56 protein-coding genes (2 of these 56 cut by a window edge) are annotated in these 55,487 nt (G+C 71.7%); 31 read left to right on the top strand and 25 right to left on the bottom strand.

The window, feature by feature from the left end:
• On the top strand, positions 1-1,256 hold the 3' portion of the coding sequence (locus IE198_RS12825; protein WP_189885879.1) for a glycoside hydrolase family 65 protein. 1,162 nt of this gene lie to the left of the window's left edge; the window shows 1,256 of its 2,418 coding nt (coding positions 1,163-2,418); the start codon falls outside the window, past its left edge; the stop codon is at positions 1,254-1,256.
• Between the two features lie 12 nt (positions 1,257-1,268).
• On the opposite strand, the gene IE198_RS12820 is transcribed toward IE198_RS12825, so the two are convergent.
• Positions 1,269-1,889, bottom strand: coding sequence for a CBS domain-containing protein (locus IE198_RS12820; RefSeq protein WP_189885877.1), 621 nt, complete (start codon positions 1,887-1,889; stop codon positions 1,269-1,271).
• Between the two features lie 109 nt (positions 1,890-1,998).
• Positions 1,999-2,565 (bottom strand): rhodanese-like domain-containing protein, encoded by a 567-nt coding sequence (locus tag IE198_RS12815; protein ID WP_189885875.1) that lies wholly within the window; start codon positions 2,563-2,565, stop codon positions 1,999-2,001.
• A gap of 125 nt (positions 2,566-2,690) precedes the next feature.
• Here IE198_RS12815 and IE198_RS12810 point away from each other — a divergent pair, with 125 nt between their 5' ends.
• A complete protein-coding gene (locus IE198_RS12810) occupies positions 2,691-2,972 on the top strand; it encodes a metal-sensitive transcriptional regulator (RefSeq protein WP_189886064.1) in 282 nt (93 codons plus the stop codon).
• 579 nt (positions 2,973-3,551) lie between these two features.
• Positions 3,552-4,256 carry a helix-turn-helix domain-containing protein gene (locus IE198_RS12805; RefSeq protein ID WP_189885874.1) on the top strand — a complete coding sequence of 235 codons (705 nt, stop codon included), beginning with the start codon at positions 3,552-3,554 and terminating at the stop codon, positions 4,254-4,256.
• Positions 4,257-4,286: 30 nt separating this feature from the next.
• On the opposite strand, the gene IE198_RS12800 is transcribed toward IE198_RS12805, so the two are convergent.
• Positions 4,287-4,775 (bottom strand): ATP-binding protein, encoded by a 489-nt coding sequence (locus IE198_RS12800; RefSeq protein ID WP_229833872.1) that lies wholly within the window; start codon positions 4,773-4,775, stop codon positions 4,287-4,289.
• A gap of 239 nt (positions 4,776-5,014) precedes the next feature.
• Between IE198_RS12800 and IE198_RS12795 the strand changes: the two genes are divergently transcribed.
• Both IE198_RS12795 and IE198_RS12790 read left to right on the top strand, forming a co-directional pair.
• Complete coding sequence (locus tag IE198_RS12795; RefSeq protein WP_373299854.1) at positions 5,015-5,230, top strand: DUF397 domain-containing protein; 216 nt, start codon at positions 5,015-5,017, stop codon at positions 5,228-5,230.
• A gap of 90 nt (positions 5,231-5,320) precedes the next feature.
• Complete coding sequence (locus tag IE198_RS12790) at positions 5,321-6,223, top strand: helix-turn-helix domain-containing protein (RefSeq protein WP_189885870.1); 903 nt, start codon at positions 5,321-5,323, stop codon at positions 6,221-6,223.
• An 83-nt stretch (positions 6,224-6,306) separates the two neighbouring features.
• Here the strand turns inward: IE198_RS12790 and IE198_RS12785 are convergent, their stop codons facing one another.
• Together IE198_RS12785 and IE198_RS12780 are read right to left on the bottom strand one after the other, a co-directional pair.
• Complete coding sequence (locus tag IE198_RS12785) at positions 6,307-7,116, bottom strand: SAM-dependent methyltransferase (RefSeq protein WP_189886061.1); 810 nt, start codon at positions 7,114-7,116, stop codon at positions 6,307-6,309.
• A 163-nt stretch (positions 7,117-7,279) separates the two neighbouring features.
• Entirely contained in the window at positions 7,280-8,185 is a 906-nt protein-coding gene (locus tag IE198_RS12780; protein WP_189885868.1) for a LysR family transcriptional regulator, read from the bottom strand.
• Positions 8,186-8,332: 147 nt separating this feature from the next.
• Here IE198_RS12780 and IE198_RS12775 point away from each other — a divergent pair, with 147 nt between their 5' ends.
• Positions 8,333-9,037 (top strand): type 1 glutamine amidotransferase domain-containing protein, encoded by a 705-nt coding sequence (locus IE198_RS12775; protein WP_189885867.1) that lies wholly within the window; start codon positions 8,333-8,335, stop codon positions 9,035-9,037.
• 8 nt (positions 9,038-9,045) lie between these two features.
• Here the strand turns inward: IE198_RS12775 and IE198_RS12770 are convergent, their stop codons facing one another.
• Positions 9,046-9,447 (bottom strand): VOC family protein, encoded by a 402-nt coding sequence (locus IE198_RS12770; RefSeq protein ID WP_189885866.1) that lies wholly within the window; start codon positions 9,445-9,447, stop codon positions 9,046-9,048.
• 255 nt (positions 9,448-9,702) lie between these two features.
• On the opposite strand from IE198_RS12770, the gene IE198_RS12765 reads away from it, so the two are divergent.
• A complete protein-coding gene (locus IE198_RS12765) occupies positions 9,703-10,524 on the top strand; it encodes a VOC family protein (protein ID WP_189886058.1) in 822 nt (273 codons plus the stop codon).
• Positions 10,525-10,555: 31 nt separating this feature from the next.
• A complete protein-coding gene (locus tag IE198_RS12760; protein WP_189885865.1) occupies positions 10,556-11,218 on the top strand; it encodes an HAD family hydrolase in 663 nt (220 codons plus the stop codon).
• Between the two features lie 110 nt (positions 11,219-11,328).
• On the opposite strand, the gene IE198_RS12755 is transcribed toward IE198_RS12760, so the two are convergent.
• The gene (locus tag IE198_RS12755; protein WP_189885864.1) at positions 11,329-12,366 is read right to left on the bottom strand and encodes an NAD-dependent epimerase/dehydratase family protein; all 1,038 of its coding nucleotides are present in this window, start codon (positions 12,364-12,366) and stop codon (positions 11,329-11,331) included.
• 161 nt (positions 12,367-12,527) lie between these two features.
• Between IE198_RS12755 and IE198_RS12750 the strand changes: the two genes are divergently transcribed.
• The 5 genes from IE198_RS12750 to IE198_RS12730 all read left to right on the top strand — a co-directional run bounded on the left by IE198_RS12750 (position 12,528) and on the right by IE198_RS12730 (position 16,151).
• Positions 12,528-13,211, top strand: coding sequence for a HemK2/MTQ2 family protein methyltransferase (locus IE198_RS12750; protein ID WP_189885863.1), 684 nt, complete (start codon positions 12,528-12,530; stop codon positions 13,209-13,211).
• Positions 13,212-13,263: 52 nt separating this feature from the next.
• Positions 13,264-13,410, top strand: a complete 147-nt coding sequence (locus IE198_RS12745) for a CDGSH iron-sulfur domain-containing protein (RefSeq protein ID WP_189886056.1) — start codon at positions 13,264-13,266, stop codon at positions 13,408-13,410.
• 3 nt (positions 13,411-13,413) lie between these two features.
• Positions 13,414-14,427 carry an iron-containing redox enzyme family protein gene (locus IE198_RS12740; protein WP_189885862.1) on the top strand — a complete coding sequence of 338 codons (1,014 nt, stop codon included), beginning with the start codon at positions 13,414-13,416 and terminating at the stop codon, positions 14,425-14,427.
• 176 nt (positions 14,428-14,603) lie between these two features.
• The gene (locus tag IE198_RS12735) at positions 14,604-14,855 is read left to right on the top strand and encodes a DUF5133 domain-containing protein (RefSeq protein ID WP_100105731.1); all 252 of its coding nucleotides are present in this window, start codon (positions 14,604-14,606) and stop codon (positions 14,853-14,855) included.
• 57 nt (positions 14,856-14,912) lie between these two features.
• Positions 14,913-16,151, top strand: coding sequence for an FUSC family protein (locus IE198_RS12730; RefSeq protein WP_373299839.1), 1,239 nt, complete (start codon positions 14,913-14,915; stop codon positions 16,149-16,151).
• A 351-nt stretch (positions 16,152-16,502) separates the two neighbouring features.
• Here IE198_RS12730 and IE198_RS12725 read toward each other — a convergent pair whose 3' ends face one another.
• Complete coding sequence (locus tag IE198_RS12725) at positions 16,503-17,195, bottom strand: ANTAR domain-containing response regulator (protein ID WP_189885861.1); 693 nt, start codon at positions 17,193-17,195, stop codon at positions 16,503-16,505.
• A gap of 101 nt (positions 17,196-17,296) precedes the next feature.
• On the opposite strand from IE198_RS12725, the gene IE198_RS12720 reads away from it, so the two are divergent.
• Positions 17,297-18,529 (top strand): PAS domain-containing protein, encoded by a 1,233-nt coding sequence (locus IE198_RS12720; RefSeq protein ID WP_189885860.1) that lies wholly within the window; start codon positions 17,297-17,299, stop codon positions 18,527-18,529.
• Here the strand turns inward: IE198_RS12720 and IE198_RS12715 are convergent.
• The 4 genes from IE198_RS12715 to IE198_RS12700 all read right to left on the bottom strand — a co-directional run bounded on the left by IE198_RS12715 (position 18,510) and on the right by IE198_RS12700 (position 21,180).
• Positions 18,510-19,328, bottom strand: a complete 819-nt coding sequence (locus IE198_RS12715; protein ID WP_189885858.1) for an RNA polymerase sigma factor SigF — start codon at positions 19,326-19,328, stop codon at positions 18,510-18,512. The genes IE198_RS12720 and IE198_RS12715 overlap by 20 nt on opposite strands.
• 160 nt (positions 19,329-19,488) lie before the next feature.
• Complete coding sequence (locus IE198_RS12710) at positions 19,489-20,241, bottom strand: metallophosphoesterase family protein (RefSeq protein WP_189885856.1); 753 nt, start codon at positions 20,239-20,241, stop codon at positions 19,489-19,491.
• The gene (locus IE198_RS12705) at positions 20,238-20,492 is read right to left on the bottom strand and encodes a BON domain-containing protein (RefSeq protein WP_189885854.1); all 255 of its coding nucleotides are present in this window, start codon (positions 20,490-20,492) and stop codon (positions 20,238-20,240) included. The genes IE198_RS12710 and IE198_RS12705 overlap by 4 nt, the downstream gene beginning before the upstream one ends.
• Positions 20,479-21,180 carry a nucleotidyltransferase family protein gene (locus tag IE198_RS12700; RefSeq protein ID WP_189885852.1) on the bottom strand — a complete coding sequence of 234 codons (702 nt, stop codon included), beginning with the start codon at positions 21,178-21,180 and terminating at the stop codon, positions 20,479-20,481. The genes IE198_RS12705 and IE198_RS12700 overlap by 14 nt, the downstream gene beginning before the upstream one ends.
• 297 nt (positions 21,181-21,477) lie before the next feature.
• On the opposite strand from IE198_RS12700, the gene IE198_RS12695 reads away from it, so the two are divergent.
• Entirely contained in the window at positions 21,478-21,879 is a 402-nt protein-coding gene (locus tag IE198_RS12695) for an STAS domain-containing protein (RefSeq protein ID WP_189886052.1), read from the top strand.
• Between the two features lie 12 nt (positions 21,880-21,891).
• Positions 21,892-22,356: an ATP-binding protein gene (locus tag IE198_RS12690; protein ID WP_189885850.1), complete on the top strand. Its 465-nt coding sequence runs from the start codon at positions 21,892-21,894 to the stop codon at positions 22,354-22,356.
• On the opposite strand, the gene IE198_RS12685 is transcribed toward IE198_RS12690, so the two are convergent.
• On the bottom strand, positions 22,319-23,257 hold the full coding sequence (locus IE198_RS12685) for a SigB/SigF/SigG family RNA polymerase sigma factor (RefSeq protein ID WP_189885849.1): 939 nt from the start codon (positions 23,255-23,257) through the stop codon (positions 22,319-22,321). The two genes, IE198_RS12690 and IE198_RS12685, sit on opposite strands and share 38 nt — an antisense overlap.
• Positions 23,258-23,385: 128 nt before the next feature.
• Between IE198_RS12685 and IE198_RS12680 the strand changes: the two genes are divergently transcribed.
• Both IE198_RS12680 and IE198_RS12675 read left to right on the top strand, forming a co-directional pair.
• Complete coding sequence (locus IE198_RS12680; RefSeq protein WP_373299836.1) at positions 23,386-23,811, top strand: ATP-binding protein; 426 nt, start codon at positions 23,386-23,388, stop codon at positions 23,809-23,811.
• 145 nt (positions 23,812-23,956) lie between these two features.
• Positions 23,957-26,899, top strand: coding sequence for a HAMP domain-containing protein (locus IE198_RS12675; RefSeq protein WP_189885848.1), 2,943 nt, complete (start codon positions 23,957-23,959; stop codon positions 26,897-26,899).
• 66 nt (positions 26,900-26,965) lie between these two features.
• Here the strand turns inward: IE198_RS12675 and IE198_RS12670 are convergent, their stop codons facing one another.
• Positions 26,966-29,260, bottom strand: a complete 2,295-nt coding sequence (locus tag IE198_RS12670) for a SpoIIE family protein phosphatase (RefSeq protein WP_189885847.1) — start codon at positions 29,258-29,260, stop codon at positions 26,966-26,968.
• 264 nt (positions 29,261-29,524) lie between these two features.
• On the opposite strand from IE198_RS12670, the gene IE198_RS12665 reads away from it, so the two are divergent.
• Positions 29,525-29,848 carry a plasmid stabilization protein gene (locus tag IE198_RS12665; protein WP_100105719.1) on the top strand — a complete coding sequence of 108 codons (324 nt, stop codon included), beginning with the start codon at positions 29,525-29,527 and terminating at the stop codon, positions 29,846-29,848.
• 74 nt (positions 29,849-29,922) lie between these two features.
• Here the strand turns inward: IE198_RS12665 and IE198_RS12660 are convergent, their stop codons facing one another.
• Both IE198_RS12660 and IE198_RS12655 read right to left on the bottom strand, forming a co-directional pair.
• The gene (locus tag IE198_RS12660; protein WP_189885846.1) at positions 29,923-30,594 is read right to left on the bottom strand and encodes an HhH-GDP family DNA glycosylase; all 672 of its coding nucleotides are present in this window, start codon (positions 30,592-30,594) and stop codon (positions 29,923-29,925) included.
• Entirely contained in the window at positions 30,591-31,715 is a 1,125-nt protein-coding gene (locus IE198_RS12655; protein ID WP_189885845.1) for a baeRF2 domain-containing protein, read from the bottom strand. Before IE198_RS12655 ends, IE198_RS12660 begins: the two co-directional genes overlap by 4 nt.
• Before the next feature lie 95 nt (positions 31,716-31,810).
• On the opposite strand from IE198_RS12655, the gene IE198_RS12650 reads away from it, so the two are divergent.
• Positions 31,811-32,056 carry a DUF6158 family protein gene (locus tag IE198_RS12650; protein ID WP_189885844.1) on the top strand — a complete coding sequence of 82 codons (246 nt, stop codon included), beginning with the start codon at positions 31,811-31,813 and terminating at the stop codon, positions 32,054-32,056.
• Positions 32,057-32,126: 70 nt separating this feature from the next.
• Here the strand turns inward: IE198_RS12650 and IE198_RS12645 are convergent, their stop codons facing one another.
• From IE198_RS12645 to IE198_RS12625, 5 genes are all read right to left on the bottom strand, one after another.
• Complete coding sequence (locus IE198_RS12645) at positions 32,127-32,684, bottom strand: type 1 glutamine amidotransferase domain-containing protein (protein ID WP_189885843.1); 558 nt, start codon at positions 32,682-32,684, stop codon at positions 32,127-32,129.
• Positions 32,685-32,689: 5 nt separating this feature from the next.
• A complete protein-coding gene (locus tag IE198_RS12640) occupies positions 32,690-33,118 on the bottom strand; it encodes a CBS domain-containing protein (RefSeq protein ID WP_189885842.1) in 429 nt (142 codons plus the stop codon).
• Positions 33,119-33,351: 233 nt separating this feature from the next.
• The gene (gene meaB / locus IE198_RS12635) at positions 33,352-34,347 is read right to left on the bottom strand and encodes a methylmalonyl Co-A mutase-associated GTPase MeaB (RefSeq protein WP_189885841.1); all 996 of its coding nucleotides are present in this window, start codon (positions 34,345-34,347) and stop codon (positions 33,352-33,354) included.
• 4 nt (positions 34,348-34,351) lie between these two features.
• Positions 34,352-36,559, bottom strand: coding sequence for a methylmalonyl-CoA mutase (scpA, locus tag IE198_RS12630; protein ID WP_189885840.1), 2,208 nt, complete (start codon positions 36,557-36,559; stop codon positions 34,352-34,354).
• Complete coding sequence (locus tag IE198_RS12625; RefSeq protein WP_189885839.1) at positions 36,559-38,442, bottom strand: methylmalonyl-CoA mutase family protein; 1,884 nt, start codon at positions 38,440-38,442, stop codon at positions 36,559-36,561. The genes scpA and IE198_RS12625 overlap by 1 nt, the downstream gene beginning before the upstream one ends.
• A 204-nt stretch (positions 38,443-38,646) precedes the next feature.
• Between IE198_RS12625 and IE198_RS12620 the strand changes: the two genes are divergently transcribed.
• The 4 genes from IE198_RS12620 to ligD all read left to right on the top strand — a co-directional run bounded on the left by IE198_RS12620 (position 38,647) and on the right by ligD (position 43,068).
• A complete protein-coding gene (locus tag IE198_RS12620) occupies positions 38,647-38,871 on the top strand; it encodes a DUF6458 family protein (RefSeq protein WP_100105710.1) in 225 nt (74 codons plus the stop codon).
• A 105-nt stretch (positions 38,872-38,976) separates the two neighbouring features.
• Positions 38,977-40,302, top strand: a complete 1,326-nt coding sequence (locus IE198_RS12615) for an NAD(P)/FAD-dependent oxidoreductase (protein WP_189885838.1) — start codon at positions 38,977-38,979, stop codon at positions 40,300-40,302.
• 1 nt (position 40,303) lies between these two features.
• Positions 40,304-42,151: a transketolase gene (locus IE198_RS12610; RefSeq protein ID WP_189885837.1), complete on the top strand. Its 1,848-nt coding sequence runs from the start codon at positions 40,304-40,306 to the stop codon at positions 42,149-42,151.
• Positions 42,148-43,068, top strand: coding sequence for a non-homologous end-joining DNA ligase (ligD, locus tag IE198_RS12605; RefSeq protein ID WP_189885836.1), 921 nt, complete (start codon positions 42,148-42,150; stop codon positions 43,066-43,068). The genes IE198_RS12610 and ligD overlap by 4 nt, the downstream gene beginning before the upstream one ends.
• Positions 43,069-43,089: 21 nt before the next feature.
• Here ligD and IE198_RS12600 read toward each other — a convergent pair whose 3' ends face one another.
• Positions 43,090-43,260 carry a hydrophobic protein gene (locus tag IE198_RS12600; RefSeq protein WP_189885835.1) on the bottom strand — a complete coding sequence of 57 codons (171 nt, stop codon included), beginning with the start codon at positions 43,258-43,260 and terminating at the stop codon, positions 43,090-43,092.
• A 77-nt stretch (positions 43,261-43,337) separates the two neighbouring features.
• On the opposite strand from IE198_RS12600, the gene IE198_RS12595 reads away from it, so the two are divergent.
• The 4 genes from IE198_RS12595 to IE198_RS12580 all read left to right on the top strand — a co-directional run bounded on the left by IE198_RS12595 (position 43,338) and on the right by IE198_RS12580 (position 49,827).
• Positions 43,338-43,850: a DUF6328 family protein gene (locus IE198_RS12595; protein ID WP_189885834.1), complete on the top strand. Its 513-nt coding sequence runs from the start codon at positions 43,338-43,340 to the stop codon at positions 43,848-43,850.
• 116 nt (positions 43,851-43,966) lie between these two features.
• Positions 43,967-44,581 (top strand): LAETG motif-containing sortase-dependent surface protein, encoded by a 615-nt coding sequence (locus tag IE198_RS12590; RefSeq protein ID WP_189885833.1) that lies wholly within the window; start codon positions 43,967-43,969, stop codon positions 44,579-44,581.
• 493 nt (positions 44,582-45,074) lie between these two features.
• Positions 45,075-48,530 (top strand): phosphodiester glycosidase family protein, encoded by a 3,456-nt coding sequence (locus IE198_RS12585; protein ID WP_189886048.1) that lies wholly within the window; start codon positions 45,075-45,077, stop codon positions 48,528-48,530.
• A 784-nt stretch (positions 48,531-49,314) separates the two neighbouring features.
• Positions 49,315-49,827: a PP2C family protein-serine/threonine phosphatase gene (locus IE198_RS12580; protein ID WP_373299834.1), complete on the top strand. Its 513-nt coding sequence runs from the start codon at positions 49,315-49,317 to the stop codon at positions 49,825-49,827.
• Positions 49,828-49,864: 37 nt separating this feature from the next.
• On the opposite strand, the gene IE198_RS12575 is transcribed toward IE198_RS12580, so the two are convergent.
• Complete coding sequence (locus IE198_RS12575) at positions 49,865-50,911, bottom strand: enoyl-CoA hydratase/isomerase family protein (RefSeq protein ID WP_189885832.1); 1,047 nt, start codon at positions 50,909-50,911, stop codon at positions 49,865-49,867.
• Positions 50,912-51,043: 132 nt separating this feature from the next.
• Here IE198_RS12575 and IE198_RS12570 point away from each other — a divergent pair, with 132 nt between their 5' ends.
• Positions 51,044-52,210, top strand: a complete 1,167-nt coding sequence (locus IE198_RS12570; protein WP_189885830.1) for a serine hydrolase domain-containing protein — start codon at positions 51,044-51,046, stop codon at positions 52,208-52,210.
• Positions 52,211-52,300: 90 nt separating this feature from the next.
• On the top strand, positions 52,301-53,479 hold the full coding sequence (locus IE198_RS12565; RefSeq protein WP_189885828.1) for an acyl-CoA dehydrogenase family protein: 1,179 nt from the start codon (positions 52,301-52,303) through the stop codon (positions 53,477-53,479).
• 226 nt (positions 53,480-53,705) lie between these two features.
• Here the strand turns inward: IE198_RS12565 and IE198_RS12560 are convergent, their stop codons facing one another.
• Entirely contained in the window at positions 53,706-54,716 is a 1,011-nt protein-coding gene (locus tag IE198_RS12560; protein ID WP_189885826.1) for a vWA domain-containing protein, read from the bottom strand.
• Positions 54,717-54,941: 225 nt separating this feature from the next.
• Between IE198_RS12560 and IE198_RS12555 the strand changes: the two genes are divergently transcribed.
• Complete coding sequence (locus IE198_RS12555; protein ID WP_189885824.1) at positions 54,942-55,163, top strand: hypothetical protein; 222 nt, start codon at positions 54,942-54,944, stop codon at positions 55,161-55,163.
• A gap of 236 nt (positions 55,164-55,399) precedes the next feature.
• Here IE198_RS12555 and IE198_RS12550 read toward each other — a convergent pair whose 3' ends face one another.
• Positions 55,400-55,487, bottom strand: the 3' end of a protein-coding gene (locus IE198_RS12550) for a hypothetical protein (protein WP_189885823.1). The gene runs 230 nt beyond the window's last position; only the last 88 of its 318 coding nucleotides appear in the window; its start codon lies off the right edge, out of view — the gene reads right to left on this strand; it ends in the stop codon at positions 55,400-55,402.

Below are 55,487 nucleotides of genomic sequence, written 5' to 3'. Positions count from 1 at the left end.
TGGCCCGCGACGCGGGGCACAGCGGCGCCATGTACCCGTGGCAGAGCGGCAGCGACGGCCGCGAGGAGACCCAGGAGCTGCACCTGAACCCGCACTCCGGCCGCTGGCTGCCGGACTACTCGCGGCTCCAGCACCATGTGGGCTCCGCCATTGCGTACAACGTGTGGCAGTACTGCGAGGCGAGCGGCGACGCGGAGTTCCTGCACACCAAGGGTGCGGAGATGCTCACCCAGATCGCGCGCTTCTGGGCCGGCTTCGCCACGTTCGACGAGGAGTTCGGGCGCTACCGCATCCGGGGGGTGGTCGGCCCCGACGAGTACCACGAGGCGTACCCGGGCTCCGGGCTGCCGGGCCTGGACGACAACGCGTACACCAACGTCACCGCGGCCTGGGTGCTGGCCCGCGCCCTGGAGGTGGTGCGCGAACTGCCCGAACCGCGCCGCCGCGAGCTGTCCGAGCGCATCGGCCTCGACCACGGCGAACTCGCCCGCTGGGAAGAAGTTTCGCGCCGGCTGTACGTTCCCTTCCACGCCGGTGTCATCAGCCAGTTCCACGGCTACGGCGACCTGGAGGAACTCGACTGGGACGGACTGCGCGCCCGGCACGGCGACATCCGCCGGCTCGACCGCGTACTGGAGGCGGAGGACGACACCGTCAACCGCTACCAGGCGTCGAAGCAGGCCGATGTGCTGATGCTCGGCTATCTCTTCTCGCCGACCGAACTGAGCGGTCTCTTCCGGCGGCTCGGCCACGAACTCGACGACGAGACCTGGCACCGGACCGTCGACTACTACCTGAAGCGCACCAGCCACGGCTCGACCCTCAGCGGCCTGGTCCACGGCTGGGTGCTGGCCCGCGTACGGCGCGAGGACGCGTGGACGTACGTCCGCGAGGCACTGGAGGGCGACATCGCCGACCTGCAGGGCGGCACCACCGAGGAAGGGGTGCACCTCGGCGCGATGGCGGGGACCCTCGACCTTGTCCAGCGGGGACTCACCGGGATGGAGACCCGCGGCGGTGCGCTCTGGTTCGACCCGGTGCACTCCCCGCACCTGGCCGAGTACGGCTTCTCCATCCGCTACCACGGCCACTGGGGCGTACGGGTGCGCATGCGGCCCGGGGAACTGCACATCGGCGTACCCGATTCCGACGGGACACCGATCGAGGTGCGACTGGCCGACCGGACGGTGGAGGTGGAGCCCGGCGAGTCCCGGCTGCTGATGCTGCCCGAAGACACACACACCCCGCCGCGCTGACGCCACGTCGGGTCAGTCGACCGCGGAGACGCCGTCCGGGGCGTCGTCGTGTTCGAAGGACAGCCGGTCCACCACCGTGACGACGCCGTCCACGCTCTCGCAGAGCCGCACGACGACCGGCACCAGGCTGCGGTGGCGCAGGGTCCCGCTGAGGGTGACCCTGCCGTCGGCCACCTCGACGCTGACGGCGGCGGGTGAGACTCCGAGTGTCCCGGCGAGCACGTCCTCCACGATCTCCTCCTGGATGGACCGGTCCCGCCGCAGGAACAGCTGGAGCAGATCGCTGCGGCTGACCACGCCGATGAGAACGCCGCGGCTGTCGACCACCGGGAGCCGCTTGACGCGGCGCTCCTCCATCACCCTCGCGGCCTCGACGGCACTCCACTCGGGCCCCGCCACCAGGGCAGGGCTCGACATCAGCTCGCCGGCCGTCTCGGCGCCGTCCCCGGAGGTCTTGCTGCGCAGCAGGTCGGCCTCCGACACGACACCGATGGGACGCTGGTCGTCATCGATCACGGGCACCGCCGTGATGCCGTACTCGTCGAGCAGCCGGGCGATCTCCTTGAACGTGGTGCCTCGCTGGACGGCGACGGCGTGCGGAGTCATCAGGTCGGCCACGCTGCGGTGTCTCATCGCCCATCGGATCCCTTCACGCCCCGGCGCTGCCTGCGGTCTTCTCCTGCGACAAGTCTCGCGCGCCCCCGGCGAAAGCCGGCGCCGCGGCGCACCGGCACCCTTCGGCTCACCCGGACAGTGCGGCGAGCGTGGCGTCGAGGTCTGCGGGCCGGGGCCGGTTGTGCGGGAGCTTGGCGAGCACCCGGGCCATGCCGCAGGTGTCGGTGAGCGCCGAGAACACCAGGCCGCCGGCGATGCCGGCGGAGAGCCAGCGGGCCGCGGGCCGGCGCCGTCCCACCGCGAGACCTGTCAGGACCAGAGACCCGGCCGCGAGGCGGACCTGCCGCTCCATCGCCCATACCGTGCGCTCCCCGGCCGGGCGGTGCACGTGGTGACCGAGCCGGGCCCAGGCGGACGTGCCGCCGGTGAGGGTGGCGGCGGTGATGCCGTTCTCGGCGAGGGTCGCGCAGGCCGTGGCGGAGCGGGCCCCGGAGGCGCAGACCATGAGGAGGTCGCCCCGGCCGGCCGCGGTCCGCAGCGCGGGCAGTACCGCCTCGAGATGGTCGAGCGGGATGTTGTGGGCGCCCGGCAGATGGCCGGATGCGTACTCACCGGGGGTGCGCACATCGATGACGGTCAGCTCGTGCAGCCGGGCGCGTGCCTGGGCGGGGGCGAGGGCGGTGGGAGTGGTCACGCGGGGCGCTCCGTTTCCTGTCAGGGGTGCGGGGTCTGCTTCCGGACGTTGTGCGGCGGTCTTCGTACTGGGCGACACCCCGTACGTAGAATACCCGCAGGGGTATGGCGGCAAGGGAGTGGCTCGTGGAACTGGCGATGGCGGCCGAGGAACTGAAGAGCGTGGTCAACCGCCTGCGCAGGGCGCAGGGACAGATCGCGGGGGTCGTCAGGATGATCGAGGAGGGGCGGGACTGCGAGGACGTGGTCACGCAGCTCGCCGCGGCGTCGCGGGCACTCGACAAGGCCGGTTTCGCCATCATCGCCACAGGTCTGCAGCACTGCCTCAACGACTCGGACATGGCCGGGAGCGGCGAGCGTGAGCAGATGCGGGCCCGGCTCGAGAAGCTCTTCCTGTCCTTGGCGTAGTACCGAACGTTCCGGTCCGGGCAGAGCCGCACGGTACTGCGTCCCTTGATGTGGCCGCCGCAAGCAGCACCGCGGCGCAGATCCACCGGAGCAGGACGCCGGACACTGCCCGTCGGCCCTTTCCCGTCCCAGGCCCCGAGCACCGCCGCTGCTGTGAACGGCGCGATCAACGCCCTCTCCTGCCCCGACGCCCGACGTGCCCTTGAGGGGTGCGGCCGGCTGCGTCGCTCCGGCGCGGGCCGCGGCATCCGCACCGCCGCCTGCGGCAGGCAGGCAGCGGCGGCCGCGGCACGGTTCCGGCGTCGGGGAACAGCGCACCGGCCCGGACATGGGCGGTACAGGTCAGGCGGCGGGCGGAGCCACGGGGCGCCCGGCCCGTGCGGCCGCCTCGAAGCCGTCGTCGACCGGCCGTGCGGCCGCTCGTCCGGCCCGAGGCATCCACGAGGTATGGCCCCGGCTGGGTGGCGACGCTCCGGAACGGCCGTCGTGCGGCCCTGCGGCCCGCTGGCTACCGTGAACATGCGCGGCGAGGCCGTGCGTCGCCCCAGCCGGCGGACCGACACGGGAAAGGTGCCCGCCATGCCCGAACAACCGCAGACCGGACACGGCGCCCCCGGTCCCGGGCACCCGAAGGGGGACATCGGCCGACGGGTGGCCACGCGTCGGCAGCAGCTCGGGCTCTCCCGCGAGGATGTCGCCCTGCGGGCCGGCTCCGCACCCGGATACATCGAGTACCTCGAGGAGAAGACCGCGACACCGGGCATGGGTTTCCTGCTGCGGCTGGCGGACGCCCTGGAGACGACCGTCACCGCCCTGACCGGTGGCGGTGCCGAGCTGCCGCCCGGCATCGGCATCGCCGGCGACCGGCCGGAGCTGGTGGAGCTCGGCCACGACCAGTGCTGGGCGCTGCTGGGCACGCACGGCGTGGGCCGGGTCGCCGTCACCACCCCGGAAGGCCCCGCGATCCTCCCGGTCAACTACCTCGTCACCGAGGGGCGGATCGCCTTCCGTACGGCACCGGACGCCGTTCCCGCAGAGGCAGCGGGCACCGAGACCGCCTTCGAGGTGGATCACATCGACGACGCGTTCAGCCAGGGCTGGAGCGTGCTGGCGGTCGGTGGCGCCCGCGCGGTCACCGAGGAGGACGCCGTCTCGAAGCTGGAGCACCAGGCGTACAGCGCGCCCTGGGCCGGTGGTGACCGTGAGCTGTGGATCGTTCTGACGCCCGAACGGGTGACCGGGCGCCGGATCCTCGTGCGAGGAGCACCGGGGTCGCGGTCCTGATGCCCCGCCCGACCGGGTCCGGCGGGTCCGTCAGGCGGTGCGGTGCCCTTGCGGCAGCGGCAGGCTCGCCCAGACGGTCTTGCCCCGAGGGGGCGTCGGGCGCCAGGACCAGGTGTCGCTCAGCGCGTTGATCAGGATCAGCCCGCGCCCGCCCGCCGCCTCCGAGCCGGGGTCGGCCATGCGTGGCGGGGCAGGACTGGGGTCGGTGACGGCGCAGACGAGACTGCGGGTGTAGCGGAAGAGGCCGAGCCAGACCGGGTACTCGGCCGTACCCGGGGCTGCGGGGGGAACGGCGTGCCGCACGGCGTTGCCCACGAGCTCACTGACGATCAGCTCGACGTCCGCGACGAGTGACTGCAGCGCCCACTCGTGAAGAGTGTGTGCCGCGAACTTCCTTGCCATGCCCGCGTTCTGCGGATTGCCGTCCAGTCCGCAGGCGGAGAAGCCGCGGGGCACGACCACGTCGTTCGGACCGGGTTCCGGCTCATCGGGGGCGAGCGCGCCGGGCGGAGATTTCACGCCACTTCGGGCCGGTGGCCCCCCGCCCTCATGCCCGGAGCCGGTGCCCGGGGAGGAGGGCATGTAAGTCGTCACTGGTCATGTCTCCCTGCGGGCTTTGCCGTTCGACAGCAGACGGAGGGCGAGTATTGTCGAGCGCGACCGATGATGCAATTGCAGCTGGGATTGCAGTGGCGGAATCCCGGTGAACGCATGTGCGAGCAATGAGGAGTTGACCCGGAGTGGAATTCGTCAACGGAATGCAGGCCAGTGCGCTGGAGTCGGTGACCTGGATCAAGAGCAGTCACAGCAACGCAACGGGCAACTGCGTGGAGATGGCGACACTGCCAGGTGACCGGATCGCGATCCGCAACTCCCGCGACCCGCAGGGGCCGGCGCTCGTCTGCACATGTGACGAGTTCTCGGCTTTCGTGGCGGGCGTATGCGACGGGGGCTTCGACGGGATGATCGGCTGAAAATCGCACCGGGGCGGGCGTCTTTGCCATGGCTTCGCCACGTGAGTGCTGGATACTGTCCTCGTCCCTATCCCTCCGCAGGAGCGCCCGATGGCTGCAGCCGAACCGAGTCCGTCGTTGTTCGTCCGGCCGCTGGGAGCGGTCGAGAACAACCCGACCGCCCTGAGGCTCATCCTCGGCGGCAAGCTGCGCCAACTGCGGGTGAAGGCTGGACTCGACCCCGCTGACGTCGACACCCGGCTGGGCTTCTCCCGGTCCAAGACCAGCCGGATCGAGCTGGGCCGCCACGGCTGCAAGCCGGCCGACGCCGTGGCCCTGCTGGGTCTGTACGGCGTGGAGGCGGAGGAGCAGGTCGCCGAATTCATGCGCCTGGTCTCCCAGTCCCGTCAATCGGACTGGTGGCGCTCGTTCAGTGACGTTCTCTCCGACTTCTTCGCGCCGCTGGTCGCCCTCGAGGGAGCGGCGGCGACCATCCGAACCTACGAGCCGTTCTATGTGCCGGGGCTTCTGCAGACGCCGGCGTACACCGATGCCGTCGTCCGTTCCGGTCCGGGGCATCTCCTCGCACACGAGGTGCAGCGCAGGGTCGAACTGCGTCAGGAACGCCAGCGGCAGCTCGACCAGCCGGACGCACCGCGCCTGTGGGCCGTGATCGACGAGTCCGTGCTGATGCGTTCGGTGGGCGGGCCCCATGTGATGCACGAGCAACTACTGCATCTGGTCTCGATGATGGAGCGGCCCCGGGTGACGCTGCAGGTCGCGCCGCTGGAGGTGACGGCGTCGGTGGGTGTCGGTACGGGGGTGACCTATCTGCGTTTCTCCCTGGGCGACCTGAAGGACGCGGTCTACATCGAGCATCTGACCGACAGCACCTTCAGCCAGAAGCCCCGGGCCGTCGAGCAGTACCGCGACATGCTGGACCGCCTCGGCGCATGCGCGCTCACGCCCCAGCAGTCGCTGGAGCTGATCCAGCAGCGCATCAAGAGCCTCTGACCCGTCCGTAGGAGGCCTGCGGCTCGCCGAGTTGCCCCTCGGGCAACTCGGCGCAGCCTTTCCTCCGCGATGCGCGGCCCGCCCTACGGCAGGCGCGCGACGCCGCCCCACTCGATCCATTCGTCGGTCTGCTGCACCGGCGCCAGATCGTTGTCGGGACGCCAGGTGGAGACCTCCACCAGTCCCGGCTCGAGGATCTCCATGCCGTCCAGATACGCGGCGACCTCGTGCTCCTCGCGCACCCGGCCCCAGTGGTCGTGGGTGACCTGCGCCATGAAGTCGGTGACGAACGTGCGGATCTCGGGCCGGTCGCTCACCAGTTGGCAGACGACCAGGAAGCTTCCCGGCACCAGCCGTGCCGCGACCCGCCGCACCAGCGCGGCCGGGTCGTCCTCGTCCGGAATGCAGTGCATCACCGACACGAACAGGGCCGCGACCGGTTTGCTGAAGTCGATGAGCCGCCGGGTCTCCTCGTGGTCGAAGATGCCGTCGGTGTCACGCATGTCGGCCTGGATGACGGTCGTACGGTCGTTCTCGTCCAGCAGGGCGCGGCCGTGCGCGAGGACGATCGGGTCGTTGTCGACGTAGACAACCCTCGACTCGGGATCGACCGCCTGCGCGACCTGGTGGACGTTGTCCTGGGTCGGCAGACCGGATCCGTGGTCGATGAACTGGCGGATGCCGTACTCGCTCGCCAGCAGTCGTACGACACGCCGCAGGAAGTTGCGGTTGTTGACGGCGAGCGTCTTGCTGCTGGGAACCTGCTTCAGCAGCTCTTCGCAAGCGTCGCGGTCGGCCTGGTAGTTGTCGTCGCCCCCCAGGAGATAGTCGTACATGCGTGCCACACTGGGCACTTTGGTGTCGATGGCGTCGGGGCGCCACACGCTCTGCATCCAGTCCTCGCCCGCGTCGTGGAGATCCGGTTCTGTGGGATCCACATGCTAGGGAGAGCCGGGACGGTGGTACAGGCGAACGTACTTGGCGGCAGGCCCGCACGTCGGCTTTCGGCCACGGCGCTCCGTACCTACCGCCCTGTTTCAACAGACGTACGGGCGTTCACAGCGCAACCCACGAGTGGGCGCGGCTGCGGAGGTGGTCGTGTACGAGAGCCAGCGGCGGGTGGACCAGGGCTCCGGCGCGGGTGGCCAGGTAGAGCGTGTTGAGCGGCGGGGCGGCGGGCTCGTGCAGCAGTTCCACGGAGCCCGCGGAGAGCGCCGGCTCGGCGAGGTACCGGGGGAGCGCGCTCACCCCGGCGCCCGCGACGACCGCGGCCAGGACGGCGCGCAGGTCCGGGACGATCACGGCGATGTGGTTCGGCGGTCGGCGGTTGAACTCGCTCAGCCAGTAGCGGCGCACGATCGGCAGATCGTCCGCGTAACCGACCAGCGGGAGATGCGCGAGCGCGTCCACCGGGTCGGCGGCCAGCCGCGCGCTGTCGACACTGCGGGCCAGGGACGGCGGGCCGACCAGGACGAACTCCTCGTCGACCAGCGGTGTGGCCGCGATCTCCTGCTGCGTCGGCCTTATGGAGGACACCACCAGGTCCACCTGCCCCGCCGAGAGCGCGGCCAGCAGGTCTTTGGCGAGGCCCAGCGTGACATGGATCCGCAGCCCCCGGGTGGTCAGCGGCGCGAGCGTGGGCAGCACCCTCATGGCCATCAGTTCGCCGGGACCCGCGATCCGTACCGTCCCGACATGGGCCGCCCCCGCCGCCGACGGCTCCAGTGCGGCGCGCAGCTCGTCGAGGTGGGTGCCGATACGGGCGGCGAGGTCGGCGGCGTGGGCGGTGGGAGTGACGCCCTTGCGTGAGCGGAGGAACAACTGTTCGCCCAGCTGGTCCTCCAGCCTGGCCAGCTGGCCGCTCACCGCCGGCTGGGTGAGGCCCAGCCGCTCGGCGGCCGCGGACAGCGATCCGCAGCGGTATATCTCCACGAAGGTCGACAGCAGATCGAGGCCGGGCACACAACACTCATTCCATAAGAGAACTTATGACGCTCATGATGCCCGCGGATGGAGCAGGGGCAAAGCTGGTGTTGTCCCGATCGACGCTGCCACACGGCAGCCGATCCCGATTCCGAGCCTGGCTCCGAGCGAAGTTAAGGACTTTCCATGTCGAAGATCCTCATGGTCGTTTCCGGTGCCGACAGCCTGAAGCTGTCGGACGGCACCAGCCATCCCACCGGCTTCTGGGCCGAGGAGGTGGCCGCGTCGCACGAGGTGCTGCAGGCAGCCGGCCACGAAGTGGACATCGCGACCCCGGGCGGTGTTCGGCCGACCGTGGACCCGATCAGCCTCGACGAGCGCGGCGGCGTCGAGAAGGCGGACGCCGAGAGGTTCCTGGCGTACCTGGACGCCCTCGACGAAGAACTAGCCCGCCCCACCGACCTCTCGGGTGTGTCGGCCGGAGACTACGACGCCGTGTACATCCCGGGCGGCCACGCGCCGATGGCCGACCTCGCCGTCAGCACGGACCTCGGCCGGCTGCTGAACGACGCCGAGGAGGGCGGGAAGATCGTCGCGGCGCTCTGCCACGGCCCGGCGGCGCTGCTCAGCGCCGTGAAGGAGGACGGTTCCTTCACCTTCACCGGCCGCGAGCTGACGGTCTTCAGCGACGAGGAGGAGCGGCAGGGCGGACTCGGCGACAAGTCGCCGTACCTGGTCGAGTCCCGTCTGCGAGAGCTCGGCGCGGTGGTCCGGCCGGGTGACGCATGGGCGAGCAGGGTCGTCGTCGACGGCACTCTGATCACCGGCCAGAACCCGCAGTCGAGCGCGGACACCGCACAGCGGGTGGTGGAGGCGCTGGCAGGCCGCTGACCCTGGGCTCAGGGCCGCGTCTCGGCGGGGGCCGGGGACACCGCCAGGGAGAAGGAATGACCGGCCGGATCGGAGAAGATGCGTTCCTCGTGGGGCCCGCGCCGGTGGTTGGAATCCACCGGCCGGGCCCCCAGGCCGACCGCCTCCCGCTCCGCGGCGTCCAGATCGTCGCGGGCGACCTGGATACGCAGATGCGACTGCTGCGAGTCCTCCGGCCGGGGCCAGCTGGGCGGCGCGTAGCCGTGGTCGCGGCGCATCGCCAGGTGCACGCCGCCGTGGCCGACGACCTCCACGAAATCGGGGTCGCTGCCGAGGCGTATCTCCGCGCCGAACAGCCCTGCGTAGAACTCGGCCAGTTCCATGGGTTCGGCGGCGTCGAGGACGAGGACGCTGGTCTTCTGGGTGGTCATGCACTGCGGCTACCCACTGCCACGCCCGGCATACGGAGCGCTGGGGAGAGGCCGCCATCGAGTCGGGCGCGCGGACGGTACGGCCATCCGGGCGTTACGGGCGCCCCCGCCCGGGGCACCCGCGCCAGGAGAGGGGCCATGGGCAGGAGGCTCCGCCTGAACACCGACAGTAACCGTCGCGTTCGCCGGTCGGCTCCCGGAGGAGGAACATGGAACCGGCCCCGCGTGAACCGCCCCCGACCGCCGGACATGATGATGAACGAGAACTCGACCCCGACAGCGACCGCCCGCGCGGCCGCGTCCGCCGCGGTGTTCGGCGCCCCCTGCTGGGTCAGCCTCATGGCACGTGATCTGCAGGCGGCGCAGGACTTCTACGGGGCGGTGCTCGGCTGGACGTTCCGCAGGGGCAGGCTGGGGGACCAGTTCAGGGTCGCCGTCGTCGACGGCATGCCGGTCGCCGGGATCGGCGCACTCGCTCCCGCCCTGACCGTGGCCGTCGCCTGGACCCCGTATTTCGCCGTCGAGGACGCCGACCGGACAGCCGCCCGTATCCGGGAACGCAGCGGCACCGTCGCGGTGGGGCCGCTGGCCCTGTCGATGGGGCGCGGCGTGCTGGCGGCGGACCGGGACGGTGCCGTCTTCGGGCTCTGGGAGGGCGAGCTCATGCGCGACTGGCCGGCCTGGCGCGACAAGGCACCCGCCTGGATCAGGCTGCTGGCCAAGGACGCCTTCGAGTCGGCGATCTTCTACGGCGAGGTGTTCGACTGGGCCTCCGAACGACCGGGCTGCTGCGAGGTCAGCTACCTGGAGGACGCGGTCGTGCTGCACCGCGAGGGGCGGGTGCTCGCCCGGCTCACCTCTGGTGCGGACGGCACGGCGGCCAACCCGTTGCTGCACCCTCGCTGGCACGTCCATTTCGCCGTGCAGAACCTCGAGGAGACGGTGCAGACCGCCGGGCGCCACGGCGGGACCGTCCTCGGCGAGCGGAGCACCTCGCACGGCGCGGAGGTCACCCTGCGGGATCCCGACGGCGCCATCTTCACCGTCAGCGCCACGGACAACGCCGTACCCGAGTAGCCGTCGGAAGCCACCGGAAGGACCTGCACACATGGCACGCGCCGCTGTGTTCGACGTCGACGGGACACTGGCCGACACCAACCACCTCCATGTCGTCGCCTGGTGGGAGGCATTCCGCCAGGCCGGCCACCGGGTGACCATGCACGACATCCACCGATCCGTCGGGCTGCCGGGTCAGGACCTGGTCGCCCATCTGCTCGGCGACGACCGGGACACCGATCAGGACGCCGCGGTGGATGCCGCGCACAAGACCCTCTACGCGACGTACTTCGACCGGCTGCCGGCGTTCGACCAGGCCGGAGAGCTGTTGCGGGCCCTCGCGGCGGAGGGCTGGCGGGTGGTGCTCGCCACCTCGGCGGGCGGATCCGAACTGGCGGCGCTCCGGCGGGCGATCGACGCGGACGACGCCATCAGCGCGACCTCGAGCGCCGACGACGTGGCGGAGGGCAAGCCCGCGCCCGACCCGGTCGAGCAGGCCCTGGCACTGGCCGGCGTGCCGGCGGAGAACGCCGTCTTCGTCGGCGACACGGTGTGGGACATGCAGGCCGCGTCCAGGGCCGGAGTGCGGGCCGTGGGCCTGCTCTGCGGCGGGATCCCGCGTACCGCCCTGGAGGCCGCAGGGGCGGCGGACGTCTTCGACGATCCGGCGGACCTGCTGGCCCGGATCGCCACCGGCCCGTTCGCCGGTCGCTGAGCGCCGGGGCCCGGTGAGCGCCGGCCGGTACGGCGAACAGCCCCGTCGCAGCCAGGTCCGTCGCAGCCCCCGAATGCCTGAGGGTCCTGAGGGTGGGGTACCGGGTCCGCTCAGTGCGCCCGGTGCCCGGCCAGCGGAGCCGTCTGCTCGCCCGCGCCCCGGCGGACCCCGCGCAGGAACTCCTCCAGCGCCGCCGTCGAGGTGTGCCGGGGCTGCCAGTCCAGCTCTTCCCTGGCCCGTGCCGTGTTCATCACCGGCATCCGCAGCAGGGCGTCGAACAGGTGCGGCGAGGCCGGGACGGCACGCAGGCTCCAGGCGGCCGACAGCGCGGCGTGCACCGCCCGTTGAGGCAACCGGACCACCCGGGCCCGCAGCAGCTCGCCGAGGGCCGACGCGTCGATCACCGGCTCCGCCGCCAGGTTGAACGCCCCACGCGCGTCGAGGAGGACCGCCAGCAGGTAGGCCTGGGCGGTGTCGTCGGTGTGCAGCGCCTGGAAGCGCAGCCCGTCGAGGTCGGGCACGAACGGCAGCAGTGCCGGGTTGAGCAGCGGGCCGGGCAGGAACCGGCCCGCGAAGATCCGGCGCTGCTCGCTTGCCGAGCCCTCCTTGAACATGAAACCGGGGCGGATACGTGCCACCCGTATTTCCGGGTGACGCAGCTCGTAGGCGTCGAGCACCCGTTCCAGATACGCCTTCTCCCGGCAGTAGGCCGCGTCCGGCCAGCCATGGGTCGGCCATGCCTCGTCGACGCCCGGAGCGGTCTTGGGCCCGGGTGAGTAGGCGCCCACCGACGAGGCGTGCACCAGGACCGGCACGCGCGCCTCGGCGACCGCTTCGAAGAGCCGCAGCGACCCGAGGACGTTGGTCTGCCAGGTGGTGACGGGGGAGTGCGTCGGCTGGAAGCGCCAGGCGAGGTGGATCACGGCGTCGGCGCCGTCCAACTGCCGTACGAGCACACCGGTGGCGTCCTCGTGGGCCAGGTCGACCGATGCCCAATCCGTGCGCGATATGTCCAGATCGGGGACCCGGCGGGCGAGGCCGAGGACCGATGCGATCCGTGAGTCCGCGGAGAGTGCCCTGACCACGCTGGTGCCGACGTTTCCGGTGGCCCCCGTGACGACCACCCGCAGTCCTGTCTTCGTGCTCATCAGCCACTCCGTGGGGTTCCTGGGAAAGGACCGGCCGATCCCCGGGTCCCCCGGCGTGGGGGACCGAAACGGATGAAATCGGCGGCAGCGGGCACCCGGGGATCAAGAACCCGCCGGGCGGCACCGAAGACCGCCCGCACCATCGGCCGAGGGAGCCGCGGATGCACAATGTGCCGGGAGTGGACCGGAGCGCGGACACGCTTGTGCTCGCCCCGGGGGTCTATGCCCCGCAGAGCGACACGTTTCTGCTCGCGGACGCGCTCGAACGCGAACCGCTGAGGCCGGACGCCGAGGTGCTCGACGTCGGAACCGGACCCGGAACACTGGCCCTGGCGGCCGCACGGCGCGGCGCCCGTGTCACGGCCGTCGACACGTCCTGGCGCGCTGTCGCAGCCACCAGGCTCAATGCCGTACTCGCCCGTCGGAAGGTGCGCGTACTGCGCGGCGATCTGCTGGACCCGGCGGCGGACCGGCGCTTCGACCTGATCCTGTGCAATCCGCCCTACGTTCCCGCACCGCATCCCGACGTGCCGCGCCGCGGCTCCTCCGTCGCCTGGGACGCCGGCCACGACGGCAGGGCCGTCCTTGACCGGGTCTGCGACGGCGCGGCCGACCTGCTGCACCCGGGGGGAGCCCTGCTGCTGGTGCACTCGGCGCTCAGCGGGGTCCAGGCGACCCTGGACCGGCTGAGTGGTGCCGGACTCGACGCAGCCGTCGTGGAGCGCCGCTTGGTCCCCTTCGGTCCCGTACTGCGCTCCCGAGCCGACTGGCTGGAGCGGCAGGGACTGATCGCTCCCGGCGAGGAGAAGGAAGAGCTGGTGATCATCCGTGCCGACCGAGCCTGAGGAACACACCGCCCAGGAGCCCTGCCGGGTAACCGTGACCGGGGAGGGCCCGATGCTCGTGGAGGGCCCCGTGGAGGTCGTCCTGGAGGACGGCAGCACCGTGCGGTCCGACCGTTTCACGGTGGCGCTGTGCACCTGCCGGCGGAGCCGTACGTACCCCTGGTGCGACACCAGCCACCGCCGACGCAGCAGGAGGTGAACGATGCCGGACCGCATCCCCGGCCCGGAGACGTCCCCGGAGGGCGAACTGCCGGGCGCACGCGGAGAACTGTCGCAGGGCGTGCTGGACGCCCTGCGCGGCCCCACGGGCGGCCCGGCGCCGCAGCCGCGCGAGGCCCGCGACGCCGACCCCTTCGGTGATGATCTGCAACTGGCCCTCTACCTCTGCTACGAACTGCACTACCGCGGCTTTCGCGGAATCGACGCGGCCTGGGAGTGGGATCCCGGACTGCTCGGCCTGCGTGCGGCCCTGGAGCGCCGCTTTCTCGAAGCGCTCCGCGAACGGACCGCCGGGCACCTTGACGTGCACGACGCCCTGGACGAACTGCTCGTCGAACCCGTCGACGGCACAGGAGTGTCGTACTTCCTCAAGGACGAGGGACAGTTGTGGCAGCTGCGCGAGTACGCGGCCCAGCGCTCCCTGTACCACCTCAAGGAGGCCGATCCGCACGCCTGGGTGATCCCCCGGCTGCGGGGAAGGGCCAAAGCGGCGTTCGTCGCAGTCGAGTTCGACGAGTTCGGTGGCGGGCGCGCCGAGCGGGTGCACGCCCGGTTGTTCGCCGACCTGATGGCGGACCTCGGTCTTGACACCACCTACGGCCGCTACGTCGACGCCGCCTCCGCCGAGATGCTCGCCGTCGTCAACCTGATGTCGCTCCTCGGGCTGCACCGTGCCCACCGGGGCGCCCTGGTGGGCCACTTCGCCACGGTCGAGGTGACCTCCTCGCCCGGTTCGCGGCGGCTCGCCGAGGCGATGCGCCGCACCGGAGCAGGACCGGCGGCCGAGCACTTCTACGCGGAACACGTGACGGCGGACGCCGTGCACGAACAGATCGTGCGCCGCGACGTCATCGGCGGGCTGCTTGCCGACGAGCCGTCGCTCGCGCCCGACATCGCCTTCGGGATCGCGGCCACGACCTGGCTGGAGGACCGGCTCGGGGACCGGCTCCTGGCGGCCTGGCGAAGCGGTTCGACGAGCCTGCGGGCACAGCTGTGAAACCTTCGTACACCCCTGTGAAAGCGGGCCGTCCGGCGCGCCGTGAACCCCTCGGCGACCAGCGACTACCTACAGTAGCCAGCTGTGTGGCGGACTGGACCGCTCCGGTTCACAATGAGGCACCGGACGGACCTTGCTCCGCCGTGTCAGGGGGCCGCATAAACCGGGAGACCACGATGCTGATGCCCGACACGAGTGTGATCACCAGGCTGATTGCCCGCTACCGGGCGCAGGAACATTACGTCCTCGCCGCTCCCCACGACGAATCCGCCCGGAGACGGTTCGAGGACACGGCCTACACCCTGTGCGTGCTCATGTGCGAGCGCACCGCCCGCGAAGCGTTGCACGCGGCGGAGACCTATGTGGGCCGTCGGATCCGGCCGGGCGCACCGGCCGTGGGCGAGGGCGCGGCATCCGGCGGGCGCTGAGGGGGGCCGGCCCCACGGCACAAGGCTGTCCGGGCGAGGGAGCGGGGAAGGACCGAGGTGTCTGAGGTTGGCTCGAGGCTGCGAGCGCCGGTGGCCGGCATCGTCAGCCGGACCAAGGAACCGGCCGTCGTGCAGACTGTGCGGTCGACTGCCGCGGCGACCATCTCCTATGTGGTCGCCCTGCAGTTGCTGGAGAGTCAGGCGCCCCCGCTCACCGCACCGCTGACCGCACTCCTCGTCGTCCAGGTCACGCTCTACTCCACGCTCACCACCGGGGTGCGCCGGGTCAACTCCGTGGTCGTCGGGGTTCTCATCGCCATCGGCTTCAGCGCGCTCGTCGGACTGACGTGGTGGAGCCTCGGGCTGATCATCCTCGCCTCCCTGACGGTCGGCAGATTCGTCCGCGTCGACGAGTTCGTCCCCGAGGTTGCGATCAGCGCCATGCTCGTGCTCGGCGTGACACAGGTGGCGGACACCGCATGGGACCGGGTGCTGGAGACGCTCATCGGCGCCGTCGTCGGCCTGCTGTTCAACGTCCTTTTCGTGCCGCCGGTGTGGGTCGAGGCCGCAGGGGACTCGATCGAGGATCTCGCGCGGCGCATGCGGCTGCTGCTGCTGCGGATCGGTGAGGAGCTGACCAGCCACACACCAGTCGAGCGGGCGGCCGCCCGGCTCCACGAGGCCCGCAGGCTCGACAACGACATCGCCGAAGTGGATGCCGCGTTGCGGCAGGCCGAGGACAGCCTCCGGTTCAACCCGCGCGTCAAGGAAGGCCTGTTGCACCGCATCGTGCTCCGTACCGGCCTCGACACGCTGGAGATCTGCGCCGTCGTACTGCGCGTGCTGGCCCGCACCATCACCGACCTGGCCAAGGAACGCCGTGAGGAGGACCTCTTCAGCCACGAGGTCGGGATCGCCCTCGAGGAACTCCTCGCGCATGTGGCCGACACACTGGTGAGCTTCGCCGTCCTCGTCACCACCCGGACCAGTGACAGCGCCGACGCCGCCGAGGAGCGGCTCACCGGTGAACTCGCCGCCGCCCGCACCAGCCGCGACAACGCGGCCGATCTGCTGCTCCAGGGCATCCAACGGCTGCCGCGCGAGTGGCAGCTGCACGGCGCTCTGCTGACGGAGGTCGACCGGATCCTCGACGAGCTGGACCTGGACCACCGGTCGCGGCGCCTCATGGAGGAACTCGACCGCCACACCCGGGAACGGCGGGAGAAGCGGCCGCGGTTGTCCGCGCTCCGTGACTGGGTATGGGGGCGGACCCCGCGCAAGAACTCCGGCCGCTGACCCAGGGCCACCGCCAGGCAGGAGGCGACTCCTCTCACGAGGCGGGCTCGGCGCCATGGGCGGCGCCCTGCCGTCCCTCGTCGCCTCCACTGCGGTGCCGGCTCCCGCATGTCTGCCGGTCAGCGAGGTCTTCCCGATGGAGACGCGCCCCATGGCCATCGTGTTCCGCGCCGGCGGCACCGCGGCAGGCGGTGTCTCCGGCCCCTGCGCTTCGCCCGAGTTGGGCAGAACGGTGTCCCGGCGGACCCCTGAGGGACGGCGGAGAGCGTGGCGTCAGGGGCGGAATATCTCGCGTCGTTCCATGGGGGGACAGTGCGCGGCTACCGAATGCGCCGACTCGGTCCTGTGTGGTCACCCTGCGCGCTGCTGATCCTTCAGACTGCGGCCCCTGCTGCGCACGATCTCCTCGGCGACGGCGCTGAGCTTGCGGTTGGTGCGCTGCGAGAAGCGCCGCAGCACGTCGAAGGCGTCGTCGGGGCCGCAGCCGAGCGCGTGCATCAGGATGCCGCTGGCCTGGTCGATCACGGCACGCGAGTCCAGCGCCGTCTCGAGCTGGTTCACCTGGGCGAGCGCCGCCCGGTAGTGGTGGTCGCGCACCAGTTGCTGGGCGAACTGCTCGCCCAGTACGAGAACCGGATGGTGGGTCAGATGCACGAACGCCCCCGGCCGGAAGCTGTAGAGGCTCAGCGTCACCTCCACCTCACTGTGGGAAAAAGGCATCGTGACACTGGAGCGGATACCCGAATCCAGCGCCGCGGCACGGTAGTCGGGCCAGCGCTCCTCGCCCAGCAGGTCGGCGGCGGTGACAGGCTCGCCGGTGTCCAGCGCGCTCGACATCGGCCCTTCGCCCGAGTCGAGCTCGACCGAGAGAAGAGTGGTCAGATCCGGATGCGTGGCGGCGGCACGGCGCTCGGACGAACCATCGGCGACCGTGATGGCCGCACCGCAGCAGGTCTCCACGCAGCGCATCGCCGCTTCGCTGAAATCGGACAGATCGCGTGCGGTGTCGGCTGCGTCCACGACGAGGTCCGGCGGCGTCAGCATGTGTGTGTCCCTCCTTTCCCGCCGTGCGGCTGCCCGTCTGGTTTCGGCACAAACCCCTGGCCGGGGCAGTTCGGCAGCGGCGGGTCGGATAGTTTGCTCCCATGGCGGAGAGCGATGAGTTCGGCGACGACCTTGAGGACTTCGTCCGCCGCGTCGGGGAGCTGAGAGCCGCGCGCGGACTGCCGCAGGACGAGCAGCAGACCCTCTTGGACGCCGCCCTTTTCGAGCTCCAGCACGTCGCCGAGACCCTGTGGCCGAAGTTCGAGCGGCTCGCCGGCCACGGCCCGGCCCGCGCCGTCGCGGACCGCACCGAGCTCCAGCTGCTGCGCGCCCTCTTCCAGCGGCTTCCGCTGCCCGTGGCCCTGATCGGCGGTGACACGGTGGTCAGACGGATGAACCTCGCCGCCACCGACCTCACCGGCGTACGGGCCGGGTTCGCCGCAGGCCGGCCGCTGTCCGGCCTGCTCAGACCCGGCGACCGGGGTGCGCTCCGGTCACAGGCCGCGGCGGTCGCCCGGGGCGAGGGGCCGCGCAGTCTCCGGGTCCGTCTGCAGAAGCGGCCGGACGAGACCCTGCGCGCCACGCTCACCGCCCTGCGCCCGCCGAACGAACCGCAGCCGGCCGTGCTGATGATCCTCCAGTCCGACACCGTCCCTGCCCCCAACCGGACCGGCACCGGCATCGGTGCCGGTCCGGCGGGCGAGCGGGGACCGGGACGGGACGCCGTCGCAACCAGGCTGCGCCGGGCCACCGCTCCGGACCTGGCCGAGGCGGCCGGGCACGCGGCCCAGATGGACCTGCTCGACGCGATGACCACCGCCCTGCTGCGAGCCCCGGCCGGCGACCCGGAGGCGGCGCTGGGCGCAGCAGCCGCCGTCCTCGCCTCGCACGGTGCGGACTGGGTCGTCGCCGACCTGGTGACGGGCGCCGGGCTGCGCCGCACAGCCGTGCGGGGGCCGGCCGGTGACGAGGCGGAGGCGCTCGCGGCAAGAATCTCGGCCCAGGACCCGGCCGACTGTCCGCTCGTCGTGGAGAGCGCTGCCGAGGGTTCCTCGGTCCTCCAGGTCCGGCCGGAGGACCTCGACTCGTTCGGGCGGGACCGGGCCGGCGACTCGGTGCTCGTCCAGGCCGATGTCACGTCCCTGATGTGCGTGGCCCTGCGGGCACCCGCCGAAGGGCCGCCCGCAGGCGAGGCGGGCGAGGGTACGGGTCCCGTGCTCGGCGTGGTGTCGCTGTTCCGCAGCGGCCCCACCCCGGCCTTCTCGATGGCGCAGGCCCGGGCCGTCCACGTGGTCTCGCGGCACGTGGCGCTGGCTATGCGGCGTTCCGCATGACGCTGTCGTGCATGACGTCGTCCCGCATGACCTCGTTGCGCAGTTGGTCGCAGCTTCGGCTGATCAGCCGGGAGACGTGCATCTGGGAGATTCCGAGCGTGTGGGCGATGCTGCTCTGGGTCATGTCGCGGAAGAACCGCATGTAGAGGATGTTCTGCTCACGCTCGGGCAGCTTGCGCAGCCCCGGCTTCACCGCCTCCCGGTCGACGAGAACGTCCAGGGCGGGGTCGGCGGAGCCGAGGGTGTCGCTGAGCGAGTAACCGTCGTCGGCGCCGGGGAGTTCGGCGTCGAGGGACAGCGCGGTGAAGCTCTCCAGGGCCTCCAGTCCGACCAGCGCGTCCTCCTCGCTGATACCGGCCCGCTCGGCGATCTCCGCGACGGTGGGGGCGCGCCCCGAGATCGTCTGGACGAGGTCCTGACGGGCGAACCGTACGCGGTTGCGCAGGTCCTGGACGCGCCGCGGGACATGCAGGGCCCACATGTGGTCGCGGAAGTGCCGCTTGACCTCGCCGACGACGGTGGGCACCGCGAAGCTCTCGAAGGCCCCGCGTGAGGGGTCGTACCGGTCGACCGCCTTGACCAGGCCCAGGGCGGCGACCTGCTGGAGGTCCTCGAGGGATTCGCCCCGGTTGCGGAACCGGCCGGCGATCCGCTGGGCCATCGGCAGCCAGGCCGACACGATTTCCTGCCGCAGCTCCTGGCGCTCCGGTCCGTCGTCCAGTTCGGCCATCCTGCGGAAGGCTGCGGCGGTGTCGGGGGCGTCGGAGTGAGAGTGCTTGGTCTGTGCGAACGTGGGCATGATGTCGCGACTCCCGGGGATAGGGGGTTGCCGTGCCGGAATCAGTCACCCGGGGAAGGCGGACAGGGGTCTACGCGCCCGGAGCATCCGCTCCCCACGGGGCGTGCCTCCTGTCCGAAGCACATGACGCACCTGCCCGGGCGCGTGCGGCCAAAACCTCTCAGCCCACAGCCGGTACGTCGATGCGCAGGTCGACCGGCAGGTGGTACACGGCGAACGCGTGCCCGATGACCGGCTGGGCGACGTTGCGCACCTTCACACCACCGGCAGTCATCCCGTGCTCGGTGCCCAGGTGGGCGTGTCCGTGCACGGCCAGGTCCGCCTCCGACTCGTCGATCGCCTCGGCGAGCAGATAGCTGCCCAGGAACGGATAGATCTCGGGCGGCTCCCCGGCGAGGGTGTCCGGTACGGGGGAGAAGTGCGTCAGGGCGATCCGCACCTCGCACCGCCGGTCCCGCAGCTCCAGCAGGGAACGGGCCAGATCAGCCGCACAGCGGCGGCTGTAGCGGACGAAGGCCTTCATCTCCGGCTCGCCGAACTCGCCGGCGCTGCGGCCCGCGAAGCCGCCGCCGAACCCCTTCGTCCCGGCGATGCCGACCCTGGTGCCGTCGACGTCGAGGACCGTGCCCCCGCCTTCGAGGACCGTCGCACCCGCCCGTTCCAGCACGCTCGTGACGTCGTCCTGGAGGTCGCTGTGGTAGTCGTGGTTGCCCAGCACGGCGACGACCGGCACGGGCAGCCCCTTGATCTCGGCGGCCACCACCTCCGCCTCCTCGAGCGTGCCGTGCCGGGTCAGGTCCCCGGCCAGCAGCAGCATGTCGGCGCAGTCGCCGAGCGTTTCCCATGCGGGGCGCAGCAGGCCCCGGCTGTCGGGCGAGAGATGGATGTCTCCGACGGCGGCAACACGGATCACTCGAGCTCCTCGGGCCGTTCGGGGACCGTCGCACAGGCGACCGTGAGGTCGGCCCGCACCGGCAGCCCGCCGAGTTCGGTCTCTGCGATGCGCAGGATCTCGGTCCTGCACGCGGCGGTGGAGACGGTGCCCCACAGGTGCACGTATCCGCCGCGCATGTCGATCCGGACGCCCAGTTCCGAGATCTCCTCGTCGGCGAGACGGTCGCGCAGCCGCGCGATGCGGTACTCGGAGGCCTCAGGGCCCTTCATGGGGCACCTCCTGCTTCCGTGGCGGGATGACGTCCAGCCGCTCCAGCAGATAGAGGAACGCGTCCGGCATGGGAGAGGCCGAGTGCTCACGGCGCAGCCGGTCCCAGTCGACGCGTTCGCGCAGCGCTCTGGCGACCGGCAGCAGCGCACCGAAGTCGCAGTGGTGCTCCGAGAGTGCCGTGAGCCGGCTCTCCAGCAGGTCGGATGGGGCCAGCACCGGCATGTGCACGGAGTCGACCGGGAGGATCTCGGCCCGGTCGAGCATCTCCTTCGTGACCGGACGGTGGGCCAGTTCGAAGATCAGGTCGATCTGCTCGCCGCCGGCCCTCGCCTTCACCAGCCAGTCCTCCGGAGGGGAGACGACCTGGATGCCGCCCTCGATCAGGGTCTGCACCACACCTTCCGCGTCCTGCCGGCGCAGACAGAAGTCCGAGTCGTGCTGCAGCCGGGTAGGGACGCCGTGCGCGTAGGCGGCCACGCTGCCCACCAGCGCGAACGGGTACCCCGACGCCTTCAGCAGCGCGCCGACCTGCTTGGTCGCCTGAAGGATGGCCTGCGTGTGGTCCTGTGGCAGTTCGTCCGGGTAGGTGGCGGCCACCGGCTCGGTCGCCGCCGCGTCGAGCACGCGGTTCGGCCCGGGGGCCATGGGCAGAGTTGGCGGCCGGGCCGTTTCCTGGGGGTGGTTCATCGCCGGTCTCCGTCCTGGTCCGTCTCGGAGGTTCTTGGCAAGGTCGCCGTCCCACGGAGTCGTGAGGACACGACACGTACCCCATTGACGGTAATTGATCCGTGTCCGGGTGGTCGGTGTCGGCCCGGACACGGATAACTCGGTGGGCGCGCACGGTGCTGCGGCGGTGTGGCGTTGCGTGCGCCGGGTACCCGAACGGCCCCGGGCCACTGCGGGTCACCGCGGTGCAGCAGCCGGGGAACAGCCGAAACGCCGGTACCAGCTATTCCGGTGATTCATCTGGAGGAGGCGGAGGCCATGGTCTCGGGAGCGACCAGGCGGTCCGGGGAGGAGTCCGCCACCGGCGGCGGCGAGCGGTTCGGCGTCGCCACCAGACAGCGGGGCGGCACGGTCGTCCTCTCCCTCAGCGGCGAGCTGGACCACGACACCGCCGAGCCCTTGCGTGAGGCCATCGCGCAGCAGGTGCGGGCGGGCGTGCGGCGGATTCTTGTGGACTGCGGCGACCTGCACTTCTGTGACTCAACGGGACTGAACGTCCTGCTGCACGGGCGGCTGGCCGCCCGGGAGGCGGACGGCCGGGTGGAGCTGGCCGCGCTGCGCCCGCCCGTGGCCCGCATGTTCGAGATCACCGGCGCGCATGCGGTGTTCCAGGTGTACGCCGGCGTGGACGAAGCGCTGGCCGACGAGCGGTCCGACTGACCGGGAGGCCTGATGAGCACGGGCCTCGGCGGACAGGCGCAAGGGCACGCGCAGACGCGCCGCCTCGCACTGTTCGGCACGAAGGGTGTGGTGAGCCGTTGTCGTGACTTCACCGAGCAGGCGCTGGCCGACTGGGGGTGGCGGGCGACGGGCCCGGAGGAGGAGCACGACGTCGTCGAGGACGTCCTGCTGCTCGTCTCCGAGCTGGTGACCAACGCGTGCCTGCACGCGGGCGGCCCCGAGGAGCTGACGCTCAACCACTCCGGCGGGCAGCTGCGGGTCGAGGTGGCCGACGCCGACCCCCGCCGCCCGAGGCGCAGGGTGCAGCGCGACCTCGCGCAGCCCGGCGGCCACGGGCTGATCATTCTGGAACGGCTGGCGCAGAACTGGGGGTCCGAGCCCCGTGGCACCGGCAAGGTGGTCTGGCTGGAGGTGCGGCTCAGTCCCGGTCCGGGCAGGCCGGGGCGTCGTCCATGATTCCTGCTCGCAGCGTCTGCAGGATGCGTGCGAGCAGGCGCGACACATGCATCTGCGAGATGCCGAGCCGCTCACCGATCTCGGACTGCGTCAGCTCCTCGCGGAAGCGCAGCGAGAGGATCAGCCGGTCGCGCTCGTCCAGCGCGGCTATGAGGGGCTTGAGCGCTTCCAGCGAATCGACGATGTCGAAGGCGGGGTCCTCCCTGCCCAGGCGCCGGGTGACGGCGTTCGACGCCTCGTCGTCGTTCACCGTCGCGTCGAGGGACTGCGCCGTGTAGCCGTTGGATGCGCGCTCGCCCTCGAGCACCTCCTCCTCGCTGACGTGGAGGTACTCGGACAGCTCCGCGGTCGTCGGCCTGCGGCCCAGCCCCTGTTCCAGTACGTCGAGCGCCTTGGCGAGGTCGATCCGCAGCTCCTGGAGCCGGCGCGGCACCCGGACCGACCAGCTGGAATCCCGGAAGAAGCGCTTGATCTCGCCGACCACGGTCGGGAGCGCGAACGAGGCGAACTCGACCTCGCGTTCGATCTCGAACCGGTTGATCGCCTTGATCAGCCCGATCGTCCCGACCTGGATGATGTCCTCCATCGGCTCCGACCGGCCCGTGAACCGGAGCGCCGCGAACTTCACGAGGCTCAGATTCAGTTCGACGAGCGTGTTGCGGACGTAGGAGTACTCGGGTGTGCCTTCCTCGAGGACCGCCATCCGTTCGAACAGGGTGGTCGACAGTGCGCGGGCGTCCATAGGGCTCACGGCCCGCGGGTCGGGGATCTGAGGCAGGCCGTCCGGTGCGCCGCGCCCGGCCGCGCAAAGGTGCCGGGAGGCGGCGGTGATGTCCGAGGGCTCCGTACGGTCCGGGGTTTCTGTACGGACGGTTCCCTGGGAGGGTGTCGAGCTGGACATCGAGGCTCCTTCGACGGGGCGGAGGCCGGCGCTGTGGGCTGCAGCGGGACCGTCGGGCGAGCACCTTACGTACCCAATGATTCCCTTTCGGGGTGCTTTGAAGCAATTTTGCGGGGCACCGGTCCGATATGGGACAGGCACCGGAGCGGACGCAGCTCTTCCTCAGCCGCTGCTTCACCCTTGACGGCGGGCAGGGCGTGGTGGGCCGGTGCCGTGATCTGACGCGCCAGGTCCTGGACGAGTGGTTCACCCCTTACGGAGCCGGCGGACGCGTCATGATCGACGACGTACTGCTTCTCGTGTCGGAAGTGGTCACCAATTCGTGCACCCACGGCGGCAACCCCTGCGAGCTGAGGATCGACCGCGGCCCCGGCCGGATCCGGGTCGAGGTGAGCGACACCAGCCCGGTCCGGCCGCGCCCGCACGGCCCGCACCGGCCGGCCCGTACCTCCGGACACGGCCTCTATCTGCTGGAGCGCCTCTCGGCCGACTGGGGATGGCTGCCGCACGGGACCGGAAAGGCCGTCTGGTTCGTCATCGCGGTCCCCGAGTGACTGGCCGCCCCGCACAGCCAGGTCGGACAGCATCGCCGGGGTGTCTTGGCGGTGCGCGCGTGCCACAGTGGAGAGGCCGCGGGCTACGCCGCTCCGGCGGCGGCGGGATCGCGGTGCCGTATGTCACGACAGCGCGAGGTCCGCGATGGATGCGTCCAGCAGCACGCCCGAGCCCGCACGGGGCCGGCCTCCCGCTGAGCTGAGCGAGGAAGGTCTCAGGAGACTGCTGGCCGGGCTCACCGCCGTACGCGACGGGGATCTCTCGGTCCGGCTGCCCTACGACTCCGGACTGCTCGGTGAGATCGCCGCGATCTACAACGGCATGGTCGACGAACTCTCTCTCGTCACCGCCGAGGTCACCCGGGTGGCCAGTGAGGTCGGCGGACAGGGGCTGCTCGGCGGCCAGGCGAGAGCCCCGCAGGTCGGCGGCGTCTGGCGGGACCTCACGACCGGTGTCAACACCATGGCCGACAACCTCACCTCCCAGGTCCGCTCCATCGCCCAGGTCGCGACCGCCGTGGCCCGGGGCGACCTCACCCAGAAGATCAGGGTCGACGCGCGCGGCGAGATCCTGGAGCTCAAGGAGACCATCAACACGATGGTCGACCGGCTGTCGTCGTTCGCGGAGGAGGTCTCCCGGGTCGCCCGGGAGGTCGGGACCGACGGCAAGCTCGGCGGTCAGGCGACCGTCCGCGGTGTCTCCGGCACCTGGAAGGACCTCACCGACAACGTCAACTCCATGGCGGGCAACCTCACCAACCAGGTCCGCAACATCGCCCAGGTCACCACGGCGGTCGCCCGGGGCGACCTGACGCGCCGGATCGACGTCGACGCGCGAGGGGAGATCCTGGAGCTGAAGACCACCATCAACACCATGGTCGACCAGCTCTCGTCGTTCGCCGCGGAGGTCACCCGGGTGGCCAGGGAAGTCGGCAGCGAAGGACGGCTGGGCGGCCAGGCCGAGGTGGAAGGCGTCTCCGGTACCTGGAAGCGGCTCACCGAGAACGTGAACGAACTGGCCGGCAACCTCACCCGCCAGGTGCGCGCCATCGCGGAGGTGACCAGCGCGGTGGCGGAGGGCGACCTCACCCGCTCCATCACGGTCGAAGCACCCGGCGAGGTCGGCGACCTCAAGGACAACATCAACGCCATGGTCGAGTCCCTTCGGGCCACGATCCGCGCCAACGAGGAACAGGACTGGCTCAAGACCAATCTGGCCCGGGTCTCCGGCCTCATGCAGGGCACCAGGAATCTCACGGCGGTCGCCGAGCTGATCATGGACGAGGTGCCGCCGCTGGTCCGCGCCCAGTACGGCGGATTCTTCCTCGCTGAGGAGAGCGACCAAGGGGTCTCCCTCGTCATGATCGCCTCGTACGGCGCCCGGGACGGCCGGAGGGAGCAGGGTCGCCGTATCGGGCTCGGAGAGTCCCTGGTCGGCCAGGCCGCCCGCAGCCGGCGCACGATCGAGGTGCACGACCTGCCGCCCGGCTACGCCACGGTTTTCTCCGGCACCGGACGGGTGGATCCGAACCATCTGATCGTGCTGCCCGTCGTGGTCGAGGACCAGGTGCTCGGCGTCGTCGAACTCGCCGCCGTACAGCCCCTGACGGTCCTCCACCGCGACTTCCTCGACCAGCTCATCGAGTCGGTCGGCGTGAACCTCAGCTCGCTGATCGCCAACACCCGCACCGACGAGCTGCTCGACCAGTCCCAGCGGCTCACCGCGGAGCTCAGCACCCGCTCCAAGGAACTCCAGGCCAGGCAGGAGGAGTTGCAGCGGTCGAACGCCGAACTGAAGGAGAAGGCGGCGCTGCTCGCCGACCGCAACCGCGACATCGAACGCAAGAACCTGGAGATCGAACAGGCCCGCCAGGAACTGGAGGCACGCGCGCAGCAGCTCTCCCGCACCTCGATGTACAAATCCGAGTTCCTCGCCAACATGAGCCACGAGCTGCGCACCCCGCTCAACAGCCTGCTCATCCTGGCGCAGTTGCTCGCCCAGAACGTCGAGGGCAATCTGACCGAGAAGCAGGTCGACTACGCCGGAGTCATCCACTCCGCGGGCTCCGACCTGCTCCAGCTGATCAACGACATCCTGGACCTGTCCAAGGTCGAAGCGGGCAAGATGCCCATCCATCCGGCGGCATTCCCGCTCAGCGGACTCATGGAGCACGTCGAGGCCACGTTCCGGCCCGTGGCGACCGAGCGGGAGCTCACCTTCGAGGCCTTTGCGGAACCGGACGCGCCGCAGTGGCTGACCACCGACGAGTCCCGGCTCCGGCAGGTGCTGCGCAACCTGCTGTCGAACGCGCTGAAGTTCACCGACCAGGGGCGGGTCGAGCTGCGGGTCGCCGTCGCGGGTGAGGACGAGATCCCCCCGTCCCTGCGGGACTCCGGACCCGTCGTCGCCTTCCGCGTCGTCGACACCGGCATCGGCATCCCCGCCGACCGGCTGGAGAGCATGTTCGGCGCCTTTCAGCAGGGCGACGGAACCACCTCCCGCCACTACGGTGGCACCGGCCTCGGGCTGTCCATCAGCCGCGAGGTGGCACGGCTGCTGGGCGGCGCCCTGGAGGCGCAGAGCACGCCCGGCCGCGGCAGTTGCTTCACCCTGTACCTCCCGGTCCACCGGCGCGGCTCCACCCGGGCGGATCCGGACGACGAGGTGCAGGAGCGGGCCGCGGCCGGCCGGCGGAACGACGCGCCGGTCACCGAACGCACGGTCCTGGTCGTCGACGACGACACGCGGAACGTCTTCGCGCTCACCGAACTCCTCGAACACGAAGGCGTGCACGTCCTGAAGGCGGACAACGGCAGGGCCGGAATCGACCTGGTGCGTGCACACCAGGAGATCGACCTCGTGGTGATGGACGTGATGATGGCCGGCATGGACGGCTACGCGGCCATGGCAGCCATCAGGAAGGTGCCGCACGCCGCCGACGTTCCGATCATCGTCGTCACCGCCAAGGCGATGCCGGGCGACCGCGCGGAGGCCCTGTCCGCCGGGGCCGACGACTATGTGTCCAAGCCGGTGGACGCGGACCAGCTCGTGGCGAAGATCCGGCACTGGCTCGAGCAGGGCCGCTGAGCGCTCCCTGTCCGTTCACGCGCGAGGAGGTGCGCGGCCGGCGCCGGAGCGGACCGCTGCGCTGCGTCAGCCGACACGGACGGCGATCAGGCTGGTGTCGTCGTCGGTGTCGCCGGTGGCCGCGCCCAGCAGCCGGTCCACCTGCTCGTCGACCTCGCAGTCCGGGAGGTCTTCGGCCGTCCGCCGCAGCGCGGCCAGCCCCTCGTCGAGGCCGTCGTGGCGGCGCTCGATCAAGCCGTCGGTGTACAGCAGGAGCGTGTCACCCGGAGCCAGTCGCGTCGTCGCCTCCGCGTAGACGGGCGAGTGCGTGGCACCCAGCAGGATGTCGTGGGGAGGATCCAGCAGCGTGGCCTTGCCACGACGCAGCAGCAGGATCGGCAGATGACCCGCGCTCGCCCAGCGCAGGGTGCGGTCCTCGGGGTCGTACATCGCGCACAGCGCCGTCGCCGTGGGGTGCCCCGCCGTATGCAGGGTCACCTCGTTGAGCAGGGTCATCAGACGCCCGGGAGAGTGACCGGTGAACGCCAGACCGCGCAGCGCGTTGCGCAGGGCGACCATGCCGGTGGCCGAGTCGATGCCGTGACCGGCGATGTCGCCGACGGCCATCAGCACCTTTCCGTGGGGCAGCGGCAGGATGTCGTACCAGTCGCCGCCCACCCGGTACTCCTGAGCCGCCGGGCGGTAGCGGGCCGCCGCGCTCAGACCCGGCAGCTGCGCCGGCGACGGCATCTCGGGCACGATCGCCTGCTGGAGCTGGAGCACCAGCCGGTGCCGCAGCGTCGCCTGCGCCCGCACGGCCGTGAGCTGGTCGAACGTCGCCGTGAGCGCCACCTCGGTGTGGTACTCGGCGGAGATGTCCTGGTAGACGCCGGTGATCCCGGAAAGGGCGGCCCCGTGCAGCAGCGGTTCCGCGGCGATCCTGACATGACGCAGCCCGCCGTCCTGGCGGACCACCCGTACGACGGCGGCGGCGCCCTTGCGCCGCTCGACCACGTCGGTGAGGAGTTCGGCCAGCTCGCCCGCGTCGTCGGGGTGCACACGCGGTCGCAGCTCCGTGAGCGGCACAGGCGCCGAGCCCCGGCTCATCCCGAAGATCGCGTACGTCTGCTCCGTCCAGGCCGAGCGTCCGGTGCCCAGGTCGTCCTCGAACAGCGCGAGGCCCTGCAGTCTTCCGACGGCGCGCCCCATGGCCGTGCGGCGGTCGCTGTACGTGTGCCACAGCACGATGCTGCGGTCCCCGCCGGCGGGCAGCACCCGCAGGTCCAGCAGCGGTCCACGGGAGCCGGTCCCGTGCTCCGCGGGCAGCCGGGCGGCCCGCTGGGGCGACGACGCGTAGTGCGCCCGCCGCGACATGGCGTCGAGATCGGCGTGGATCAGCGGGAACGCGGCCTCGACCGGCCGGCCCACGGCCCGCTGGGAGCCGCCGAGCGCCTCGCCCGCCGGCCCGTTGACGTGCTCGACGAGCAGGGCCCCCGTGTGCGGGTCGCGCTTCAGGGTCATCGCCGGGTGGACCAGCGCGTCCAGGAGGTCGTCGAGCGCGGGTTGCTCGCTCGGCGCCGACGGTTCGGCGCCGAGCACCCTCGCCGCGACCTCCACGAGGCCCACGACCGCGGCACGGAGCCGGTCGTCCAGGTCGGCACTTTCCGGCCAGACGGCCAGTGCGATCCCCATGGCCCGCCCTCGCAGCCGCAGCGGGATCAGGGCACGGGCCGCTCGGTCGGACGGCCCCGGCAGCAGCTCCCCGGCCGACGGGCCCGTCGGCAGCCACACCGGCCTGCCGTCGCTGAAGGCCGCACGGACCGGCGCGGGAGCGCCCGGCGGGATCCATCGCCATTGTGAGGCCTCCAGGGCGCTCACCCCGGCGTGCCCGGCGAGCCGAAGACAGCCGGACTCGGTCAGCTGCCAAAGCCACAGCGACTGCACGCCCAGGGGTCGCAGACCGCCCTCCAGAAGTGTGGCCGCGCCGCCGGCCACAGTGTCGGCGGCCTCGGCCGCCGTGACGACCCGGCGCATCCGGCGTCCTTCGGCACTGGGCGAGAGCCCGTCCCCGTGCAGGTCCTCGGCCGTGCCGTGCGAGCCGGTCGGCGCGGTGACGGCGACCGCTCCGGCCACACCGTTCACGATGTCCGCGGCGATGTCCTCGGGGGTCAGGGCCGCGGCCTCGGCGAGACGGGCGAGATGTTCGCCGGCCTCCGACGGCGAGGTGCGCAGCTGTGCCGCGAGAATCCCGGTGGCCAGATCGGTCAGGTGACGCCGGGCGAGTTCCTCGCGGAGGGCGGTGTTCTCCTCTGTCAGACGGACCACGAGCGCCCTCGGCTCGCGCTGCCCGCCGTTCGCCGACGCGGGGCCCCGGGCAGTCATGATCAGGACCACTCCCATCTCGAGCAGCCGGGCGACCATATCGGTGGGTGATCGCGCCCGGTCAGATTTTACGCGCGCGGCGACGGCCCGGCAGAAGGGCGGCCGCGGCCGCCGGGGCTGAAGGGCGGGACACCGTGTTACCCGATCGGCCGCGCCCGGGGCCGCGGCAATTGCGGCCGGGCGGCGCGCGGCGCACGGTGGACGGGGCGGTTCCCGCCCGCCGGGCACGGTCCCGGTCACAGCCCCGGTCACGAAGGAGTGGTCATGCCCCGCGGTTCGAGTCCCAAGAGAGAACGGCAGTACGAGCACATCAAGGAAGGGGCGGAGCAGCGCGGTACGAGCGAGAAGCGGGCCAAGGAGATCGCCGCGCGCACCGTCAACAAGGAACGCGCCCGCTCGGGCGAGTCGAAGACCGCGAGCAAGACCTCGACCCAGGACATGTCCTCCTCGCGCCGTGGCGGCAAGCGTTCGCACAGTGGCTCGGAAGGCCCGACGTACGACCAGCTGTACGCCGAGGCGCAGCGCCGGGGCGTGCACGGCCGCTCGTCCATGAACAAGGCGGAGCTCAAGCGGTCGCTGGGCAAGTGACCGCACGGCACGCATGCCGGACGCCGAGGGATGACCTCCGCGTCCGGCATGCGTGCCGTTCTTGGTGTCTGCCGTCAGGCCGCCGCGTTTTCCTTGACCGACCCCGCCAGGTCCTTGTCGAGCGCGGCGCGCACCAGAGCGGCCGCGAGGTGCGCCGGGTCGGCGTCGTCCGCCAGTCTCAGCAGCGTGCCGGGGTCGTCGGCGACCCCCAGCCGACGGGCACCCTGGAGGGCCTTCTCGTCCAGCAGCGGACCGGCCTCCGGCCAGACCGACTGCACCTCCCGCAGAAAGATGTCCACTCCGGCGGGGCCGAGTCCCGGAACCTCCCGCAGGAGATCGCGCAGTTGGTCGAGGTTTCCGTCGGCCTGCTTCCGCATCCGGCGCAGATCACCGCCGTAGCGTTCGAGCAGAAGTTCCGCACCGTCGCCCAGCTGCGTGGCGGTGCGCTCGTCGTAGCGGCGGTAACCGCCGCGGCCGAGGGCGTCGACGCGGTCCTGCCACGTGGCCTCCCGCATCGCCCGCGGGCTGCGCATGCCGGCGTCGCTCAACTCGCGGGCGGCGGCGAGCGCCACGGACGCGCGGATACGGGCGCTCAGCAGATGGGCGAGAACCAGCAGTCGGTACAGCGGCTGCGGGGTGTCCCGTAGCGTGATCCCGGCCTCCTCCGCATAGGTGCGGCCGTGGTCGTCGAGGAGAGCGTGGAGCACCGCCCGCTGTTGCTTCTCCCTGGCCCGTTTGCCGGTCATCGCCGCTCCATCTCCTCGTACGGCCAGCGCAGCAGCGCGCCCAGGCCGCCGACCGGGACGTCGTCCCCGCCGCCGGCCGGCAGGCTCTGCACCTCGGCTCCGGTCACCGTCGCCGACCGCAGCAGCGCGTCGTCGGCGCGGGCCGACGACGGGCGCGTGTCGCCCAGGTACTGCGTCTCGGTACGGCGTACGGCCAGCTGGTCGGGCTCGCCGCCGACCCAGACCTCCCGGTGCGTGTCCGCTCCGTCGGGCCGTACGAACAGCTCGGCGATCCGGTGCTCGCGGGCCGCCGACAGCAGTGCGGGCACGCCCTGGGCGGTCGCGTCGTGGGCGGAGCGGAACTTGTCCAGCTCCTCACCGGCGGTACGGCGCATGTGCTCGTGCCGCGCGTGCTCGATGTCCTCGTCGAGCAGCCGGGTCGCGGCTCCCTCGGCCCGGCCCCCGTGCTCGGACTCCACCGCGCGGCGCCGCAGCCGCGGGGGCAGCTTCTCGTACACGGCCCGGCGCTCGCGCGGATCGCCGGCCAGCACGATCAGATCGGGGGCCACATCCTCGTCGCAGGCCGCGATCGCGGAGGCCACCTCGCCGGCGTTCTGCTCCCAGGTGTTCTCGACGCTCCGCTGGAAGTGCCGCTCCGACCAGTCGTCCCGCCCGGTACGGTGCATCGGCCAGTCCCTGCCGCGGGCCTCGCCGGCGTCCCGGCTGCCGAGCGGCGTGCGCACCTCCAGGTCGGCGCCCAGCCGATCGATGTACGCGACCAGGCACACCGGCTCCTGGGCCGCGAGCTCCAGCAGCGGCGACACATGCGGCAGCGCCGACCACCGGACGTCGACGGGAGCGGGCGGGCGCACGGTCAGCGGCGGGTCGAGGACCACCTGGCCGGCGGTGGCGAACACGGCGCGGCCCGCCCCGTGGGTGGGCCCGGGCCGCGACATCAGGGCGTCGTACACGGCGCGCCCGGTCGCGCCGTCGGCCCCCTGACGGGCGAGGGAATCGCACACGTCGCGGGCCTGGAGCTCGCGCCGTGCCGTGGTGGACTCGTTTTCCCAGCCGGTGTCGAGATGAACGCTGGCCCAGGGGCCTGGACGCTCGTAGAGAGGGGTGAGAAACGAGAGCTGCATGACTTCCTCCCTCGGAGGCCGGGTATCGCGTCACGAGCGGGTACCCGCAAGGTCAACCACCACACGACCAGCAGGACCAGGAAGGGACGGTCGCCGTGAAGGAGAACGAGCACCGGCACAGGGGCGTCGACCCGGCGAACCTCGGCGAACAGGATCTGCTGCGGGAACTGGAGACCATCCACCGCAGCCGGCACGACACACTGCTCTACGGCTCGGCCGCCGCCCTGGAGGCACACAACGTACGGATGGCGGACCTGGAGGCGGAGTACCTGCGGCGTCACCCCGAGCGGCCCGTGGCGTCCGGCCGCACCCGCTCAGGCGCCCGGACGCGGCAGCAGTGAACGCGGGCCGGGCGGGCCCTCCCGACGCCCGCCCGGCGGCCCCTCCCGCAGATGTGGTGAACGGTACGGCTCAGCGGCCCGCCCCCACGCCGGCCAGCTTGGCGAACTCGGCGGTGAACGCCTCGCAGAACGCCTCGAGGTCGCCCGGCTTGCGGCTGGTGATGAGCGTGCCGGGTGCGCCCTGGCAGACATGGACCTGTTCGTCCACCCATTCGGCGCCCGCGTTGCGCAGGTCCGTACGCAGACTCGGCCACGACGTCAGGGTGCGGCCGCGCACGACATCCGCCTCGATCAGCGTCCACGGGGCGTGACAGATCGCCGCCACCGGTTTGCCCGCGTCGAAGAACGCCCTCACGAAGGCCACGGCGTCCTTGTCCATCCGCAGCGCGTCGGGATTGGCGACACCGCCGGGCAGCACCAGCGCGGCGAACTCGTCCACCGACGCGTCCGCGACCACCTGGTCGACGGGAAAGGTGTCGGACTTGTCGAGGTGGTTGAAGGCCTGCACCCGGCCGGATCGCGTCGAGACCAGCTGCGGCTTGTCACCGGCGTCGGTCACGGCCTTCCACGGCTTGGTGAGTTCGACCTGCTCCACGCCTTCCGGGGCCGTCAGAAACGCGATCAGCATTTCGATCAGCTCCTTTCGTTGTTGCTCTCGGCGAGGCTGATCTCCGCCAGCGCCGAGCCGGGATCCTGGGCGGCGGCCAGATCACCGATGCTCACCACCCCCAGCGGGCGATCGTCCTCCACCACCGGCAGCCGGCGCACCGCATGCGTGCGCATCAGTCGCACGGCCGAGGCCACCGAATCGTCAGGGGTCACGCACACGGGATCCGGGGTGCACGCGGACGCGGCGCTGACACCGGCGGGATCGGCGCCCTCGGCCACGGAGCGGAGGGTGATGTCCCGGTCGGTGAGCATGCCGATCACATGGTCGCCGTCGGCGACCAGCACGTCGCCGATGTCCAGGTCCCGCATGAGCCGGGCCGCCTCGACGAGTGAGGCGTCCGGCCGGACCGCCGCGACACCGGCCGTCATCACTTCTCTCACGAACTGTGCCATCACTGCTCGCCTTCCAGTGGTCGTCCCACCGACCCGTTCGGGACGGCTGCCGGGGCCGAGTACCCCGGTGCACCGGCAGTGACACCGGCAGAAGACCCGTCGGCGCACTGGTTCACGGAAGTGAGGTTTGGGACGGCGGGAGGCGGGGACCCGGAGATCGGCCGAGCGGCCATGGGATGGGAGAACGGGCCGGGTGCGGAGAATCGGCGGACCTTCGCACCCGGCCCGCCCGGCTACCGTGGCTCCGGGCTCCCGAAGGCGTCGAGGATCCTGTCGGCCGCGAGCGTGGCGGTCAACTCCCCGTCCCGGACCAGCTGTTCGAGAGCAGGAGCCAGTTCCCGTACGCCGGCGTGCCGACGCAGCCGGTCCAGCAGGGTGTCGTGGACCATCGCCCACGTCCACTCGATCTGTTGCTCGCGGCGCTTGGCGTCGAGTGCTCCTGCCGCCGAGAGCACGGCGCGGTGCTGCTCCAGCCGCTCCCACACCGTGTCGAGCCCGGTGCCCTCCCGGGCACTGCACGACAGCACCGGCGGGGTCCAGGCGGCGTCCGCCGGGTTCATCAGCCGCAGGGCCCCGGCGAGTTCACGTGCGGCCGCGCGGGCGTCGCGCTCGTGCGGACCGTCCGCCTTGTTGACCGCGATCACGTCGGCCAGCTCCAGCACGCCCTTCTTGATGCCCTGAAGCTGGTCGCCGGTGCGGGCGAGACTGAGCAGCAGGAACGAGTCGACCATGCCCGCCACCGTGGTTTCCGACTGGCCGACCCCGACCGTCTCGACGAGCACCACGTCGTAGCCGGCGGCCTCCATCACGACCATGGTCTCCCGGGTCGCCTTGGCGACACCGCCCAGCGTCCCCGAGCTGGGTGAGGGGCGGACGAAGGCCGCCGGGTCCACCGCAAGCCGCTCCATCCGGGTCTTGTCGCCGAGGATGGAGCCGCCGGTGCGGCTGGACGACGGGTCGACGGCGAGGACCGCCACCCGGTGCCCGAGCCCGGTGAGCATCGAGCCGAGCGCGTCGATGAAGGTGGACTTGCCGACGCCGGGCACCCCGCTGATGCCGACCCTTCTTGCCGCACCGGCGAACGGCAGCAGCTCCGTCAGCAACTGCTGGGCGAGCGCCCGGTGGTCGGGGCGGCTGGACTCCACCAGTGTGACGGCGCGGGCGATGTACGCCCGCGACCCGTCCCGCACACCCTTGACGTACGCGGCAATGTCGATCTTCGGTGGCATGGGCCTACAGCTCGTGGCCGAGCGAGGCGGCCAGGGTCCGGACCAGGTCCCTGGCGGCATCGGGAATGACCGTGCCCGGCGGGAAGACGGCCGCCGCACCCGCCTCGTGCAGCGCGGGGACGTCCTGCGGCGGGATCACACCGCCCACGACGATCATGATGTCGTCGCGTCCCTCGGCCGCCAGCTCCTCGCGCAGCGCCGGCACCAGCGTCAGATGCCCGGCGGCCAGCGAGGAGACGCCGACTATGTGCACGTCCGCCTCGACCGCCTGCCGTGCCACCTCGGCCGGTGTCTGGAACAGCGGGCCGACGTCCACGTCGAAACCGAGGTCGGCGAACGCGGTCGCGATCACCTTCTGACCGCGGTCGTGCCCGTCCTGGCCCATCTTGGCGACGAGGATGCGCGGCCTGCGCCCCTCGGCCTGCTCGAACTCCCCGACCAGAGCACGGGTCCCGTCCACCGCGGGTGACACACCTGCCTCGTTCCTGTACACACCGGAGATCGTACGGATCTGGCCGGAGTGCCTGCCGTACACCGTCTCCAGGGCATCGGAGATCTCACCGACGGTCGCCTTGGCACGGGCCGCGTCCACGGCCAGCGCCAGCAGATTTCCCTCCAGACCGCCGCCCTGCACGGGCCCGGCCTCCGCCGCCGCGGTCAAGGCGCGCAGCGCGTCCTGACAGGCGGCCTCGTCGCGCTCCGCGCGCAGCCGCCGCAGCTTCTCGATCTGCTGGGCACGCACCTGGGAGTTGTCGACCTTGAGCACCTCGATCTGCTCGTCGGACTCGACCCGGTACTTGTTCACGCCGATCACCGGCTGCCGGCCGGAGTCGATACGAGCCTGGGTGCGGGCCGCGGCCTCCTCCACCCGTAGCTTGGGGATGCCGGCGTCGATGGCCTTCGCCATGCCGCCCGCCGCCTCGACCTCCTCGATGTGCTGCCAGGCGCGCCGGGCGAGGTCGTGCGTCAGCTTCTCCACGTACGCGCTGCCTCCCCACGGGTCGATGACCCGGCAGGTGCCCGACTCCTGCTGCAGCAGCAGCTGGGTGTTGCGGGCGATCCGGGCCGAGAAGTCGGTCGGCAGGGCCAGCGCCTCGTCGAGTGCGTTGGTGTGCAGAGACTGGGTGTGCCCCTGGGTGGCGGCCATCGCCTCGACGCAGGTGCGGGTGACGTTGTTGAAGACGTCCTGCGCCGTCAGCGACCAGCCGGATGTCTGCGAATGGGTGCGCAGCGACAGCGACTTGGCGTTCTTCGGGTCGAACCGCTTCACCAGCTTCGCCCACAGCAGCCGCGCCGCCCGCAGCTTGGCGACCTCCATGAAGAAGTTCATGCCGATCGCCCAGAAGAACGACAGCCGGGGCGCGAACGCGTCCACGTCCATGCCCGCCGCGATCCCGGCGCGCAGATACTCCAGGCCGTCGGCCAGCGTGTACGCGAGCTCCAGGTCGGCCGTGGCCCCGGCCTCCTGGATGTGGTAGCCGGAGATGGAGATCGAGTTGTAGCGCGGCATCTTCTGCGAGGTGAAGGCGAAGATGTCCGAGATGATCCGCATCGAGGGGCCGGGCGGATAGATGTAGGTGTTGCGGACCATGAACTCCTTGAGGATGTCGTTCTGGATGGTCCCCGCCAGCTTCTCGGCCGGTACGCCCTGCTCCTCCGCGGCCACGATGTACAGCGCGAGTACCGGAAGCACCGCGCCGTTCATCGTCATCGACACGCTCATCCGGTCCAGCGGGATGCCGTCGAACAGCTGGCGCATGTCGTAGATCGAGTCGATCGCCACACCCGCCATGCCGACGTCGCCGGTCACCCTCGGGTGGTCGCTGTCGTAGCCCCGGTGCGTCGGCAGGTCGAAGGCGACGGACAGGCCCTTCTGACCGGCCGCGAGATTGCGCCGGTAGAAGGCGTTCGACTCCTCGGCCGTGGAGAACCCGGCGTACTGACGGATCGTCCAGGGCTGGTTGACGTACATCGTCGGGTACGGGCCGCGCAGGAACGGCGCGATGCCCGGATACGTCGCAAGGAAGTCGACGCCCGCCAGATCGCGGTCCGTGTACAGCGGTTTCACCGGAATGCCCTCCGGTGTCTCCCACACCAGCTCACCGGTCTCCTTGCCGGTGGCGGCCTCGAGCGCCGCGTGCCACTGCTCCTCGTCGGCCGTGCCCGCGGCGGCGAGGCCCAGCTCGATCCCCGTGAAGTCCGGGATGCCCATCACGCCACTCCGATCCGGTCGAGGGCTCCGGTGAGCACGGCGACCGCGTCACCGCCGGCGACGACGAACTCGTCGACACCGGCCCTCTCGTATGTCTCACGCTGCTCGCCGGGCCGCCCGGCGAGGTACACCCGCAGTGCGCCGGCCGCCTTCAGGGCCTCGGCCACCTCGGCGGCCTGTTCCGCGTAGAGCGCGTCACTGGAGCAGATGCACGCCACCTTCGCGCCGCTCGCCGTGAACGCCGCCGCCGCGGACGCCGCGTCGACGCTCACCGGGTCGTGCACCGGCTGGATGCCGCCGGCCTGGAAGAGGTTGGCCACGAAACCCGCCCGGGCGGTGTGCGCGGACGCGGGGCCGAGCGCCGCGACGAACACCCTGGGGCGTGCGCCCGTCGCCGCCAGATGCGCGTCGGAACGGGCCCGCAGCGCCTCGAACGCCTCGTCGCGGCGGACCTGGGGCAGGCCGCCGGAGGGCCGGCCGGGAGCCCGGTCGCGCTCCACCGCGGGCTGCCCGAGCAGCGGGAACTCGCTGACACCGGTGACGGGTTCACGGCGGGTGGCCAGCTTCCGGCGGCGGGCCTCCCAGGCCGCGCCGATCCGTTCCCCGATCACGCCGTCGCGGAGCGCGGCGACCTGGCCGCCGGCCCGCTCGATCTCCTGGAACCACGCCCAGCCCGCCTGCGCGAGCTCGTCCGTGAGCCGCTCCACGTACCAGGAGCCGCCGGCCGGATCGACGACCCGGCCCAGATGCGACTCCTCGATGAGGATCGTGGACGTGTTGCGGGCGATCCGGCGTGCGAACGCGTCCGGCAGGCCCAGTGCGTGGTCGAAGGGAAGCACGGTCACCGCGTCGGCGCCCCCCACGCCCGCGGCCAGCGAGGCGACCGTGGTGCGCAGCATGTTCACCCACGGGTCGCGCCGCGTCATCATCACCGTCGACGTCACCGCGTGCTGGCGCTGGGCACCGGCCGCGCCGCTCACGCCGCACACCTCGGCCACCCGCGCCCACAGCCGGCGCGCCGCGCGCAGCTTGGCGATCGTCAGGAACTGGTCGGCGGTGGCCGCATACCGGAATTCCAGCTGCCCGCAGGCCGCTGCCGCGTCGAGACCCGCGCCGGTCAGCTCACGCAGCCAGAAGACGCCGGTGGCCAGCGAGCAGCCCAGCTCCTGGGCGGCCGTCGCCCCGGCCTCGTGGTAGGGGAGCGCGTCGACGCTCACCGCGCGCAGACCCGGGTACGACCCGTGGCACAGGGCGGCCAGCTCGGCGGCGGCAGCGGCCCGCGCCTCGATGTCGGCGTGACGGCCCGTCCGCGCGGCATGGCCCAGCGGGTCCGCGCCGAGGTGACCGAGCGCCGCCTCCGGCGCCACGCCCAGCTTCTCGTACAGGCCGAGCAGTTCGCGTGCGGCCGTCTCGAAGGCGCCGCCCGCGTCGAGCACGACGGGGGCCAGGTCGAGAAGAACGCCCTCCAGCGCCGTGGCCAGGCCTTCGACGGGCACGCCGGCGTCACCGACGGCCAGCCACACCGAGGAGGCGCCGTTCTCCAGGTCCGCCAGGACCGCCTCGTTCGTACGGGCCGCATCCGGCCGCTCATGGCGCTGGCGTACGTCCCAGCCGGCCACCGAAGCGCCCTGCGGCGTGCCACCGCGGGTGAACGGGGCGAAGCCCGGCAAGCCGGCGGCGTGCACACCGCCCTCGGCCGTGTAGAGGGGGCGGGTGGTGATCCCGTCCTCCAGGGCCGTGGACAGTGCGTCCTCCGCCGCCGTCCCCGCCGGGTCGTTGCCTGCCTTGCGCAGCACGCCTTCGACCAGGCGCTGCCACTGTTCATGGTCCGCATCCGGAAACTCGGCGGCCAGTGAGAACCCGTCATCGGGAAGGACCGTCATGCCTGGATGTTAGGGCAACCACCCTGAGTCACAGCAGGGCCGACGGCTGTGACCTTGCCCTCTCCGGTGGGCTCTTGATCCATTGCCCGGCGTGCCCTATCCGGGCCGCAGCCGGGGCCGCAGCCCGGGGCCCTTCATGCATGGCGCTACCTCGGGCGGGTACCCGCAAGCGGACCCTCCGACCTACAGAAACAGGTGAGAATCATGGGTCTTGGCGGATGCATCATCCTGATCGCCGTAGGAGCGATCCTCACGTTCGCGACCGACTGGGAGGTGCAGGGCGCCAACCTCGACGTGGTGGGCCTGATCCTCATGGCCGTCGGCATCATCGGCGTCGCCACCTTCACCAGCATCGCCCGGCGCAGGCGCGTGGTCGTGCCGCCGTCCACGCCGGTCGTCGAGGACCCGAACCGCCGCACGTACGAGTGACGGGCCGGGCGCCCGGCCCAGGGTTTGACGACCGGGGCCACGGGCACCCGGGACCCGCTCGACGTGCACATTCGTATCCATCCCCGTTCGCGGACGGAGCCCATCGTGAGCCGTTCCCGAGTCGTGGTCGTCGGAGCCGGGTTCGCCGGTTTCCAGGCAGCCCGCACCCTCAGCCGTAACCTGCGGGACAAGGCGGAGGTCGTCCTGCTCAACCCGACCGACTACTTCCTCTACCTGCCGCTGCTTCCGCAGGTGGCGGCCGGAATCCTCGAACCACGCCGGGTGACGGTCTCTCTCCCCGGCGCCCTGCCCCGCGTCCGCCTGGTGCTCGGCCAGGCCACCCAGGTCGACCTCGCCGGGCGGCAGGTGCACTACGAGGGACCCGAGGGCGATGCGGGCCGGCTCGAGTACGACCGGCTCGTCCTGGCGGTCGGCAGCGTGAACAAGCTGCTGCCGGTGCCCGGTATCACCGAGCATGCGCACGGCTTCCGCGGGCTGCCGGAGGCCCTCTACCTGAGGGACCACCTGACCCGCCAGATGGAGCTCTCCGCCTCGGCCGACAGCGCGGAGGAACGTACCGCCCGCCGCACCTTCGTCGTCGTCGGCGCCGGCTACACCGGCACCGAAGTGGCCGCCCAGGGCGCGCTGTTCACGCGGGCGCTGGCCGACCGGCAACGCGTGGGGCACATCGGAGTGCGGCCGCGCTGGATCCTGGTGGACATCGCGGCCCGGGTGCTGCCCGAGCTGGACCGCAGGCTCTCCGACACCGCCGACCGGGTACTGCGCGAACGGGGCGTCGAGGTCCGCGCCAACACCTCCGTCAAGGAGGCCACCGCGACCGGGGTGCTGCTGGACGACGGGGACGACATCCCCACCCGCACCCTGGTCTGGTGCGTGGGCGTGCGACCCGACCCGTTCGTCTCCGAGGTGGGGCTGCCTGTCGAACGCGGACGTCTGGTCGTCGACTCCAGGCTCACCGTGCCCGGCCACCCCGAGGTCTTCGCCTGTGGCGACGCAGCCGCGGTGCCCGACGTCACCCGCCCGGGGGAGTACACACCGATGACGGCCCAGCACGCCTCTCGCCAGGGCAGGACCGCGGGACACAACGTCGCCGCCTCGCTCGGCCGCGGTGTTGCGCAGGCCTACGTCCACCACGACCTCGGGTTTGCCGTCGACCTCGGCGGCGTCAAGGCCGCGGCGAATCCCTTCGGCGTGGCGCTGTCCGGACCGCTCGCGGGCGCCGTCACCCGCGGCTACCACCTCGCGGCGATGCCCGGCAACCGGGTGCGCGTCGCCGCCGACTGGGTACTGGACGCCGTGCTGCCGCGGCAGGCGGTCCAACTGGGGCTGGTGCGTTCGGGATCGGTCCCGCTGGACACCGCCTCGCCCGAACTGGCGCGGGTCCCGGGCGTCCCCTCCAAGGAGAGTTGAGATGCAGGACGAACAACTCGCAGAGCTGGCCCAGCAGTTGCGCGTCGACGCGGTGCGCGCCGCGGACTCGGCAAGCTCCGGCCACCCCACGTCCTCCATGTCCGCGGCAGAACTCGGCGCCGTGCTGCTGGCCCGCCATCTGCGTTACGACTTCGCCCGCCCCGAGCACCCGGGCAACGACCGGTTCGTGCTCTCCAAGGGCCATGCCTCACCCCTGCTGTACGCGATGTACCTGGCGGCCGGAGCCATCGACGAGGAGGAACTGCTCACCTTCCGCAAGATGGGCAGCCGCCTCGAAGGACACCCCACGCCGCGGCTTCCCTGGGTCGACGTCGCCACCGGATCGCTCGGACAGGGACTGCCCGTCGGCGTCGGCATGGCGCTCGCCGGCAAGCGGCTGGACCAGATTCCCTACCGCGTGTGGGTGCTGTCCGGCGACAGCGAGATGGCGGAGGGCTCCGTCTGGGAGGCCGTCGAGCACGCGTCGTACGAACGGCTGGACAACCTGACGCTGCTGCTCGACGTGAACCGGCTCGGCCAGCGCGGGCCCACCCGCTTCGGCTGGGACCTGGACGCCTACGCCCGCCGGCTGCGGGCGCACGGCTGGCACACTGTCGAGATCGACGGACACGACGTCAGGGCCGTCGACGACGCCCTCTCCGAGGCCGCCGCCACCGTCGGCCGCCCCACCGCGGTCGTCGCCCGCACAGAGAAGGGGCGCGGTGTGACCGCCGTGCAGGACCAGGAGGGCAAACACGGCAAGCCGCTGTCCGACGCCGAGGACGCGATCAGGGAGCTCGGCGGCGTGCGCACCGCCCGCATCGAGGTCCAGCCGCCGCCCGCGGCCCGCGTGCTGCACGCCCGCCGCAGCGGCGGACTGACCCTGCCCGTGTACGGGACCGACGACGAGGTCGCCACCCGCACCGCGTACGGCGAGGCCCTCGCCGCCCTCGGTGCCGCACGCACGGACGTCGTGGCGCTCGACGCAGAGGTGGGCGACTCGACCCGTACCGAGTACTTCGCCAAGGAGCACCCGGGCCGCAATTTCCAGTGCTACATCGCCGAACAGCAGATGGTGGCCGCGGCCGTGGGCATGTACGCACGGGGCTATGTGCCCTTCGCCTCGTCGTTCGCCGCGTTCCTCACCCGTGCGCACGACTTCGTACGGATGGCGGCGGTCAGCCGTGCCTCCGTGAACCTCGTCGGCTCCCACGCCGGCGTCGCCATCGGACAGGACGGGCCCTCCCAGATGGGCCTCGAGGACCTGGCGATGTTCCGCTCCGTGCCCGGCAGCACCGTCCTGTACCCGTGCGACGCCAACCAGACGGCCCGGCTCGTAGCCGCCATGGCCGACCTGCGGGGCATCAGCTATCTGCGTACGAGCCGCGCCGACATGCCGGTGCTCTACGGCGCCGACGAGGACTTCCCGGTCGGCGGCTCCAAGGTGCTGCGCTCCTCCCACCGCGACCGCGTGTGCGTCGTGGCGGCCGGCGTGACCGTCCACGAATCGCTGGCCGCCGCCGTCCTGTTGGAACGCGAAGGCATCCCGGTGCGCGTCGTCGACCTCTACTCGGTCAAGCCGGTCGACGCGGGCACCCTGCAGCATGCGGCCGACGACACCGGCTGTCTGCTGACCGTGGAGGACCACCGCACCGAGGGCGGCCTCGGCGACGCGGTGGCCGAGGCGTTCTCCGACGGCCGCCCCATGCCCCGGCTGGTGCGGCTCGGGGTGCGCAACATCCCCGCCTCCGCCGAGCCGAAGGAGCAGCTGCACACGTCGGGCATCGACGCCGAATCGATCGCGGCCGCCGTGCGTCTGCTCGTCGCCGAAGCCATGGTGCACCCGTGAACGATCGGCGGACGCACAGCGTACGGGCGGGCGGGCGGACCGTCCGTATCCAGCGGCCGGGCAAGGTGCTCTTCCCCGACGACGGGATCACCAAGGCGGACCTGGCCGACTACTACCGGGCGATCGCGCCCCACATGCTGCCCCATCTGCGCGGCCGGCCGCTGATGCTCGAGCGGCACCCCGACGGCATCGACGGCCCCCGCTTCATGCAGAAGAACACCCCGGACACCTACCCGGACTGGGTGCACAGGGTCGAGGTCGACAAGGCCGACGGCACCGTGTGCCACACGGTGTGCGACAACACCGCCACCCTGATGCACCTCGTCGACCAGGCGTGCATCACCTTCCACCGCTGGCAGTCACGCACCGGCCGCCTGGAGCGGCCCGACCGGCTGGTGTTCGACCTCGACCCCCCGGGAGACTCGGCGGAGGATTTCGAGACGGTACGCCGGGCCGCGCGGCAGCTCGGCGAACTCCTCGACGACCTGCGGCTCACACCAGTACTGATGACCACCGGTTCCCGCGGACTCCATGTGATCGTCCCGCTTGCGGGCGACAGGGACTTCGACGGAACGCGTTCCTTCGCCCAGGAGGTCGCGGACACCCTTGCGGCGCGGGACCCGGACCGGCTGACCACCGCGGTGCGCAAACAGGCCCGCGGCGACCGCCTCTACGTGGACGTGCAGCGCAACGGGTACGCGCAGACGGCGGTGGCCCCCTACTCGGTGCGCGCCAGGCCCGGGGCGCCGGTGGCCACCCCCATCAGCTGGGACCAGCTGATGGACCCGGACGTGGGACCGCGGCGCTGGACCGTGGCCGACGCCCTCGACCAGGCCGGTACCCGGCCGTGGGGCGACGCGCTCGGCGGCCGGCGGGCACTGGGCCCGGCCGGCCGCCGGCTTGCCGCCCTGCGATAGGAGCGGCCTCTCGTCACTCGTCTACCACCTGTACCAGCGGGAGCGCCCGCCGCCTGCCGTCGTGCCGCGCATGACGAAGCCCAGCAGCCAGATCACCAGAACGGCGAGGGCTATCCACCAAAGGGCCTTCACCGCGAAACCGACTCCGAAAAGAAGGACCGCGAGAAGGAGAACGAGCAGGATAGGAACCATTGTCTGCACCTCCGTACCGGCGGGTGCCCGTATTTTCCTGCCGCACACACGCCCGATGGGAATGGAGTCTGAGTGTGATGGACCGGAACAGGGGAAATGGCGACGGAAAGGGAAACGGCGGACCCGGACGCGACGAGACCGAGGAGGAAAGGGCCGACCGGAAGTGGGCCGACCTGGTCCAGGAATTGCGGGTGGCGCAGACCGGGGTGCAGATCCTCTTCGGATTCCTGTTGACCGTCGCGTTTCAGCCACGCTTCGAAGAACTGTCCCGGACGGACCAGACGATCTACTCCGTGACCGTGATACTCGGCGCCGCCACAACCGGGGTGCTCGTCGGCCCGGTCGCGTTCCACCGCATGCTCACCGGTCGGCGGCTCAAGCCGGAGACGGTCTCCTGGGCCTCCCGCCTCACCATGCTGGGACTGGTGCTGCTGCTGTGCACCATGGCGTTCGCGCTGCTGCTGATCCTGCGCGTCGTCCTCGACGACACCATCGCGCTGTGGCTCGTCGTCGCCATGGTGGTGTGGTTCGTGGTGTGCTGGTTCGTTCTGCCCGCCTGGACCCGTGCCACCCGCCGCGGCCTGGACTGACGCTTTTTCAGCCGCCCAATGCGTAAAGGGGGTCTGTCGATTGCGAAGCCGCGCGGCCCTGGCGGTACTGTGCGCGCACCGCCGGACCGAAGACCGCGGTAATTGTGGAGGAATCAGTGACCGAGATCAGAAGAACGTGGCGGCGTACCGGAGCGCTCATAGCCGTCGCGTCGGCCGGCGCGTTCGGCGTCGGCCTTTCGGCCGCACCGGCCCTCGCGCACACGCCGGTGTGGTCGGTGACCTGTGACCAGGTCAGTGTCGACCTGACCGCATACAGCCCCACGCAGGACAACACCGTGACGATCACGGTGGACGGCAAGGACCTGCTGCCGACGAAGACCTTCAAGAAGGAGTTCCACGACCAACTCGGACTCCCCGCGCACGACAAGGAGGTCACCGTCCGCCTGATCGTCAAGGCCGGCGACGGCGACCAGTTCTCGCGCGACGAGACCCGGACCGCGCCGGTCTGCGACGACGACACCCCGAGCCCGTCGACGACGCCCCCCTCGCCTACGCCGAGCGTGTCCTCGCCCGCCCCCAGCCCCACGCCGAGCACCGGCGCCCCCGCGACGCCCTCGGCCGAGCCGAGCACCGGCGCGCCCGGCGGCGGCCTGGCCGAGACCGGCGGCTCCAGCGCCACCCCGCTGATCGCCGGGGCGGCCGCCGTGGTGATCCTGGCCGGCGGCGGCATCATGTGGGCCGCGCGCAAGCGCCGCAGCGCCCAGCACTGACCCGGCGGGGGCGGGCGGGCCACTCGGCCCGTCCGCCCCTTCGTCGTACGACGTCAGGTGCAGGCGGCGGCCCGCTGATGTACCGGCACACCATCCTGTGGTCCCGTCGACGGGCACGTGTGACCTCGCCGTCGAAGTCGACCCTCTCGTCCCGAAGTCCACGCAGACGGCCCGCATGCCCCCTCGCGTCCGCAAAGTGCTGTCGAGCACCTCGACGTCCGTAAACCCGCATCGACTGGCCAAAGGGCTCACCGCCGTCGGTGGCAGAGGCTGGTGCGCCGAACAGGGGAAGCCCTGCTCCGGGCGATGGTTGACGCTCCATCAGGACGCCGGTGTCACGCGAACGCCAGGCGCCACATGTGTTCTCCCGTCCGTCACTCCCACACTCTGGCGCGATTCTCCGGGCCCGGCGATGCTGTCCGCCGACAGCGCTTACTGCGTGCTCAACCAGCCAACTCCAGGAGATGTTGTGGGCCTTGGCAGAGCAGGACACATGGTGGTGCTGGCCGCGACGCTGACCGCACTCGCGGTGGGCGCCACCGCTCCCGCGGTCGCCGATCCCCCACCACCACCGCCACGGGAGTCGGCCGGGACACTGCGGCCCGTCGCGCCACCGCCGGCCAGCGACCCCGGCGGAAGCCAGGCCGCCGTCGCCGACCAGGACGGCATCGAGACCGCCCGCAACTCCCGGCCCGTCGCACCCGGCGTCGAGCTCACCTCGTACGACCGGCTCGAGGCCGACAAGTGGCTGCGTGTCGACGCGCTCTCCGTCGACCTCGGTGGCAGCGGCATACAGGCCGACTACCTGTCGTCCGGCAGGGTCACGGGCCGGGGCACCGTCTCCGAACTTGCCGCCCGCCACGATCCCGGCAAGGGCCGTCGTACCGTCGCCGCCGTCAACGCCGACTTCTTCGACATCAACCAGACCGGTGCACCACAGGGGGCCGGCATCAAGGACGGCCGGATCACCCACTCACCCGCCCCGGGGGCCCACCGTGCCGTCGGCATCGGCCCCGAAGGCGCGGGCCGCGTGCTGCAGCTGTACTTCGACGGCACGTTGAGCGTGCCCGTCGGGGAGCACCGGCTCGGCGCCTACAACGCCGCCAACGTGCCCGCCGGCGGCATCGGCGCGTACACCTCCGCCTGGGGCGAGGCGGACCGTGCGCTCACCGTCGACGCCGCCACGCCCGTCGCGGAGGCCGTCGTCCGCGACGGCAAGGTCGTCACCGTCGCCGACCGGCCGGGCACCGGAGCCGTGCCCGCCGACACCACCGTGCTCGTGGGGCGTGAGGCCGGGGCCGCCGTCCTGTCGGCGCTGAAGCCCGGTGAGCCGGTGAAGATCGAGTACCGGCCCCGGACCGACAGCGGCCCCGTGCCGCGCACGGCCGTCGGCGGCCGTGAACTCCTCGTCGCCGACGGCGTACCGCAGAACCACGACGGCGCCGGCAACAACACCACCGCACCGCGTACCGCCGTCGGCTTCTCCGAGGACGGCCGCACGATGCAGATCATCACCGTCGACGGCCGTCAGGCCGACAGCGGCGGTGTCACCCTCACCGAACTCGGTCTGATGATGAAGAAGGCCGGCGCGCACAACGCGCTCAACCTCGACGGCGGCGGTTCCTCCACCCTTGTCGCCCGCGACGTCGGCAGCGATGCGCTCCAAGTGGAGAACAGCCCCTCCGACGGCAGCGAGCGCGAGGTCCCCAATGGCCTTGCCCTGACCGCCCCCGACGGCAGCGGGCAACTGCACGGCTACTGGGTGGAGACCGCCGTGCCGGCGCTGTCCGCGCCCACCGCCGACCCGGTCGTCGGCGGCCACCCGGAGCGTGTGTTCCCCGGACTGACCCGCAGGCTCACCGCCGCCGGCTACGACGAGACCTACGGGCCCGCCGCGGGCGAGCCGCACTGGCGGTCCTTGCGTCCCTCCGTCGGCCGGGTCGACGAAGACGGCGTCTTCCGCGCCCGGCGCAGCGGCACCACCGACGTCCGCGCCGAACGGGCCGCCGCCCACGGCGACATCCGCCTCACCGTGCTCGACGACCTGGCCCGCATCGAACCGACCACCCGCCGGGTCTCCCTCTCGGACCCGGGCGCCGTCGGTACCTTCGGCATCCTCGGCCATGACGCCCAGGGCAGCAGCGCGCCGATCGAACCCGCCGACGTACGGCTCGACTACGACCCCGACCTGTTCGACGTCCGCGACGACGGCAGCGGCTCGTTCACCGTCGCCGCGCGCACCGGCGGCAGCACGGCCGGGCTGATCAGCGCGAGGGTCGGCGGCGTGACCACCGTGGTCGCCGTCAGTGTCGGCCTCGCCGAACAGGGCGTCACCGGCTTCGACGACGCCGCGTCCTGGACCTTCACCCAGGCCCGGGCGAGCGGATCCGTGGCGGCCACACCGGACGGACACGGCGGCACCGGCCTCGAACTCTCCTACGACTTCACCAAGTCGACCGCGACCAGGGCCGCCTACGCCAATCCGCCGCAGCGGATCGCCGTCGCCGGACAGCCGCAGTCCTTCACGCTCTGGATCAAGGGCGACGGCAACGGTGCCTGGCCCACCCTGCACCTCAAGGACGCCGCCGGCTCCGACCAGTTGCTGCGCGGCCCGTACATCACCTGGACCGGCTGGCAGCAGGTGAAGTTCGCCGTCCCGCAGGGCGCGGCGACGCCGCTGTCCGTCCACCGGTTCTATCTCGCGGAGACCGCCGCCAACCGGCAGTACACCGGGCGGATCGTGATCGACGGGCTCGACGCGCAGGTGCCGCCGGCAGTCGACCTGCCCGACATGCCGCCCGTCGCCGACCCGCTGATCGACCCGGCGGCCGTGACCGAGCGGCGCGACTGGGAGTTCGCCGTGATGTCCGACGCACAGTTCGTAGCCCGCGCCCCCGACAGCCCGATCGTCGCGCAGGCACGCCGCACGCTCCGCGAGATCAAGGCCGCCGGCCCCGACTTCCTGGTCGTCAACGGCGACCTCGTCGACGAGGGCTCCCCGGACGATCTGGCGTTCGCCCGCCAAGTGCTCACCGAGGAGCTGGGGGACGAACTGCCCTGGTACTACGTGCCCGGCAACCACGAGGTGATGGGTGGAAGGATCGACAACTTCGTCGCCGAGTTCGGCCCCGCGCAGCGCACGTTCGACCACCGGGGCACCCGCTTCATCACCCTGGACACCTCCAGCCTGACCCTGCGCGGCGGCGGCCTCGCCCAGATCGAGGAACTCCGGGCACAGCTGGATGCGGCCGCCGCCGACCCCCTCATCGGCTCCGTCATGGTCATCGAGCACGTCCCGCCGCGCGATCCGACCGTGCAGCAGGGGAGCCGGCTCGGCGACCGCAAGGAGGCGGCGCTGATCGAGGACTGGCTGGCGGAGTTCCGCCGTACGACCGGCAAGGGCGCGGGGCTGATCGGCAGCCATGTCGGTGTCTTTCACGCCGCGCACGTCGACGGCGTCCCGTACCTCGTGAACGGCAACTCCGGCAAGGCGCCGTCCGGACCCGCCGGCGAAGGAGGCTTCACCGGCTGGTCGCTCGTCGGCGTCGACGACGTCTCGCACGCCGAGCGGGCGGCCGCCCGACGGGCACCGTGGGAGGCACGGCCCGACTGGGTCTCCGTCCAGACCCGGGCCCATGTCGACACGCTGGAACTGCAGTCGCCGGTCGTCCTGCGGCCCGGCGACACCGGCGAGGCGAAGGCGACGGTCGTCCAGGGCGCGCGCCGGGTCCCGGTGACCTTCCCCGTCAGCGCGGACTGGTCCGGCTCGCCGAACCTCCACATCGGTGCCGCGGACGACGCGCGGGGCCGCCATGTGGCGTCCTTCGACCCGAGGACAGGCCGCCTCTCGGCGCTGCGCGCCGGCACGTTCACGCTGGCGGTGACGGTCAACGGCACGACACGAGGGGTCCGCGCGAATGTGGTGACGATGCGCGACAAGGCCGCGTAGGCCGCCTGCGGCGGCTCGGACCGGGCGACGCTTGCCCGCATCCGCCCGGCCCCTTCGCCGGGCGGGTGCCCGGGGCGGCTGCGCGCCCGTTCCACCGGGTCCCGGCTGGGCCGGGGTCCGTGTGTGGCCTGGGCCCGGGTGGCCGGTCGGTGAGCCAGGCGGTGCCCGGGGCGGCTTGGGGTCCGTTCCAGACGGCCCCGGCTGGGCCGGGCGCAGCAGGTTCCCCCGGGGGCGGCCCGGTCCGTGTGGGCGGCCGGGCCCCGGGGCGGCCATGCGCTTTCGGGTGTGGCCGCGGCCCGTGTGCCAGGTTGGTTGCCGGGGCGGCCTGGGGGCCGCTCGCCACGCTGGGCGCCGGGACGGGCCGGGGTCCGTGTGCGTCGCCGGGGTCCTGGGGACGGCCGGGTCGCCGGGCCGGCCGCGCTTTCGGGCGTGGCGGGGTCCAGGGCGGCCCGGGCCCGCGGCTGAGGCGTCACTCGCAAGTGGACTGGGCGGAGCCCTGGTTGCCGGGGGCCGGGGCGTCGGGGGTCTGGGGCGGAGCCCCGGTTTCGGGAAGGGGCGGGGAGGGCGGATTTCCCCACCCCGCCGGCCCCGAACGGGAAGCGGACGCCGCCCGAAACAGTCGGGCCGGCACGGGTCGTGCCCAACGGCCCGACTCGCCCCGGAGGCGCTGCGAGCAGCCCTCGCCGAGCCACGCCCTGCGGGCGCCGCAGGCCCCCGGGCCCGCCGTGCGGGACACCTCGGCAGCGGGCAGCCTTGGTCGTGGGCTCTGTGAGGAGGTGGTCGCGTGTCCGATCGGCGCTCCTCCCGGCCCACGCCGCCAGGCGGCGGCGACGGCGGTGACGGTTCCCACCCCCTCCTGTCGCTCGCCCTCGCCGGGATGCTGGACGACGTCCAGGCCCATTCCGGCGCCGTCTACCTGCTCTCAGAGACCGAGCCGGTCCTCGAAATGGCCGTCATGGCCGGCCTGCCCCGTGCAGGCCATCCGCAGCCGCTGCTGCGCGATCCGGACGGCCGCGTCCACGTCCTCGATCTCGCCGGCGGCCCCCTGCTGGGCATCGATGCCCCCACGACCGCGGTGCCGCTGCCGACGGGATCGGTGCTGGTGCTCTACACGGACGGGCTGATCGAGGCCCCGGGCGTCGACCTCGACGACGCGCTCGCCGAACTCGCGGGGCGGCTCGAACGGGGCACCGACCAGCCGCTGGAGGTGCTGGCGGACAGCCTGATCGGCGACTGCACGACGACGCCGAACCGCGGTGACGACATGGCGGTGCTGCTGCTGCGTCCGCAGCGCTGACGGACCCGATGGGGGTTCGTGCGGGCGGGGTGTCGGTTCAGTCGGTGAGGCCGAGGCCCGGCTCGCCCGGCGGGAGAGGGGCGAAGCGGGCCGCCACCTCCGCGTCGGAGACCGCGTCGAGCCGCGCGGGCGACCACCGTGGCCTGCGGTCCTTGTCGACGACCTGGGCGCGGATGCCCTCGGCGAGGTCCGGGGTGGCCAGCGTGGCGCAGGAGACGCGGAACTCCTGTTCCAGGACGGGCTCCAGCCGGCCCAGCGTCCGCGCCCGCCGGATCGCGGCGAGCGTCACCTTCACGGACGTGGGGGACCTCGTCAGGATCGTCTCCGCGGCTTCCTTGGCCGCGGGCTCCCCGCAGGCCGTCAGGCGCTCGACGATCTCCTCCGCCGAATCGGCGGCGTAGCAGTGGTCGATCCAGCCGCGGTGGGCGGCCAACTCCCCCTCGGGCGCGGGCGCTTCGTGGCGCCGAACCGCTTCGGCAGGGGCCGCCGAGGTGAGGGCGGCCGTGAGGCCGGTGAGTCGCTCGGACGGTACGAAGTGGTCGGCGAGCCCGAGCAGCAGCGCGTCGCCCGCGCCGACCGCATCGCCGGTGAGCGCCAGGTGGGTGCCCAGTTCGCCGGGTGCGTGCGCCAGCAGATGGGTGCCGCCCACGTCCGGCACGAAGCCGATCCCCGTCTCCGGCATGGCGACCCGGGAGCGTTCCGTCACGACCCGGACGCTGCCGTGGGCGGACACGCCGACGCCGCCGCCCATCACGATGCCGTCCATGAGGGCGACGTACGGCTTCCGGTAGCGGGCGATACGGGCGTTGAGCCGGTACTCGTCGCGCCAGAAGGCGACCGATGCGCGCCCGCCGGCGCGCGCGTCGTCGTGGATGGCGCGTATGTCGCCGCCTGCGCAGAGCCCGCGCTCACCGGCCCCGGCGATGACCACCGCGTCGATGTCGTCGTCGCGTTCCCATGCGTCGAGCGCCGCGTCGACGGCGCGCACCATCGGGTGGGTGAGCGCGTTGATGGCCCGCGGACGGTTGAGCGTGATGTGTCCGGTGCGGCCTTCGGTGCGCAGCACTATGGCGTCGTCGGCCATCGATTCGTCCTTCCGGGATCGGGATCTTGCCGTTCCATCCTCGCTCACGGGTGGACGGGTGCCGCACGCCCCCTTCCCTTGCTGTCCGACCAGTCGGTATGTTCCGCGCAGGGCGAGGTGACGGAGGCGGACATGGCGGGGCGATCCATCAACATCGAAGGCCGCTGCGACGAGCGTTTCTCGGCGGTGCGGGCCGCCTTCGAGGACAACTTCCACGAGCGGGGTGAGCTCGGCGCCGCCGTGACCGTGCTCGTCGGCGGGGAGAAGGTCGTCGACCTGTGGGGCGGCTGGGCGGACCGCGGGCGGACCCGGCCGTGGCAGAGCGACACACTGGTGAACGTCTGGTCCACGACCAAGGGCCCGACCGCCCTGTGCGCCCATGTGCTCGCCGACCGCGGGCTGCTCGACCTGGACGCGCCGGTCGCGGACTACTGGCCCGAGTTCGCCGCGGCGGGCAAGAAGGCCGTCCTGGTACGCCATCTGCTCTCGCACCGGGCGGGCCTGGCGGGGCTGCGTGAACCACACTCGCTCGAGGAGCTCTACGACTGGGAGCTGACCTGTGCACGTCTGGCGGCCACCGAGCCGTGGTGGGAGCCGGGCACCCGCTCCGGGTACCACGCCATCACCTACGGCCACCTCGTCGGTGAGGTCGTGCGCCGGGTGAGCGGGCAACTGCCGGGTGAGTTCCTGCGGCAGGAGATCACCGGACCGCTCGGGATCGACTTCACCATCGGCCTGCCGGAGGCCGAGGCCGGGCGGGTCGCCGAGCTGGTGCATCCGTCGATCCCGCAGAGCAGCGAACAGGCCGCCGCCTTCGCCCAGTTGGAGCCCGTCGCACTCGCCGCCCTGGTCAACCCGGTCACCGGCGCGGCCGCGGCCAACTCGGCCGCCTGGCGCGCCGCCGAGATCCCCGCCGCCAACGGCCACGGCACCGCCCGCGCGGTCGCCTCGCTGTACGGCGTCCTCGCCGGCCGCGGGCAGCTCGACGGACACCGGGTGCTGACGGAGCAGGCCGTGGAGCGTCTGCGCGAGGGTCAGGGCACCTGCCGCGACCTGGTCCTCGGCGCCGGCTTCGCGCACGACACGGAGGTCGGTCTCGGCCTGTGGCTGAGCGGCAGGAACGGCTCGTACGGGCCCAACCCGAAAGCGGTCGGCCACGACGGCTTCGGCGGCTCGTGCGGGCTGTCCGACCCGGAGGCCGGAATCGCCATGGGGTACGTGATGAACCGCATGGGCCCGCACATCGCCGACGACCCGCGCAAGATGGCCCTCGTCGACGCCGTGTACGCCTCGCTGTAGCGGCCCCGCACGCCCCTTCCGGTTTACTGCAACACGTTCTACTGTGTGCGCCGCCGCGCAAGGGACGGACCGCGAGAGCCTGGAGGGGCCGTGCACCTTCGATACACGCCGCAGCAGGAGCAGTTGCGCACCGAACTGCGCACGTACTTCGCGGGGCTCGTCCCCGACAACGCCTACGCGCGGTACGCGGAGCCGGCCGCCCGCAAACGCTTCTACCGCGAGACGATCCGGCGGCTCGGCTCGGACGGCTGGCTCGGGGTCGGCTGGCCCGAGCAGTACGGCGGCCGTGGCCTCACCCCGATGGAACAGTTCATCTTCTTCGACGAGGCCGCCCAGGCCGGGGTGCCGCTGCCGCTGATGGCGCTCAACACGGTCGGGCCGACGATCATGCAGTTCGGCACCGACGAACAGAAGGCGTACTTCCTGCCGAAGATCCTCTCCGGCGAGATCGACTTCGCCATCGGCTACAGCGAACCCGACGCCGGCACCGACCTCGCCTCCCTCAAGACCCGGGCCGTACGGGACGGCGACGCGTACGTCGTCAACGGGCAGAAGATCTGGACCACCAACGGCGACACCGCCGACTGGGTCTGGCTCGCGGTCCGCACCGACCCGGACGCCCCGCCCCACAAGGGCATCACCATGCTCCTCGTACCGACGTCCGCCCCCGGCTACTCCTGCACCCTCATCAACACGCTCGCCTCCCACGACACCACTGCCGGCTACTACGAGAACGTCCGCGTCCCGCTCACGCACCGGGTCGGGGAGGAGAACAAGGGCTGGCGGCTGATCACCAACCAGCTCAACCACGAGCGGGTCACCCTCGCCGCCCACGGCACCATGGCGATCCGTGCCCTGCGCGACGTCCAGCGCTGGGCCGCCGACACCGAACTGGCCGACGGCCGCCGGGTGATCGACCTCGGCTGGGTACGGGGCCGGCTCGCCCGCACCCACAGTCGCCTCGAAGCGATGAAACTGCTCAACTGGCAGATGGTGAACGCCGTCCAGGACGGCACCCTCACCCCGCAGGACGCCTCCGCGGTCAAGGTCTACGGCTCCGAGGCGAGGCGGGACGCCTACGCCTGGCTGATGGAGATCGTCGGCGCGGCGGGGGCGCTGAAGGAGGGCTCCGCCGGGGCGGTCCTCGGCGGCGAACTGGAACGCGGCTACCGCTCCGCCGTGATCTTCACCTTCGGCGGCGGCAACAACGAGATCCAGCGCGAGATCATCTCCTGGATCGGACTGGGGATGCCGCGGGTACGACGCTGACATGATCGGGTGCCATTGACGAACGTGTCACGGATCCTGCCGGCTTATTCCGGTCGTGAGTAGTTGGCGTACAGAAAGTGCCGGTGAGAACGATCATGGCCTCCGGCTCCCCGGCGTTCAGGGAACCGCCTTCGATTCGCAGGCTGTCGGGCGTACGGTGTCCTGGCTGATCGGCCTGCTCATACCCCGTACCGATGTGGCCAGGGCAGTCACGGCCCGAAGGCGGTCACCACACGTCGTCATCATCTGCGGCCCACGGCTCGGCCACGGTCTCCGCCGCCCAGCGAATGGCCGCAGCGACTTGACGAGGGGCAGCGCCGGCGTCGATCGGCCTCAACCCGGTGTTGCTCAGGAACTCCTCGAGCACACCGCGGTCGGCGTCGGCGCCGACCGGGATGGCGATGCGGACCGCTTGGCTGCCCCATGGAGTGGCAGCCAGCTCGCGCAGCCCGGAGCGCCAGTCGTCCGTCGGCTGCGTGCCGGACACCAAGGCCAGCACCGGTGGCGGCGCCTGTTGGGGCATCGGTGGAACGTGCAGGGCGCTGGCGGCCAGCCGGAAGGCTGCGCCCATGTCGCAGGCCCCATCGCCGCCACTGTCATCGGCGTAGACATCGCGCCAGATCGCGAGGTCGATGTCGACCGGCCCTTCCATGTGCCACCGAGCGCCAGCGCTGAACATCCCCGCCCGCATCTCCAGCCCCACGGTGGGGTGCATCTTCGCGACCTCGCGCATCTCCACGATGGCCTCCCTCATGGCGTAGTTCAGCTGTGCAGCCTTCTCCCCGCTCATCGAGTGCGAGCAGTCGAGCAGCCAGATGACGTGCACCGGGTGGTCCGTCCGGCCGCTGGAGGGGTCGTACCCCGGTGCGCTCAGCATGCCGTCCGCTGGTGAGGCTGTGGGCTTGCGGCGTTTGGGTCGCGCGAGCGTGATCTGTACCCAGCGGGTGCGCCATTGGTTGAGTTCGGGTGCCCTGCGCCCAGGTGGGGTGCAGTCATCGCCGTACTGATCCCAGGACATGAGGGACCGAACGAGCCACATCAGCTTGTCCAGGCCTACATACCTGCCGTTGAAGGCAGCACTCTGAGTGGCGATCGGCAGTGACGCCTTCTCCTGAGTGAACAGCTTCGACGCGCGTTCCTCGATGGCGCGCAGGGACGGATTGCCCCGCTCGATCCGCAGACGGCTCAGATGGCTTGCCTGTTCCTCCAGCAGAGCCTCATACGTGCCTTCGGCCACCACACTCTTCCCCCGTGCCGTTCCCGCCCCGCGCCGTTACGGGAGGTTAACGCTCCATGGACCGAACAGCACCGAACTTTGGTGAAAGGCTTCCTGGTTGAGGAAACATGGCAGATGTTCGGGCGAACACCACCGCCGTGCAGCCTTGCGGGTCAGCTGATCGGGTTTCTGCAGATGCGTTCCATCGGTGCAGGCCACAGCCCTTCTAGGGGTCAGAGTCGGGGCATGACCACTACCCAGAATCCCCAGCAGCCGGCCTCGCCGGGCCCCGCTGGGGAGCCGTTCCTGTCCACGCACACCGCCGTCGTGCTGCTCACCGCGGCCATGATCGGGTTCGTCATCGGCGGGCTCACTGTGTTCACCGGCGCCCCCGTGGCTGCCGCCATCATCGCCGGGATCACCAGCGCCGGTGTGTGTATCCCCGTCCTTCGCGCCCTCATCCAGTAACGGCCCTGCTGCGCTGACTTCGGGACAGCACCGAGGCCCCGGCGCTCTGCCGGGGCCTCGGTGCTGTCGGAGATTCCCGAGCGTCCAGCGCCCGTTGGGCCGGATATGGCGCCAGGGATCGCACAGGGTGCGGATCCAGCGCCCGCCTGAAGGCCCCGAGCGACCTCGGCCTCGGCTACCTCACCCTCGGCGAGGACACCCCCGCCCTCTCCGGCGGCGAGGCCCAGCGCCTCAAGCTAGCGGAGACCGGCTTCGATCTCGTACTGCCGGATTAGCTCCTGATAGTCGGCAGGGTCCACGTCATGGTGCAAGGTGACGTTCGCC

Source organism: Streptomyces xantholiticus (assembly GCF_014651015.1).
GTDB lineage: Bacteria > Actinomycetota > Actinomycetes > Streptomycetales > Streptomycetaceae > Streptomyces > Streptomyces xantholiticus.
This window is presented reverse-complemented; position numbering and strand designations above follow the sequence as displayed.

Excerpts from the sequence above, each read along its gene's own strand:
- IE198_RS12820 (WP_189885877.1), bottom strand. The coding sequence starts at position 1,889 with ATGAGACACCGCAGCGTGGCCGACCTGATGACTCCGCACGCCGTCGCC.
- IE198_RS12805 (WP_189885874.1), top strand. The coding sequence starts at position 3,552 with ATGCCCGAACAACCGCAGACCGGACACGGCGCCCCCGGTCCCGGGCAC.
- IE198_RS12795 (WP_373299854.1), top strand. The coding sequence starts at position 5,015 with ATGCAGGCCAGTGCGCTGGAGTCGGTGACCTGGATCAAGAGCAGTCAC.
- IE198_RS12790 (WP_189885870.1), top strand. The coding sequence starts at position 5,321 with ATGGCTGCAGCCGAACCGAGTCCGTCGTTGTTCGTCCGGCCGCTGGGA.
- IE198_RS12785 (WP_189886061.1), bottom strand. The coding sequence starts at position 7,116 with ATGCAGAGCGTGTGGCGCCCCGACGCCATCGACACCAAAGTGCCCAGT.
- IE198_RS12775 (WP_189885867.1), top strand. The coding sequence starts at position 8,333 with ATGTCGAAGATCCTCATGGTCGTTTCCGGTGCCGACAGCCTGAAGCTG.
- IE198_RS12770 (WP_189885866.1), bottom strand. The coding sequence starts at position 9,447 with ATGACCACCCAGAAGACCAGCGTCCTCGTCCTCGACGCCGCCGAACCC.
- IE198_RS12765 (WP_189886058.1), top strand. The coding sequence starts at position 9,703 with ATGAACGAGAACTCGACCCCGACAGCGACCGCCCGCGCGGCCGCGTCC.
- IE198_RS12760 (WP_189885865.1), top strand. The coding sequence starts at position 10,556 with ATGGCACGCGCCGCTGTGTTCGACGTCGACGGGACACTGGCCGACACC.
- IE198_RS12755 (WP_189885864.1), bottom strand. The coding sequence starts at position 12,366 with ATGAGCACGAAGACAGGACTGCGGGTGGTCGTCACGGGGGCCACCGGA.
- IE198_RS12750 (WP_189885863.1), top strand. The coding sequence starts at position 12,528 with ATGCACAATGTGCCGGGAGTGGACCGGAGCGCGGACACGCTTGTGCTC.
- IE198_RS12745 (WP_189886056.1), top strand. The coding sequence starts at position 13,264 with ATGCTCGTGGAGGGCCCCGTGGAGGTCGTCCTGGAGGACGGCAGCACC.
- IE198_RS12740 (WP_189885862.1), top strand. The coding sequence starts at position 13,414 with ATGCCGGACCGCATCCCCGGCCCGGAGACGTCCCCGGAGGGCGAACTG.
- IE198_RS12735 (WP_100105731.1), top strand. The coding sequence starts at position 14,604 with ATGCTGATGCCCGACACGAGTGTGATCACCAGGCTGATTGCCCGCTAC.
- IE198_RS12725 (WP_189885861.1), bottom strand. The coding sequence starts at position 17,195 with ATGCTGACGCCGCCGGACCTCGTCGTGGACGCAGCCGACACCGCACGC.
- IE198_RS12720 (WP_189885860.1), top strand. The coding sequence starts at position 17,297 with ATGGCGGAGAGCGATGAGTTCGGCGACGACCTTGAGGACTTCGTCCGC.
- IE198_RS12715 (WP_189885858.1), bottom strand. The coding sequence starts at position 19,328 with ATGCCCACGTTCGCACAGACCAAGCACTCTCACTCCGACGCCCCCGAC.
- IE198_RS12705 (WP_189885854.1), bottom strand. The coding sequence starts at position 20,492 with ATGAAGGGCCCTGAGGCCTCCGAGTACCGCATCGCGCGGCTGCGCGAC.
- IE198_RS12700 (WP_189885852.1), bottom strand. The coding sequence starts at position 21,180 with ATGAACCACCCCCAGGAAACGGCCCGGCCGCCAACTCTGCCCATGGCC.
- IE198_RS12695 (WP_189886052.1), top strand. The coding sequence starts at position 21,478 with ATGGTCTCGGGAGCGACCAGGCGGTCCGGGGAGGAGTCCGCCACCGGC.
- IE198_RS12690 (WP_189885850.1), top strand. The coding sequence starts at position 21,892 with ATGAGCACGGGCCTCGGCGGACAGGCGCAAGGGCACGCGCAGACGCGC.
- IE198_RS12685 (WP_189885849.1), bottom strand. The coding sequence starts at position 23,257 with ATGTCCAGCTCGACACCCTCCCAGGGAACCGTCCGTACAGAAACCCCG.
- IE198_RS12680 (WP_373299836.1), top strand. The coding sequence starts at position 23,386 with ATGGGACAGGCACCGGAGCGGACGCAGCTCTTCCTCAGCCGCTGCTTC.
- IE198_RS12675 (WP_189885848.1), top strand. The coding sequence starts at position 23,957 with ATGGATGCGTCCAGCAGCACGCCCGAGCCCGCACGGGGCCGGCCTCCC.
- IE198_RS12670 (WP_189885847.1), bottom strand. The coding sequence starts at position 29,260 with ATGACTGCCCGGGGCCCCGCGTCGGCGAACGGCGGGCAGCGCGAGCCG.
- IE198_RS12665 (WP_100105719.1), top strand. The coding sequence starts at position 29,525 with ATGCCCCGCGGTTCGAGTCCCAAGAGAGAACGGCAGTACGAGCACATC.
- IE198_RS12660 (WP_189885846.1), bottom strand. The coding sequence starts at position 30,594 with ATGACCGGCAAACGGGCCAGGGAGAAGCAACAGCGGGCGGTGCTCCAC.
- IE198_RS12655 (WP_189885845.1), bottom strand. The coding sequence starts at position 31,715 with ATGCAGCTCTCGTTTCTCACCCCTCTCTACGAGCGTCCAGGCCCCTGG.
- IE198_RS12645 (WP_189885843.1), bottom strand. The coding sequence starts at position 32,684 with ATGCTGATCGCGTTTCTGACGGCCCCGGAAGGCGTGGAGCAGGTCGAA.
- IE198_RS12640 (WP_189885842.1), bottom strand. The coding sequence starts at position 33,118 with ATGGCACAGTTCGTGAGAGAAGTGATGACGGCCGGTGTCGCGGCGGTC.
- meaB (WP_189885841.1), bottom strand. The coding sequence starts at position 34,347 with ATGCCACCGAAGATCGACATTGCCGCGTACGTCAAGGGTGTGCGGGAC.
- scpA (WP_189885840.1), bottom strand. The coding sequence starts at position 36,559 with ATGGGCATCCCGGACTTCACGGGGATCGAGCTGGGCCTCGCCGCCGCG.
- IE198_RS12625 (WP_189885839.1), bottom strand. The coding sequence starts at position 38,442 with ATGACGGTCCTTCCCGATGACGGGTTCTCACTGGCCGCCGAGTTTCCG.
- IE198_RS12620 (WP_100105710.1), top strand. The coding sequence starts at position 38,647 with ATGGGTCTTGGCGGATGCATCATCCTGATCGCCGTAGGAGCGATCCTC.
- IE198_RS12610 (WP_189885837.1), top strand. The coding sequence starts at position 40,304 with ATGCAGGACGAACAACTCGCAGAGCTGGCCCAGCAGTTGCGCGTCGAC.
- IE198_RS12600 (WP_189885835.1), bottom strand. The coding sequence starts at position 43,260 with ATGGTTCCTATCCTGCTCGTTCTCCTTCTCGCGGTCCTTCTTTTCGGA.
- IE198_RS12595 (WP_189885834.1), top strand. The coding sequence starts at position 43,338 with ATGGACCGGAACAGGGGAAATGGCGACGGAAAGGGAAACGGCGGACCC.
- IE198_RS12585 (WP_189886048.1), top strand. The coding sequence starts at position 45,075 with ATGGTGGTGCTGGCCGCGACGCTGACCGCACTCGCGGTGGGCGCCACC.
- IE198_RS12575 (WP_189885832.1), bottom strand. The coding sequence starts at position 50,911 with ATGGCCGACGACGCCATAGTGCTGCGCACCGAAGGCCGCACCGGACAC.
- IE198_RS12570 (WP_189885830.1), top strand. The coding sequence starts at position 51,044 with ATGGCGGGGCGATCCATCAACATCGAAGGCCGCTGCGACGAGCGTTTC.
- IE198_RS12555 (WP_189885824.1), top strand. The coding sequence starts at position 54,942 with ATGACCACTACCCAGAATCCCCAGCAGCCGGCCTCGCCGGGCCCCGCT.